This is a genomic window from Legionella nigrisilvae (assembly GCF_977063395.2).
In genome coordinates, this window is record NZ_CDRUGZ020000038.1 from 634,388 (window position 1) to 692,058 (window position 57,671).

A 57,671-nucleotide genomic window follows, 5' to 3' on the forward strand; every position below is an offset into this window, starting at 1 on the left:
CTCAGGTATCCCGTTGGGTGCAGAGTTATTTTTTATGTATACGACAATGCTTATTGCTGTTCCAACCGGTATTAAAGTATTTAACTGGGTTAGCACTATGTTTCGAGGTTCTATGACCTTTGAAACGCCCATGTTATTTGCGTTGGCATTTGTATTTTTATTTACCATAGGTGGATTTACAGGGCTTATGTTGGCATTGGTGCCTGCAGATTTTCAGTACCAAGATAGTTATTTTGTAGTAGCTCATTTCCATTATGTTCTGGTCCCAGGTGTAATTTTCGCCCTTTTTTCTGCAACCTATTATTGGTTGCCGAAGTGGACTGGGCATATGTATAACGAGGTACTGGGCAAATGGCATTTTTGGTTATCTGTTATTTCAGTAAATGTAGCATTTTTCCCGATGCACTTTTTAGGTCTGGCAGGAATGCCCAGAAGAATCCCAGATTATGCATTGCAATTTACTAATTTTAATATGATCTCTTCTATAGGTGCTTTTATTTTTGGTTTTACTCAGCTTTTATTTTTATTTAATGTGATTGCCACAGTAAGGAAAAAGGGTACTAAAAAAGATATCGCAGCTGGAAGATCTTGGGAAGGAGCATATGGTTTGGAGTGGACGTTACCTTCACCACCCCCATATCATACGTTTACGACACCACCTAAACTCGATTTATAGGTTTGTTGTATGAAAAATCAAAAAGGGCATCACAGGCTAATTATCATCTTATCGGGTCTTGTACTGGGGATGTTTGCTTTCGGATTTGCCTTAGTGCCTATTTATAATAGTTTATGTAAGTCACTAGGTATTAATGGAAAAACAAACCCCGAAGCGGTAGCTTACGATGTAAATAAAGCGAAAATCGATAAAAAAAGGGAAATTATTGTAGAGTTTGTTGCGACAAACAACAGTGGGGTACCATGGGCTTTTTATCCCAAAACTCGAAAAATAACGGTACATCCCGGGGAAATAGCCAAACTTGCTTTTTATGCTGAAAATAAAACGGATCATCCGATGACCGTACAGGCAATACCTAGTGTTACACCTGGGATTGCTGCAAAGTATCTGAAAAAAACTGAATGTTTTTGCTTTACTCGGCAAACACTAAATGGACACGAGGCAATGAATATGCCTTTATTATTTCATTTGGATGCTGATTTACCTGAAAAGGTGCACACAGTTACTTTGTCTTATACTTTATTTGATGTAACAGATAAAGGTTAACATAACCTGGCAGCTCTGATTATAAGCATCTAAGCAGTAATCATAAGCTAGTCATGCAAGTTGGTAATTTTTAGTAGGTTACATGCTTCAATGGCAAGGAGCGTGTCAAAAACAGATTAATGCCTGTTTCAATTCTACTAGCTTGGTCATAGAACTTGGTTTCTTGCTTTATGCTTCAGAAACAAAGTCCTGGGACTTAGGATAGCGAATTCTAAATAGGCCCTATTCATGACAGGAGATAAAAATATAATGGGAGCACATGGTACTTATTATATCCCTAAGCCAAGCCATTGGCCTTTGGTGGCATCATGTGGGTTAACTACTACGCTTGTGGGTGCTGCATCTTGGCTTCATAATGATTGGTATGGACCCTACATATTTACTATTGGTGTAGGAATCATGATTTTTATGTTATTTGGCTGGTTTGGCCAAGTGATTTATGAAAATTCGAAAGGAGTCTATGACGAACAAGTTGATAGATCATTTCGTTGGGGAATGTGCTGGTTTATTTTTTCTGAAGTTTGTTTCTTCGGTGCATTTTTTGGAGCCCTTTTCTATAGCAGGTGGTGGTCTGTCCCTATATTAGGAGGTGAATTTCACCCCATTACACACTTTACATTATGGCCTAATTTCAGTGCCAACTGGCCTATCTTATTTAACCCAAACAACCAGGTTTTTGCTGGTGCTCATGAAGCAATGGGAGCGTGGGGATTAGCAGCAGTGAACACGCTTATTTTATTGACCTCTGGGGTCACTATCACCTGGGCTCATTGGGCTTTAAAATTAGGAAAGCAAAGACAGCTCATTATCGGGATGATTTTAACCATTTCGTTAGGTATATTATTCTTAGCTTTACAAAGTTATGAGTATCATGAAGCATACACAGAAATGAATTTAACCCTATCTTCGGGGATTTACGGAACGACATTTTTTATGTTAACCGGATTCCACGGGATACACGTGACTTTGGGTACAATTATGCTAATTGTGATCACTGTTCGTTGTAAATTAGGTCATTTTACTCCAGAACGGCATTTTGCTTTTGAGGGAGTGGCTTGGTATTGGCACTTTGTAGACGTGGTCTGGTTGTTCTTATTTGTTTTTGTTTACTGGCTATAAATCGATCCTTATAGTTGTAGCCCGGGTGCACCAAAATGTAACCCGGGTTTCTTCATGGTTAAATCAATTCGAGTTCGCTGCTTCCAGCAAGGATGATTCAGTAGTGATTTCATAAACGTGTATTAATCAACAAACCAGGCTGAAATTGGATCTCTTTTATGGTTAGCTTATAGGTAAAAAACGAGTGAGCGAATTGAATTTCTTGGATAATTGCCTGGCCGCGAAAATGTTTGGCAAAAAAGGAAACTTCAATCTCCTTTTCAATATATTCCTCGCATCTTAATTCCAGTTTTTTTTCAGATAAACTTAGTAGTTGGCTTATGTATTCAATTTCGCCAATCTTCATTAGAACATGAACAGGTTGAACGGGCTGAATTAACATTGCGTTCTCCAAGCAATATAACCAGCTTATAAGGTAATTGTAGTATAAAATTGTAGCATCTATCAAAAGTTCAGGTAGAGTTTCAAAACGATGATAGCGGCAATTTCCTTTCTAAAAAGAAATCCAATGGCGTTGAGTTTCCCGGATTTGATGTTCGCCCATCCGGGATAAAGTCGCAATGAATTAAAAATTATTGAGGGGCACCGATTAATTGATCGATAATCTGTTGCAAACTGTGTTCATTGTCATAGTGAATAACTAATGAACCTTTACCCGCTTTTCCGGGCTTGAGTTTAATTGCAGTCTGTAAATGTTGAGAAAGATTTTTTAATTGCTCGTGGTAAATGTGTGAAAGATCACTATAAAGCTGTTGATCTTTGGTTTTACCTAATTTGATTCGTTCGACCAACTTCTCCGTTTCACGTACAGATAAGTTTTTGGCAATAATAAGCTGAGCCACCTGGTTTTGTTGTTCTTCTTCTAACATGAGTAAGGCGCGTGCATGTCCCATATCAATATCGCCATGTTCTAAAAGCTTTTTAACTCCTGCTGACAAAGCCAATAATCGCAAAAAGTTGCTTACAGCAGCTCTGGATTTACATAAAAGATCAGCCACTTGTTGATGCGTCAAGGAAAACTCGTGAGTAAGTCTATGCATGGCACGAGCTTGATCCATCGCATTTAGATCTTCACGCTGTAAATTTTCCACTAAGGCCATAGCCATCGCTGTTTCATCATCAACCTGCTTCAAAATAACTGGAACTTCAGTCAGGCCTGCTAATTGGCTGGCACGCCAACGACGTTCCCCGGCAATAATTTCATAACGCCCATCACTTAGTTCGCGAACCAGAAGAGGTTGGAGTAAGCCTTGTTTTTTAATTGATTGGGCTAGTTCCATGAGTGGAGCTTCTTCCATCTCGCCACGGGGTTGATATTTACCCGGCTGCAGGCAGTCTACTGCGAGCTTGAGACTTTCAGCTGGCGGTTTCTCATTTAAAAGAGTGCTACTTGATTGGCTTAATAACGCGGATAAGTTACGCCCTAAACTACTACGTTTTGCTGTCATAAATTACCCCATTCATCCTGCTACAGTCTGTTTATTAATCAACTCGGAAGCGAGTACCATGTAGGCTGCTGCACCTGGTGATGTTTTATCATAATGTAAAGCTGGCAATCCGTGGCTTGGTGCTTCAGCAAGTCTAACATTACGCGGTATTACGGTTCTGTAGACCTTACTTGGAAAGTGTTCTATTAGTTGTTTTGATACCTCAGAACACAATCGGTTACGAGCATCGTACATGGTTCGTAACAGACCCTCAAGATGTAAACGAGGATTTACTGAGGCTTTGACCTGTTCAATAGTCGACAGCAGAGCAGCTAACCCTTCTAGTGCGTAATATTCGCATTGCATAGGAATAAGCACAGAATCCGCAGCAACAAAAGCATTTATAGTTAGCGTATTCAAAGCGGGTGGGCAATCAATCAGAATAAAATCATAATTGTTTTGAATAGGCTGGAGTGCTTTAAATAAAAATGTTTCACGATGATTGCGCTCCATTAGACTTACTTCAGCCACCGTTAAATCATCATTGCCTGGAAGTAAATCATAACCACTGGTTGTGGCAAGGCATGCTTGTTCTGCAAGACAATCATGGAGTAATACATCATTAGTTGTATGAACCAATTGGCTTTTATCGACGCCGCTACCCATAGTGGCATTGCCTTGAGGATCCAAGTCAATTAGTAAAACCTGTTGTCGATTCGCTGCTAAAGAAGCAGCTAAATTAATCGCTGTAGTGGTTTTGCCTACTCCACCTTTTTGATTGGCAATGGCTATAACTTTTGCCATGATTTATTCCTTGATTAAACTCGAATAAGCAGTAAACATCCAGGATCTGATTAACGTGCACCTGATTGGCTAAACGATGATTTCGCTCAAGTCAGAACAATTAAACAGCTGTTGTTAACTACTTTTTCTTGGTTGATTTTCAATAATGACGCAACAACGCTCGCCTTCAATACCTGAAACCTTATAATGTTCTATCGAGCAGTGCTGCTTTATCTCATTTAATTCTGTATCAGGATCACGTCCTTTCATTGCCAACCAAATTCCATCATCGGCAATAAGGTGTTGCGTCCACTGAACCATTTGTACCAGACTACTAAAAGCGCGACTTACTACTGTATCAAAACCTTGAGTTGGGTGGTAGTTTTCGACTCTAAATTGTACAATTTCAACATTTTTTAAGTCGAGTTGTCGCTTAACTTCATTCAAGAATCGAGTTTTTTTACCATTTGAGTCTAATAAAACAAAGTTAAAATCAGGCCGAGCTAAAGCAAGAGGGATACCCGGTAAACCGGCTCCTGTTCCTACATCTATAATTTGTTTGCCTCTAAGCCAAGGCAAAATAGCCAGGCTATCTAATATATGCTTACTCACCATAGACTCAAGGTCACGGATTGCAGTGAGATTATAAGCTAAATTCCACTTGTTAAGTAAGAATAAGTAATCCACCAAAGGTGCACTAAGTGCATCCAGCTCAAATTGTTGCAAACCTTCTTTAAGTTGCGATTGTATTTGCTCTATTTGTTCCTTCATACCTCAATTCGCTGTTTTTTCAAATGCACCAAAAGTAGGGACAAGGCGGCAGGAGTTACACCTGAAATCCGGCCAGCTTGGGCTAAAGTAGCGGGTCTTATCTTGGTTAACTTCTGAATTACTTCATTAGATAATCCTGTGACCTTGCTATAATCCAGAGATTCGGGAAGGACCGTGTTTTCTTGTTTACGCATTTTTTCAATATCTTGTTGTTGCCTATCGATATAGCCTGCATATTTGTTTTGAATTTCTATTTGTTCGCTAACTTCGGGTAGCAGTTCGGGTAAATTCAAATCTTCGAGCATGAGTAAATGCTGATAATTAATCTCTGGACGTTTCAAGAACTCTGAGGCTCTATTATCATGTTGCATGGGATTGAGTAACACATCTTTTAAAATCTCATTATGCCCTACACGAACCCACGTTTGGTGCAGCAACGATTGCGTGGACGCTATTGCTTCACTTTTGGTAGTAAAATGTTGCCAACGTTCATCACCCACTACGCCTAATTCGCGGCCTTTAGCAGTTAAGCGTAAATCTGCATTATCTTCACGTAAAAGCAGCCGATATTCAGCACGCGAAGTGAACATTCTATAAGGTTCTTGAGTGCCGCACGTAATTAGATCATCGATTAATACACCTATATAAGCTTCATCACGCCGTGGGCACCAAAGTTCTTTATCTTGTACTTGCAGCGCTGCATTCATTCCTGCGATGATTCCTTGGGCAGCCGCCTCTTCATAGCCGGTGGTCCCATTAATTTGTCCTGCAAAAAATAAGTTGGGGATGGGTTTGGTTTGCAAAAATGAAGTTAATCCACGAGGATCAAAGTAATCGTATTCTATAGCATAGCCTGGCCGGGTAATATGAGCATTTTCAAAACCTTTGATCGTACGAACAAACTGCACTTGTACTTCAAAAGGAAGGCTTGTAGAAATACCATTAGGATAGATTTCTTCAGTGGTTAATCCCTCGGGTTCAACAAAGATTTGGTGAGATAATTTATCAGCAAAACGAACAATTTTATCCTCTATAGAGGGACAATAACGCGGTCCTACGCCTTCAATAACCCCAGCATACATAGGTGATTGGTGCAAATTATTACGAATAATTTCATGTGTTGCTTCAGTTGTATGGGTAATATGACACGGGACTTGTAGCGGATGATCGCTCACATGACCTAAATAGGAAAAAACAGGGGTCGGTGTATCGCCTGGTTGCACCGTCATTTGACAGTAATCTAAGGAGCGACGATCGATTCGTGGAGGGGTGCCTGTCTTTAGACGGCCAACGGGCAAATCAAGATCACGTAAGCTTTTGGCTAGGGCTACTGAAGGTGGATCTCCTGCACGACCTCCGGCATATTGATTCATACCTACATGAATTTTTCCGCCCAAAAATGTACCCACTGTCAGTACTATTGCACGTGCTCGCAAGACCAGGCCCATTTGAGTTACTACAGCAGTTACGCGTTCTCCTTCAATCAATAAATCGTCCACAGCCTGTTGAAAGAGGGTCAGATTGGGTTGTGTTTGTAATTGCTCTCTAATGGCTTGGCGATAGAGCACACGGTCCGTTTGCGCACGTGTAGCGCGGACTGCGGGACCTTTGGAGGCGTTAAGCGTGCGAAATTGAATGCCAGCTTTATCTGCAGCTTTTGCCATAGCTCCATCCAAGGCATCAATTTCTTTCACCAAATGGCCTTTTCCTATCCCACCTATAGCAGGATTACATGACATTTGACCGAGCAAATCCATGTTATGAGTAAGTAATAACGTTTGCGCTCCCATCCGGGCTGCCGCTAAAGCAGCTTCTGTGCCTGCATGTCCGCCACCTACTACAATAACATCATATAATTTTTCAAGATTCATGACTGATCAATATTTGTATAACAAAAAGAGGAATTATACACTTTTTTGTGCATTGTCCCAATATTAAAGAATTAGATGCGATTGGCCTTGGTTCATGCATCAGTTTATTCACGAATAGTTCATCATTATCAAGCTCATATAATCGCATAAGTTTACAAATTTATTCATTGTGGAGATTTAATGCATAAGTTTTGGTCCATTTTAGTCCTAAAAATTTGTTAATTGATCAAAAAATGATCTATTATCATAATAATTATACTTCTTGTGGTTTATCTTATGTGGCGCGATGTCCCGAGTCTCAAAGATTGGGAAAAATTATGTGAAACTAGCGGATTAACTCCAGCTGAGGTGAATACCAGTCTTGTAGCTATTACTCAATTATTACAAGAATATCATTCCATTCCAAAAACAAAAATAGAGTTCTTTGATAAAAGAATGGAATTACTTTCTCAGATAAATGAGATGAGCACTCAATTAATGAATCTACCCAAAGCAGTAGAACCATTGCGTATTATTCAAAAACTGGCGGAAAATAAAACAATCTATCTAGAGAAATTAAAAAATCATTATAAAGAGGCTAAACCGCGTCATCTATCCAAAAATGCGATGTTGGAAACAATTAAGGAACGCGAAAAAACACATGGAGAAAACCCTTTATTAAGTCTTTTTGGTTCAACTTTGATTGAGCGCTTAGATCCAGCTCATCGAACAATTGAATTTAATTATAGTGATATTGAAAAAGGTTTAAACCGTGCCGAATATCCGATGAATACTGCATTTTATGAATGGGCTAGAGAAACAGATCCACCTCCCTTTTTTTTGTGGTTAGAGGAGCATCCCTTAACAACCGCATTAGAAGGTATAAGTGACAATTGGCGAGAGTCTTATAAAACAAAGATAACTTCCGTAGATTACGAATTACGAGATAAAGTCCAAGTCCAGATAGAGGATGAAAAATTAAAAATTATTCCCAAAGATTCCTTAGCGGAATGGCCTACACTAAACACAATCCGATTAAAAAACATTTCTTATAAAAGAGGCATGGCATTTGGCGGTGCGGCTTTTGTTTGGGATAAATATAATGACAATTTATTCCATGTCCATCCCCATAAGGCTGGAATTTACCATCACTCGTCACTTTTTAATGGCCGTAAGGTTCGTTGTGCCGGAATGTGGTTGGTTAAAGATGGGATGGTGGCGATGATTAGTAACAGCAGTGGCCACTATAAACCGGATTCATTGCATTTTTATCAATTAATTCGTTTTCTTCATGATAAAGGTGTTGTTAATAATCTTACCCAAGTAGCCGATTTCTTGCGGCCTCTGCCTTATACAGAAGGAACACGGGTACCTAGTAATTTTATTCCTTTGGAGGAGTATTTTGCTTGGGCTGAGGAACAACCTTTCGTGCAAAAATACTTGAAAGGGGAACACTTAAAACCCCTCTCTCTCTATAAGGAAGTGGATGCAGGAATGAAGATGTCAAAGCAAAATTAATTTTTAGCAAAAATATCGATGACCGATTTTCTAATTTAGAACGGGAAAGACTTCTCGAACTTGTTTTGACGCAACCCCACTTTGTTCATATTTAAATCATAATAAGTTGTTATACTATGCATAGAGAGATAATTTTTATGAGGAAAGCCATGTTTTTCGATGAAAATGAAATTGAGCTCGAAGATTTTTCGATAACGCATTTAAGAAAAAGATTAAAATTCATGAAAGGGAAAAAAGCGCCTCAAAAATCAATTGTCCAATCTATATGGAAAACGCTTCCATTATTTAACAGTTTTATGGACTCTGTAGAGGAAGCTGGGAGTGCCATTACAAGTATGGTCCAAATTAAAGGCCATTTAACCCATGCTTCAGATGCAGCAGGTAATGCTTTCCTAATCATTAGAATAGTGAATGCTGCCTTTGATTTTATCCGGATTCCAGCTATTTATATTGCAGCCTATATAGCGAATCAAGAATCACCGATAACCTTGTCACGTAATGCCCGGTTTTTATATTCGGCAGTACTTTTAGGTCTTGCAATAACTGCAATTGCCTTTCCCCCATCAGCTCCTATTATTGCTTTAATTATTTCAATCGCTGCCCTGGGTTTAAGTGTGATCACGCTTGCCAAGCTTTATTATAAACGGTACGAGATACAAGATAAGTTAGCACAAATAGAAAAAGATATTGATAATAAAAAAAGTCATATAGCTCACTTAATTGATGACTTAGAGCAATTAGAAGCTGAAGAAAAAAAGGCAAAAATTGCCGGACAAAGAGAGAACATTAAACTCATAGAAGATAACTACAAAACGAAACGACATGAAATAAAGGAACAATTAGACGAGTTACAAAAATTATATGATGATCAGGAGTTGGGCAAAGGAAAATTAGCAAAGCTGGGTTCTCAAGCTACTTGGGATAAAACAGCCGGGGTGGCCTTCACTTCACTGGCATTAATTGGTGCCATAGTCAGTTTGGTATTCCCTCCTGCAGGATTTCCAATTTTTGCTGTCGCCATGTCTTTGGCGGCGATTTATATTGTTGGACGAATTACTTATCCTTTATTTAAGTTCCTTGCGGGAAAAATGGTTAATAGCCGTAACAAAATGCCAGAAGTCACTAAAAAAGACAGTGATGATAAAGAAGTAGAAGACGATTTGCTTGAAACTTCGTCTATGAAGGTGCAGCAGGATATGGATAAAATAAGAAAAGATGCAAAACGATTAGAACAAATTGTCGCTGATTTTCCAATTATTGGGACACCCAAAAAATCTGAAGTAAAGCCTAAATCATCTACTTTAGAAATTAGCACCGCTAAAAAGAAAAAGATTGATGAGGAGCTTCAAGAAGATGATGAACATCCATCAATGCAGTAAAAAGCATTGTTCTTTTTAACTCGATTAGATATCACCTAATCGCTGCCTTATGATCAACGCCTGGGGTTCGCAAAAAATTCCAGGTTTTTTTATTTTCATTTTTTGGACTTTGGCTTTGCCTACTAATAAAATCATAATCGATTCATTGGCGGTAGGGCATCTTCAGGTTCTTTTTTATTCCGATTATGTTTTTTTAGTTGCTCAACACTGCGCCACAATTCCTCGCCTCGCCACAAGGTTTTTTCTTTGTTTTTATATAAAACTTGGGAAAGAATTTGCACTTGTTTTCTGAAGGTTGCGTCGGTCGTGAGACGTGTTAAATCAGTTAAATTTAATATAGGTGCATCGGGCCAGTAAAGATTGGCCCACTTTAATAAGGCATCGCGTGCTTTTTGTGGATTGGCTTGCCTACACGCTTTATGGAGATTATTTAAAGCAGTTTTGTATTGACCACTCCCAGTATTTTTATGGCGTCTTTGCCATCCCCATAATGCTAAAGTAACGAGCCACGCCAAACCAAAAAGTGCTGCTACTATCCAAGCCCAATTAAATTTTGTTGAGGAAGTGATAGATTCGCTCACTGTCTTGGTGGATTGAGTGACAGGTTGGTTTTTAGGGATAAGAGGTTGAGTTATATTTGTTGTGTTTGAAGGAGTAACTTCGAAGGTTTTTGCCGGTAAAGTGGCAATTTCTTCTTTTCCAGTTTCGGTATTGAACCAAGGGAGTTTTAATTCTGGAATCGTTATCTTTCCTGCTTTATTAAATAAATAGGTGACTTTAATCTCTGTGCGACCAATCAATTCACCGTAGGTAACCCGGTTTTTATCGTTCCCCTTCTCCGGATAAACATTCACTCCATCGGTTTCTGGAAAATTGAGCGAAGGTAAAAGTTGAGCAGGGATTCCAACCCCTTCAAGAGTAACGGTACGAATTAAGGTGTTGCCTTGAGCTATGGTTTTCTCTGCGTTTTCATATTGTTCCATTAACTTAACTTGTTTGGCTGGCAACCATGTTTTACCTGAAAACTCTTTAGGGATGGGTTGTACGTCAATGGCAATGGTTTTGTCCTGAGCTTTTACGCGTTCGGGATTAAAATCATAAATTAATGCAGTAAATACGGGGGATTTAATTTTTAAAGTGCCACTCTTTTGTGGAAAAATAGCATAATTTTGCTCCTCAACCAGATAAGTCACATTATTTTTTTGAATCTGAGATCGTTTTTCCTCACCTAAAGGAATAAGCAGAGCATTTTCTACTTGGGGGCCTTGATAATTTGCATCTAATAGATGCTTTGAATTGTATAAAGTAACTTTATAAATAATTTGCTGATTCAAATAGGGTTTTTTATGGTCTACCTCAGTGGTTAAATAAAGATTCTGATTGTTGTGACCAGCAGAATCGTCTCTAGGTGTATTTTGCGATGCACTCCCCGTGGTGACTTCAATGGTCATAGGTTTTGTATAGTCCTTGCCAATTCTTATTGCCGGAATTGTTAGCTTACCTTCTTTTTGGGGCTTTAAAGTTATAGTCCATTCACTAGAGGATTGGGCCTGACCATTAATAATCGAATAATTCATCCGACGTTCGGTGCCCACAATCATAAAATTCTTTTGAAGTGGGGTCAGGTCCGGGATGCCTCCATTTTGTAAATCATCTTGAGTTAGAATTAATCTGAATGAATCATCAATGCTTATTTGGGAAGGATCAACTTGCACCTGTACTTCAGCATTGACTAATGCACTGAATAAACAAAAGAACCCAATAATTATTATTTTCTTCATTGATACCACCCGCGTTCTCTTCTTAAATGGTCACGTAAAAATTTTTCTCGCATCAATCCGCCAGGATCATCAGGAATCAAACGCAACCATTGTTCTTTAGCTTGTTGTTTTTCTCGTTCTGTTTCAGATTGTGCTTCACTATTTTGTTGCTCTTTGTTTTGCTGATCTTTGTTTTGCTGCTCTTTGTTTTGCTGCTCTTTGTTTTGTTGATCTTTGTTTTGCTGCTCTTTGTTTTGCTGCTCTTTGTTTTGCTGATCTTTGTTTTGCTGATCTTTGTTTTGTTGATCTTTGTTTTGCTGCTCTTTGTTTTGCTGCTCTTTATTTTGCTGCTCTTTGTTTTGCTGATCTTTGTTTTGCTGCTCTTTGTTTTGCTGCTCTTTGTTTTGCTGATCTTTGTTTTGTTGATCTTTGTTTTGCTGATCTTTGTTTTGCTGCTCTTTATTTTGCTGCTCTTTGTTTTGTTGATCTTGATTTTGTTGATCTTTGTTTTGTTGATCTTTGTTTTGTTTTTTTTCTTTATCTTTTTTCAAAAGGTCTTCAACCAACTTTTTATTATAAATGGCATCTTGATTTGCTGCATTGATTGCTAACGCCTTATCATAGGCTTTTATTGCTTCTTCATATTGTCCCATATGGGCCAAAGCGTTGCCTTGATTATAATATCCTTGTTCATTGTTTAAATCTTGATACAGCTCGGCTGCTTTTTGATAATCGCCTGCACGATATGCTGCAGCCGCGGTCCAATCACTGCGTGTAAATGTTTCCTTAGCTTGTTTAAATTGATTTTTTTTCATCAACTCTCGACCTTGTTGATCCGGTGTGGACCATAAGTCTTGCCAACTAAAGGCATGGGTAGCATATGACAAAAATGAAATGAATAAAAAAATAAAGAAACGGATCATACAGCTACCCTCTGTATCCAACCACGTCGAAACACAGGCAAGAGTAACAGCATCGCTGGTATTAAAAACCAACGCCCTTCATCACGCCAAAGAGGAACATCTTTTTCTTCACTAAGAGCAAACTCATTAGTATTACTGGATTTCAGCCATTGATCCAAATCGCTTGAATCGGATGCATATTTGACTAGTTGTCCACTACCTGCATCGGCAAATTGCTGAAAAAGTGGATTTAAATTCTTATCCGCTTTGACGGGCATAATAGATGAATAAATTCCTGATTCAGCTAATTTTCCGGCTAAGGCTATTGAGGCACCGGAAGGTGCATCTGCTGTTAACACCAAAATTTGTCCTTGGTTGTAACCCGCTTGTTTGATGAGCTTACTGGCTTCATTCAAGGCGCTATCAAGGTTTTGTCCAGTTACTGGCAAAATATCTGGAGTTAATGAAGAAAGTAAGGATGAAATAGTATGCCCATCATCAGTCAGCGGAGAGACAACAAAGGGTTCACTGGTAAAGACCACAAGCCCAAATTGACCTACATCTTTGTGGGCAAATAAATCATGCAATTTAAATTTAGCACGACTCAGACGATTAGGTGTTAAGTCATTAGCCATCATATTATCAGACATATCTAAAACCAGGACTCTTGGCTGTATTGGTTTATAGGTTGCTACCGGCAATCTATACCAAGCAGGACCGGCAATACTAAAAATCATAAACAAAATACTTAAAAACAAACAGAGCATGGAACCCATACGTTGTCCTTGTCCTTTTTTTTGCAGAAGATGACTCAACAAATGTTGATCGCATACTTCCGACCAAGCATGGAGTTTTGGTTTTTGCCGCCATAAAATCCAAATCAATCCCAGCAGAGGTAAAATCATTAACAGCCACCAAGGTCTTAAAAAATGAAACGTTGCAATCATGACTTTAAAGCCTCCCGATCGGTCATTGTAGCTCGTATGCTTAAGCTCAAATCTGCTTTTCTCAGTAGCCAAGAGAAACAAAGTAATAACGCGAGGCCGACAAACCAAGGATAATATTCTTTTTGGGGACGAACTGTGGCTTGTTCCTGATTGATAGTTTCCAACTGATTAATTGTTTTATAAATTGAATTTAATGTTTCCGTATCGGTAGCACGAAAATACCGGCCGTCAGTCATGTCGGCCATTTTTTTTAAGGTTTCTTCATCGAGATCTGCGGAGGCATTTTGCATCATAAAGTCACCAATAATGGCTCTTGAATCTGCTTCAGACCCTAAGCCTATTGTATAGATTTTGATGCCCTCTTCTTTAGCCAATTCAGCCGCTTTTAAAGGAGCAAGTACACCAGAATTGTTTGCTCCGTCCGTCAATAAAATAAGGATCCTTCCCTTTTTGGGAACATTATTGAACCGTTTTACAGCAAGACCCACGGCGTCACCAATAGATGTTGTTTTACCTGCAAGCCCTGCAGTAGCATCTTCAAGCCGTAAGAGAATGGTATGTCGATCATAAGTAAGAGGTGTTTGTAAATAAGCTCGGGTCCCAAAGAGGATTAAACCAATTTTATCACCCGTACGGTCTTGTACAAATTGTTCAGCAGCACTTTTTACAACACTTAAACGACTCACTGGACGTCCGCGTAAGAGCATATCGGGAATTTCCATACTTCCAGACAAATCTAAAGCCATCATAATGTTAAAACCCTCACGTGAGATAGGTTTGGGAGCACCAATCCAGCGAGGACCTGCTAAAGCAACCACCAATAATAACCATATTATCGCGGGGGTGAGCAATAAATATTGAGCCGAAACAGAACGTTTTTCTAGATCTGCAATGCGAACCATGTCAGCAAAGAAAGGTACCTTCAATGCCGTAGGCAATTGTACTTTGGCTCTTGGCATTAAAAACCAGAAGATCAAAGGTAAAGGTATGACGATTAAAACCCAAGGGTTAGCTAATTCGAACATGGCACTCCCCTTTGTTTAATCCAAAGCTGTGCTGCATTGAATAATGGTTTAAGATCCATAATTTCTTGTGTTTTAAAAGGAGCATCAAGGAGTAAATCCTTTACCAAATAGAAATCAACATCTTTGCTCGTTTCATTTAAAAATTTAAGCCATTCTTCTCCATGTAAACTAGCTACTTGTTCTCTTGGATAATAGACCAGGGCGACGCGGCGTAGTAATTGTGAAATATGGGCACTGGTCTCGGCTCCATTTTGTTCCTGATCATATTGATGCTGATAGTTATTTAATAAAAGCAAAGCTTGTTTTTTAGCGAGAGCATTAAGATGTTTTTTATATATAACGTAAGCGAGGATCATTGCTAAAAATAAACTCAACCCAATCAAAATATACCACCCAGGAGCCATAGGCCACCAACCTATTGGAGGAGGGAGATGAATATCTTTTAATTGCGCCAGAGGATCGTTATTAACCACGGGACCTCCTGGGAAATGTTTGCCGTACGAGGGGAGCCAAATCAATATCGGATGTAACCTGTACATACTGAATATGTAAGCGTCGCAATTGAGTTTGCAAGTGCTCTATACGTTGCTGACAATACTGTTCATATGCGGTACTCACCGAGCGCAAGCTCGTATCAAGGATGAGCTCTTGTCGCCCATTGGTTATGGCATATTGCTGGGGTTTGGGTGGAGAAAGCTCAACTTGGTCACAAATATGATAGGCCAGGATGTCATTATGGTAACGTAATCGATTCAGATGTTTTTCGCACTCACGGTCCATAGAATAGAAATCACTGATCAAAACCAGGATACTACCCGGTCTCACCACCCGATGTAAGCGAACCAATGCATCGCTAAGCTGTCTGGGTTGGGCTTCACGTTGTTCTTCCGTCTGATCGGTATATTGACTTAGGGATGCTAATAAGGGCAGTACGCCCATATCCCTACTGCGAGGGGTAAATTCACTGTGATCCGTAGCTGAGAAAAATACGCCTCCTACTCTATCGCCTTCTTTGATGACGGTCCAAGCAAGAAGTGCTGCCAGTCGGGCAGCAATAACGGATTTAAATGCGATGCGCGTACCAAAAATCATAGAAGGATTAAAATCCGCGAGAATCACCACCGGTCTTTCTCGTTCTTCCTGATAAATTTTAATGTGAGGTTTACCCGTGCGTGCAGTAACGCGCCATTCCATATGACGTATTTCATCGCCTGCCTGATAATTTCTTACTTCGGCGAAATCCATGCCGCGGCCACGTAATTTGGATAAATGATTTCCTGATTGTATCGCTTTACCTTCAGGTCGATAATGCATGGATTGGACATATCGTCTTAAGCCAATTAATTCATTTAATTCTGCAATAACGCCATTAGCCATAAAAACCTCGTCTATCTCATATGTCGCTTTAGATGGGGACTGAACTCATCCGATTCAAGGCTATTATTTGTTAAGCCAAAGGCCCAAACTACTTTTTAAGGAACAGCGACTAAACGTAATAAGGAGTCAATAAAATCGTCGCTATTAATTCCTTCTGCTTCAGCTTCAAAGCTTAATAGGATGCGATGCCTTAATACATCATGGGCAATCACGTGAATATCATCTGGAGTAACATAATCTCTCCCACAAAGCCAGGCATGAGCTTTCGAACAACGATCTAAAGCAATCGTAGCTCGGGGACTTGCACCAAAACGTAACCAACGACCCAGTTCTTCGCTGTATACGCCAGGATTACGAGTTGCAACTACTAATTGGACTAGATAATTTTCTAATGCTTCGCTGGTATGAACATTCAGTACCTGTCTACGCGCTTCAAATAATGTTTTTTGTGATAGCTTTTCAGTGGTAACGGGTTTAGTGGCCATAACAGCGCCTAAAGCTTCTTTGCGAGAGAGAGCTAAAATATCATGCTCTATTTTGGCATCAGGATAACTAATTTTTACATACATTAAAAACCGGTCCAGTTGTGCTTCCGGTAAAGGATAAGTTCCTTCCTGCTCAATTGGATTTTGTGTTGCCATGACTAGAAATAACTCCGGCAAAGGATAGGTTTTACCTCCTATAGTAACTTGGCGTTCTGCCATTGCTTCAAGGAGTGCGGATTGAACCTTAGCTGGGGCACGGTTGATTTCATCGGCCAAAAGCAAATGATGGAATATAGGGCCAGGTTGAAACACAAAAGAACCATTTTGTGGATGGTATACATCGGTACCAGTTAAATCTCCCGGCAATAAATCGGGTGTAAACTGGATGCGATGAAAATTTCCTTCCACACCATCAGAAAGTGCTTTAACTGCTCGGGTTTTTGCTAATCCTGGAGCTCCTTCAACTAATAAATGACCATCTGCAAGTAAGGCAATGAGCAAACGTGAAATTAATCCATTCTGGCCTAAAATTTGCGAATTTAAGTGATTACTTAACTGTAGTATTTGACGTTGTACAGCATTTCCACTCTTACTGTCTTCTACTTGCTCCATAGTTTCTACCTTAATCTAAATAACATCGAATAGAGTTAAATAAAAAAACTTATCCTAGCGTGAATTGTATTCGCTGCCAAGTGCTGCAGCGCATTTTGTTCAATCGTTAACCATACTTGGGGTGAAGTAAGCTAAAATTTGTAGCTTGGGAAAGGCGATGCCATCATTCAGGTCTGTTGCACTTCCCCTTGAGACTCTATTATTGTTGATAATCCGGATGGAGTTCCAAAGGCATCAGTGTTTGCAGCTTTTGATATAGAGAAAGGCTCTCTTCACAAAAAACCTGAAATTGTTGTTGGTTCTCCCATAGATCATAATCCGCTCCTTTAAGGAAAACCTGTTCTTTTTCGAGAGTTTTCAATACAACGCGTTCTTGATGTGAAAATCCTAAATGGCTATTTAATTCGACCAATTCCATTAGTTTTTTATGTTCTTTAATTGGGCGATGTTCGTGCAAACAATATGCCTTTAATGTCAGCACAAAAGCTTGATACATCAAAGAAGTAACAGGAGTTAATACCGTAAGTGGATCAGTTTGTCTAAAGGTCCAATCGGTGATTTGCTGCAAGAGATAATCGGCAGCGTAGGCATGTTGGGTTGCGATATTGAGCATTTCCAATGGGGATAAATAACGTTTGTCCATAAAGGAATTTTCCTATTCGATTTGAGTTGCTTTAGCTTATACAGCGGCATTCAACTGCTTTTTCTGGTTTTAAAGTATGTTAAAATTGGCCCTCATTATATCTATGAATTAAATTGATGCACGCTTTTATTAACAGTGCCTGGAAAATAGGCTCTCTGACATTATCCAATCGATTAATCCAAGGCCCTTTAGCGGGTTATAGCTGTGCACCATTTCGGACATTATTTAATCATTATCAGGCCCCAGCGTATTGTGTGGCTGAGATGAGTTCTGCAACGGATATTCTTTTTAAACATAAAGCTAATTCACGTTATATTTATCGGGCTCCACAAGAAGAGATTCTTGCATATCAAATTGCAGGCACTGAACCTTCTATATTGGCGCAAGCAGGACAATACCTCCAACTAAATGGTGCGAATATTATCGACATCAATTGTGGTTGTCCAAAACCTAAAATTCGTAAAAAAGGTGCGGGAAGTGCTTTACTCGAAGATCCGGAACACTTAGTGCGTATTGTCAAAAAAGTTCGTGCCGCGATTACTGTTCCCTTAACTATAAAAATCCGCATTCAAGGGGATGTAAAAGATGTTCTGCTGGCAAAAAAAATTGAAGAAGCGGGAGCAGATGCTCTAATCGTACACGGTAGGCGTTGGGTGGATGATTATGATGTAGCATCTGATTTACACCAAATCGCAATAATAAAACAAAGCATCGCTATTCCGGTCATTGCTAATGGAGATATTAATAATATCCATAGTTTGCATAGGGCAATAGAATTAAGTAATTGCGATGCTTATATGATCTCGCGTGCTGGCAGTGGTAAACCCTGGCTTTATCAAGAGTTATTAAAACAGCAAATTATTCCTATCAGTTTAGGGGAAAAGATCAGTTTGTTTATGACGCACTTACATGGATTGGCAGCACTGGAAGATGAGTATAAGGCTGTTTTACAAAGTAAGTCCCTAGTGCGTTATTATTTTGGCAAATTATTTGATGAATCAGCAATAAATCGTTTTTATAAATTGGATTCTTTGGATAGGATTTATAGCTTTTTGCAATCTTGGGTATAATTCGATTCTCAGAACGTTATTAAGTAGGTTAAATTAAATCACTGTAATCTTGATTATAAAGCTTAAGATGCTCCAATCGCTGAGCCGCTTTTTGCGCTCCTTCCTGATTTCCATTAGCAAAACGAAGCTTGGCAAGATAATTTAAATAAAGCTCAATATATTCTGGAGAAATAGGATATTGAAGGCCAGTTTCCAAGACCTCTTGAGCAAGGTCTAATTCATGTTTCTCTATTAAAAGTCGAGCAAAAGTAAGTCGCGCTAAACAAAAATGAGGATCATTTTTTATAGCCTTACTAAAATAGGCTTTTGCTTTTTGAACATCATCACGCTCTAAACTTTGTAACAATCCCATTTGAAAATAAGGACGTGCAAAGTAGGGGTTCATTGCAATTGCTTGTTTAATCGCAAATTCAGTTTTTTTTATCCAAGAATGACGTTCTTGAACTGAGGTTGCTTGTTGGATTAGTTGTAAACTTGCGTCAATTTTAAGGCTTTGAATTTCAACAAAAGGAAATAAGTTTAGCGCATGATTACTAGACGCAATCGCTTCGTTAAATTGTTTGGCTTGAATTGCTGCTTCAGTATTCTTGATATAATGTTCGAGAATTAAAAAACGAAAAAAATAAGAGCTGATCACTAATAGAAATACAATGACTCCACTACGCAGGATCCAAATATTTTTAAGTGAGAATGAATAAACTTTAACTCCACCTTCCTTCCTAAGAAAATAATGCAAATACCCTAAGCAGCATCCCATGAGGAGGTTCATAGGGAATACATAAAAATTAAAATCAATAAAGCTATGACATACTAAAGCCCCTAAAGCACTAAAGCAGGCGATGCCTTTGATATGGGTAACAGAGTTTTTACTCGGGTGGTTTAAATAGTGTTTTAAATAGATAAGCCCCGTCATGATAATTCCCAGCAGAATAACAATTCCTGGAATTCCAGTTTCAACAAGTAATTGTAAAAAATCATTGTGAGCATATTCGAGATTAGAACCATCACCGGGCAAGCTGAAGGCAGGATAATACTGTTTAAAATTAAAAATTCCTAAACCATACCATGGAGTATTTTGCCATAATTGCCAAGCACCGTTCCAGATAATAAGCCGGGATTTCTCATGAACGAGTAAGTCAAGACGATGTTGTATGGCGGGTTGAGCAAAGAGGCACAAGGTGGCTAATGCCAAAACTAAAATCCCTGATAATTGGTACATACTTCTAAGTTTTAGTTCATGACGGCATAAAACGATTTCTAGGGTTGCAAAGCAAATAAAACATAAGATCACACCACGGCTTAAAGCAGCCAATAAGGCTAGGGTGATGATATAAATACTGTTTAGGATAATGATTTTTTTTATGGTGTCTGATGATTTAAATCGGTTTATTTCTAGAGTAAAAAATTTACCTATTAATAAGAGATCGATCATCATTAAAAAAGCGGCAGCGGTATTCTTGCTTGCAAAAATACCAACAGGCATTGCATTTTTTGCGAATAATTGAATTAGTGCGTAACCTGCACAAATAAGACCTAATATCCAAAGCAGCTTGAGTAAATTCTTCCATAACCAATCCGCTAGAGAATCTCTATTAAATAAAATAAAACCAAATATCCACATGGAGCACTGAAAGATACCAAAAAGGGCAGTGCGTGGAACCAGGCCTACTAATGGAGGTAGAGTTGTCCAAACCAGCCAAATTCCCAGTAAAAAAGTTAATTGGGTATATTGAATTGACTTTAGAGACCAACAATAGCTAAGTGTAGAAGTAACAATAACACCATAACTGATTATTAAAATGGAATAGTCACTGGTGCCTTTAAACAGAAACGCTGCAGTGATCAACAAAAAAAACAGGACGCCTACAGACTTGTGAACATTGTTTTCTTGACTCAAAAAAGCCAGGGGCACCCTGTATTTCATCGAACATCACACATCATAAATAGTTAACACCCTGAAACCCATTTCCCTTTGATAAAAGGACCATCTAACGAGAAATCATGCTGGGTTACGGTGGTTGCAGGGTTACTGTTTCCGCCAGGAGGTAGTAGAAACATATGTAAATAATGCTGCCACATCCAACCTCCCATTAAGCTAATCTGTCCATTTCCTACTGCCAATTGATAGCTGGCACCTAATTTAGCTTCCAGCTCGGGAACAAGCCGAGTTTGTTTAGCCTGAGCGCTAAAGGGAAAGGCAATACCGCTTAAGTTTGCTCCAGATAAGCTGGCTTTACCTTGTCCAGTTAACAGGGTCATAGCACTTTGAGCAAATAATGCGAAACCATATTTCATATCCCGAGACATATCTACTCCTACCCGAGGACCGGCACCTTGGAATTTAGTGTAGGCGACGGATCTTTGTATTATATGTGGCGTAGGGTCAGAGGGTAGTTTTTCAAACTGATTGTCTGAACGTGTGATCCGGGTATTAACGTATTGTCCACCAGCATAAAAACGGATGGTTTTCTTTTTGCCGAAATGACTGGTTTGTGCAAATTCTAAATTAACGGCATCAAACTTAGTATCGAATTTTAAATCGGTGAAGGTAGTAACTGGATTAAATTCATCTCCAGAAAAAAATGAAAAATAATCAGAGTTGTCCGGATTGAAATGCAGCCAATTAACATTGAGATCATTTCCTGTATTAAAATGGTAGCTTCCTTCCAGTAAAAAACCCCAGTCCCAAGAAGAATCAACGGTATGCGAGTCGTTGCTGATTGGATTTAAAATTGGATTAAGTAGTGCGGAATTGGTGTTGGGTTGTAAATATAAAGCGCTAATACCCACATCCCAAGCATTGCATGGACAAGGAACCGTTACATTATCAGGACTGCATACAGGACCCATTGTCCCTGCTTGAGCTATTCCAAAACCCAGAGTACAAAGTATAAAACTGGCTATGTTCTTCATGAATTATTTATCATCCTTGTTGTTTTTACCCAATTATTCAATAAGTGAATTGATTAATCAATTAGGTATTAATAAATTATCCAAGCAAGCTTCTCCCCCCATCCACCTTGAGTATTTGTCCGGTGATATAGGGATTTTCGGCTAAGGCTAAAATTGCTTGGGCAATATATTCAGGATCCCCTTGTTTTTTTAACGGAATTTTCGCAATAATTTTTTCTTGTGTTTCTTGAGTTAAGATATTGGAATGCTCAGGCCAAATAGTAGCCCCTGGCGCAACGGCATTGACCCTAATTTCAGGCGCAAATTCACGTGCCAAGCTTTTTGTCTGCATTTCCAAAGCGGCTTTACTCTGGCAATATACAGAATAGCCTTTCAATGGTTTTTCTGCATGAGTGTCGCTTACATTGATAATGGCTCCAGATTCTTTTGCCAATAAAGGACGGGCTGCGAGACTAAGTAAAAAAGGAGCCTTAACATGAATGTTAAAAAGAGCGTGCCAATCTATTTCAGAAAAGGCAGTAAATTCAGTGCGGAGGAATACTGAAGCATTGTTAACTAATAAATCCAAACGTCCAGCCCAATCTTGAACAGTACTCATTATTTCTTCTGCTGCGCCGGGTTCATTTAATTCCCTTTGTAAAACAAACGCACTATAGGGACGTTGTTCATTTAAACCCGCTGCTAAGGCATGAGCCTCTGTTAATGATTGATGGCAATGGATTATAACTTTATACCCTGCTGAATGAAGTTTTTTGACTATCGCTGCACCGGTTCGGCGCGCTCCACCAGTGATTAAAGCAACTTTCACTTCTTGTTTGTTTGTCGGATTCAATGTATGTTCCTATTCTCGATTATCCTCGGTAAAACGAAGCTTCCTCACTTTATGCCTAGGTCTCCACGGAACCGCGGGACGGAGGATCAAAATTGCCTCGGTTTTGCCAGTTAAATTTTTTAAAGTAATTATGAGTATAATAAACACCATAAACGCGCTACTGGCCGAACGCCAGGCTATTCCCTTCGTAGAGTTCATGCAACTTGCATTGTACGCTCCTGGAGAGGGATATTATAGTTCCGGATTACAAAAATTAGGGAAGCAGGGGGACTTTATTACAGCTCCCGAATTGACTCCCTTATTTGGTAAAACGCTAGCGAATCAGTGCCAGCAGGTATTAATGCAACTTGAATCGCCGATGTTATTCGAATTTGGTGCCGGTTCTGGCGCTCTTTGTGTTGCTATATTAGAACATCTGGCAGAACAAAATGCTTTGCCAGAAGCTTATTATATTTTGGAGGTCAGTGCTAATTTACAACAGCGTCAGCGGGAACTGATTGCCCAAAAAATTCCTCATCTTGCTCATTTAGTTACTTGGCTTGATCATTGGCCAGAAGTTCCTTTTAATGGTGTGATTTTGGCAAACGAAGTTCTAGATGCGATGCCAGTTCATCGCTTTATGAAAACGGAACACGGCATTATGGAAAGTTATGTTGCTTTGAATGAACAGCACCAATTAATAGAGCTATTTAAACCCTGCCAGAATCAACGTTTGCTGGATTACATTCATAATCGATTATCCCTGCCAAAAACTCCTTATCTTTCGGAGGTAAATCTTTTTATCGATGATTGGATCTTAAATAATTATCAAATGTTAAAACAAGGCGTGGTATTTTTGATTGATTATGGATTTCCTCGTCATGAGTATTATCATCCTGATCGTAATCAAGGCACTTTAATGTGTCATTATCAACACCAAAGTCATCCGGATCCGTTGGTGAATCCAGGAGAGCAGGATATTACCGCACATGTAGATTTTACACATGTTGCAGAAGCGGGACAACAAGCGGGTTTTCATATCGCAGGTTTTACCAACCAAGCCTCTTTTTTGCTGGCCAACGGTTTGCTAAGCTTAATTAATACTTTGGATGATCAAATAGAACTAGTAAAAGCAAAACAAGCGATAAAGCAACTAACTCTCCCCAGTGAAATGGGAGAGTTATTTAAAGTAATTGCTTTAAGTAAAGATGTGGAAATTTCCTTAAACGGATTTCTATTAAATGATAAACGAGTGAGTTTATGAACATAAAAAGATATCTGACAACCGTGGAATTACAAAAAGAGTCCATGAAATTTTCTGCTGGTCATACGACCATTTTTTCTGCAACTGAAAGAGAGCCGTTACATGGCCATATGTATGGGGTTTATTTGGCACTCACGACTTGGGTTGAAGAAAATGGGATGACTTTTGACTATCGCTATTACAAAGAGCGCATCCATAAATTGTGTCGTCATTTGAACCAAACTTTTCTAATGCCGCAATTCTCTCCTTTTCTGGAATATGCTGAGGATGATGAATATTATTACTTTACCTTTAATCATAAGAAAATTCCCTTTCTGAAAGAGGATGTGACTTTATTACCAGTCACAAATATTACGGTAGAAGAGTTATCTCGTTGGTTTGTGCAAGAACTGATTAAAGATAAAGCAGAGTTAGATCGACATCGAATTGAGAATGTTGTGGTCAAGGTTTTTTCAGCTCCAGGACAATCAGCCAATCATCAATGGCAAAGAGCGCATGAATAAAAACGAGCAAGATAATATTATCGACAGCGCTCGTTCATCAATGCCTGCTGAGGTACCCCTGGATTTGAGGGAGCGTCATGATGTTGGGATGCCTACGACACAACCCTCTGTGCCAAAAATGACTACTATTTATCAAGTCTGTATTCCACATACGCATCGAGATTTTTTTGATTATGTTGTTGATGGACTTACTCCCTCCATTGGCGCGCGAGTTTGGATTCCTTTTCGCAAACAGATGCGTTTAGGTTTAGTAGTAGGGATTCATGAATCCTTGGACGATATTTCCTCATTAAAAAGCATCAGTACCGTTATTGATGACCAACCATTAATTGATAAAGCCACCTTAGCGTTATGTTCTTGGATTGCCAATTATTATCAGTCGCCCTTGTCTGAAGTAGTCCCACTGGCATTACCTAAAAAATATCGCTTAGGACAACCCAGCCAATTACCTATGGGGGATTTTTATCAATTGGCATTACCACTGGAAGAAGCCAAAATGCTTATTCCGGTGCGTGCTCGCAAACAATTGGAGCTGGTTGATTTCTTGAGTACCCAAAAAGAACCTGTTGCCAAAAATTGTTTGACTGAAAAAGGATTTAGTTCCACTCAACTTTGTAGCTTACTTGCTGCGAAGATCATTTCTTTATCTCAACAAATTGTACTGCCAGAAAAAGCAGATACTTTCTCAACTCCGCCCTTAATACTTAATTCGGAGCAAGCGGCTGCGGTAGATGCTATTACTGAAGCACTGTCTCAATACCAGTGTTTTTTATTACAAGGGGTCACAGGAAGCGGCAAAACAGAAGTTTATTTACAGGTTATTGCCCAGGTTCTTGCGGAACAAAAACAAGTCTTAATTTTGGTACCCGAGATCGGATTAACACCACAATTAGTGACGCGTTTTACCTCACGTTTTAAGCAAGCTGTTGCAGTGATTCATTCCAACTTGAATGAATCAGAACGACAAGTGGCTTGGCAATTAGCAAAAGAAGACAAAGTGAAAATAGTGATAGGAACCCGAGCCGCAATTTTTACACCGATGCCTAATCTAGGGTTAATTGTAATTGATGAAGAGCATGATGCATCTTTAAAGCAAATGGAAGGAGTGCGCTACTCTGCTCGAGATACGGCATTAATGCGCGCCCATTTAACAAATATACCTATTATTTTAGGATCAGCGACTCCTAGCTTAGAAAGTATGTACAATGTAATACAAAAAAAATACACTTTACTTCGCTTGACCCACAAAGCATGTTCCACAACTCCGTTACATTATCAATTGATTGATCTGCGTTCACAAACACTTCAACATGGTTTAGCAACTCCAACCTTGCACGTCATTAAGGAACATTTACTCAAAAAAAATCAGGTATTGGTATTTATTAATCGACGAGGTTTTTCCCCAGTACTGTTATGTCACCAATGTGGCTGGATGGTGGATTGTCGTGCTTGTGACACTCATCTCACACTGCATAAACAGTTAGGAAAGATGATTTGTCATCATTGTGGATTAAACCAAAAAACTCCGGATCGTTGCCGTAATTGCCAAAGTACGGAATTAATTCCGGTGGGCGCCGGTACGCAACGGATTCATGAGTTTTTAAGTGCATATTTTCCAAATACAGAGGTTGTGCGAATTGATCGGGATGCAGTGCGAAAAAAAAATTCCTTGGATGAGCATTTAGACAAAATTCATAATGGCAAGGCACAGTTGATTGTTGGCACCCAAATGTTAGCAAAAGGTCACCATTTTCCACGTCTTTCTTTAGTTGTGGTAGCCGATGCAGATGCGGGACTTTATAATCAAGATTTTCGGGCGCTGGAACATTTAGGGCAATTGTTAATACAAGTTTCGGGGCGGGCAGGTCGAGAAGAGCAAGCGGGTCAAGTGTTGATTCAAACCCACTTACCCAATCATCCACTCCTTAATGTGTTGATTCAACAAGGGTATGATTCATTTGCAGATGCCTTATTAGTTACCCGCGAACAAGCGCAACTGCCTCCTTATCACTATTTGGCTGTAATTAGGGCGCAAGGAAAAGTAGCAGCAAGCGTTTTAAAATTTTTGCATGCGGCGAAAGAGCAAATCTTGGCCTCTTCAATTACCGTTATGGGACCAGCACCTGCTCCTATGCCTCGCAAAGCAAATCAATACCGCATGCAATTACTACTGAAGTCTTCCTCCAGAAAAATCCTGAAAAATGCCTTAACGCAATTGCGTGAATGGTTATCAGGTAATAAATTAGGTAATGGTGTGCGTTGGAATGTGGATGTGGACCCTATAGATTTATCATAATGGAGATAGAATGACCGACTTGAACCTTGAAGTACATAAAAAAGTTTTTTCCATAGCTTGGGGAGATATGGATGCATTAGGCCATGTAAATAACGCCCGCTATTTTGATTATTTTCAAGAAGCACGTATTGAATGGTTAAGACAGCTCAATATCAGTATGTCTGAACAAACTGGCCCGGTAGTGATCCACGTAGCATGTACCTTTTTAAAGCCGGTAATTTATCCTGCGACAGTAACGTTGTGCTCCAAAATCCACAGTCTCGGAAATTCTAGTATGGTTATGGAGCATGAGCTGTATCAGGATGAAGTCAAGATGGCGCAAGGAAGCTGCAAGATTGTTTGGGTGGATTATACGAAAAATAAATCCGTAGCGTTACCCGATGAAATCCGCCGACTATTTGAAACTAAGTAAGCTAGGGAAAACCTCCCTGCCATTTAGCAATGATTTTGATATCTCTGCGAAGAGGTTAAAAATCATTATCATTCACCGACGGCAGGAACCTATTTTTGTAGTAGTTACTACTGCTATGCCATTTCTAGAAATGGATTAAACTGCAATCGGTGCTTTGATCGCAGGATGAGATTGATAATTTACGAACTCGAAATCATCATAAACATAGTCAAATAATGATTGCGGCGTGCGTTTGATATTTAAGGTGGGTAGGGGCAAAGGATCGCGGGTTAATTGAGTGCGTGCTTGTTCTAAATGATTTAGGTACAAATGGCAATCGCCGCCAGTCCAGATAAAATCACCTACATTGAGATTGCACTGCTGAGCAACCATGTGAGTAAGCAATGAATAAGAGGCAATATTAAACGGTACTCCCAAAAATACATCAGCAGAGCGTTGATACAACTGGCAGGAAAGAGTTTTATTCGCAACATAAAATTGGAATAGGGCATGACAAGGCATTAAAGCCATTTGATCCAGCTCTCCAACATTCCACGCACTAACCAACAAGCGACGTGAATCAGGATTGGTTTTTATTTGTTGGATGACATCACTGAGTTGATCAATAGTTCGCCCATCGGGTGTTGGCCAATTTCGCCATTGTTTTCCATAAATAGGTCCCAATTCACCATTGCTATCTGCCCATTCGTCCCAAATAGTAACTCCGTTTTCGTTTAAGTAAGAGATGTTCGTATCCCCTTTTAAAAACCAGAGTAACTCATGCACAATACTGCGCATATGTAATTTTTTAGTAGTGACTAAAGGAAATCCTTGGCGTAAATCAAATCTCATTTGATAACCAAAAACCGATAGAGTCCCTGTGCCGGTGCGATCTGTCTTTTGATTGCCGTGCTGTAGAATGTGTTCTAACAAGTTTAAATAAGTTTTCATCGTTTAATCCACCATAACCAAAATCCCAGTAATAACATGGGAATAGATAAAATTTGTCCCATAGTCACCCATCCGAAGGCAAGATAGCCGAGCTGCGGATCAGGTTGTCGGAAAAACTCAGCAATGATACGACAAATGGCGTATCCTATTAAAAAAATAGCAGAAACTCGCCCTACAGGACGAGGTTTACGCGCATAAATCCAAACAAGAAGGAACAAACCAATTCCCTCCAAACCAAATTCATACAATTCTGAAGGATGGCGAGGTTGATTATCAACATGGGTATATACTATCCCCCAAGGCATGTCAGTGACTCGACCCCATAATTCACCGTTAATAAAGTTACCAATTCGTCCAGCGCCTAAACCAATAGGAACTAACGGAGCAATAAAATCACCAATCTCCAGGAAGGATTTACCACTTTTGCGAGAAAAGAGCCAGAGTGCAACCGCCACCCCTATTAAGCCCCCATGAAAGGACATTCCTCCTTGCCAGATTTTAAATAAGGCCAATGGATTATGCACCAGTTCCGTGAAATTATAAAAAAGCATATAGCCAATGCGTCCGCCAATAATGACACCAAGGGCTGCGTAAAAAATCACATCACTGATTTGTTCAGACGTCCAATCCAGTTTGTAATGCTTCGCTCGCCAGTGAGCCAATAACCAGCCGCTCACAAAGCCAATTAAATACATTAATCCGTACCAATGCACTTGTAACGGGCCTATTGAAAATGCTACAGGATTTATATAAGGAAAAGTGAACATATCTATTTAAATTCCTTGGTTATAACACGCACGTTACCTTCCAACCAGATTACACGATTCAAGCAAATTCGTATTCATAAAGATTTTCCGGCCCTAATCAGGCCTCCCAATCCTTCGTCTTCTAGGGCTTTTTGTAAATGAAAACGTATTTGGGCCGGATGTTCAAATTCCAGTACTTCGGCTAGAATCTTACGAGCATTGGCAATGGCGAAATTACGAATAACCCATTTTACTCGCGGTAAGCTCGACGAGTTCATACTTAACGTATCAAAGCCCATGGCGATTAACAAAATAACTGACAAAGGATCACTGGCCATTTCTCCACAAATACTGACCTCAACTCCCGCTGCATGACCTCCTTCAACAACCTTCAGTAAAACACGCAGCATGGCGGGATGCATCGAATCATAAAGACCTGCAACTCGCGCATTATTTCTATCTACAGCGAGGAAATACTGCGTCAAGTCATTACTACCCACGGAAATAAAATCAACTCTCTTGGCGATTTCGCGAGCCAAATAGGCGGCTGCAGGGACTTCGATCATGACACCTAACTTGGGTTTTTCAATGACACACCCTTCTTCCAATAATTCAGTATATGCTTGATCAATAAGATAAGAAGCTTCTTCAACTTCGCTTAGATTAGTGACCATAGGTAACATAATTCGCAAGTTATTCAATTCTTCACTTGCTCGCATCATCGCGCGAATTTGCATCAAGAACACATCAGGATGATCTAGGGTAACGCGAATACCTCGCCATCCTAAATAGGGATTATCTTCTTCTACAGGAAAGTAGGGAAGTACTTTATCACCACCAATATCCAAAGTACGCATGGTCACTGGACGGGGAGCAAAAGCCTTTAGAGTTTGTCGATAAATAATAGTTTGTTCATCTTCTGAAGGGAAATGATCCCGGCTCATAAATGGAACTTCTGAACGGTACAGACCAACTCCTTCGGCACCGACACTCATGGATAAGCCTGCATCCATTGCCAAGCCTGTATTCACTTGCAACGATACTTTATAATTATCAACCGTTTCTGCAGGTTTATCTCGCAAGCTCACCAAGCTTTGCGTTAATGCTTGCTCTTCTTGTTCCAGTAATTTGAATTCTGCAAGTACTGATTTCGAGGGTGATATATAAACTTGCCCATAATATCCATCCACAACAATGGCTTTGCGAGAAATCAAATCCAATTTTAAACCACGAACACCCATAACCGTGGGAACGCCCAACGCACGTGCTAAAATAGCGACATGAGAGTTGTTGGAACCCTTGGCAGATATTACCCCCGCCAGATATCCTTCTGGAACTTCTGCTAAGGCAGCGGCGGTTACTTCCTCACCTACGAGAACTGTTCTTTTGGGATAAACAATTTCTTCTTGTTGCGACCATTGTAATGCGGCTAAAACACGTCGTCCTAAATCACGAAAATCACTCGCCCGCTCACGAAGATATGAATCCTCCATGCTTTCAAATTGGGCAATGTGCTTTTTAATCACCGTTGCCAAGGCAGCCTGAGCGCCAATTTTTTCTTTACGAATTACCTGTTCTACTTCAATGCCCAAACTGTCTTTATCGAGAATACGTAAGTACACATCAAACAATGCATGCTCATCTTCTGCAACAACGGATTTCATACGTCTGCTTAAACGATGCATGTCGTCTCTAGTGGATTCCAGTGCCTCATAAAACGCATTAATTTCTTCATCCAAAGTCTCGACAGGATTTTGGGGAACTGCATCGATATCTGCTTGCGGATAGACAACCACAGCGGTGCCTATCCCAATCCCTGGTACAGAACCAATTCCGGCAAGAGCTGCAGTGCTTAAGTCAACTTTTTTGGTAACGCCTAGAGGTTTAGGCTGGGTTAACTCAGCCAATTCGCCTGTGGCTTCGGCATGAGCGATAATCCCACCCAGTTGAGCAGCTAAGGTAATTAAAAAAGATTCTTCCGTATCATCGAAGTAACGTTGCTCTGTTTGTTGAACAATGAGTACGCCATAGAGCTTTCTATGTTGAATAATAGGCACACCTAAAAATGCCTTGAGATGTTCTTCACCCAATAAGGGATTATGATAAAAATCAGGATGAGCTGGGGCATCCTCTATATTGATGGGTTCTTCCCGTCGTCCGACCAGACCTACAAGTCCACTATCAAATGCAATACGAATTCGGAATGGAGCTTGCTTGTTTAAACCTTCGGTTGCAATAAGAACATATTCGGCGTGTTTGGTATCGATGAGGTAAACGGAAGCGGCCTCTGCATTAATGGCTTTATTAATTTGTTGCACCAGAATGCCAAGAGCTTCGGAGAGCTGTTTGGCTGCAGTGACTTCTTGAACTATCCGTTTAAGTACTTTGAGCATCTATGCCTATGATTACCTCTTTTATAAATGGTTACCGAAATGGCCGCATTTGGCACATCTTGAACGAAAATCGCTTCGAAACACTCACATAGCGATCTATGCTCCTATTTTGCGAAGCGATTTTCGTTCAACCTGTACCCAAATTCAACCGTTCAGTAAGATTTTTATATCCCACGTGACCTACGATCTTTTCTTTCTTTTAATACCGTAAGGTGTACGACGACTCTTTTTCAATAAAGGTTCTAACTCTTTCAAGGCCTGCATGTAAACTTGGCGTTTAAAAAAGATAACTTGTCCTTCTGGCTCATGAAAATCTACCCAACGCCAGCTGTCAAATTCTGGTGAATCACTGAGATCCAGTTTGACCTTTTGCTCACTGGCTACGAGCTTTAACAAATACCATTTCTGTTTTTGTCCTATCACTAGAGGCTCACTGCCATGACGTAGATATTGTTTGGGAAGTCTATACTTAAGCCAACGTTTGGTAGACCCAATGACCTCAACATCTTCCTTATCCAAACCTACTTCCTCATGCAATTCCCGAAACATTGCTTCTAATGAAGTTTCGCCGGCCGCCAAGCCACCTTGCGGAAATTGCCAAGCATCATGACCAGTCCTTCTACCCCAAAAAACCCTATTCTGTGCGTTGACAAGGATAATACCTACATTCAACCGATAACCGGCACGATCAATCACCATGATGTCACTGTTTAGATTAAACCGCTAATAGCTCGATTTTTCCATAAACTGCAAGAGCTTGGCAATTAAATATGTAATTATTATTGAAAAAAGGTAAGTACTCAATAAAAACTATGATCTCAATTTCTAAATAATAGGTTTTTCCAATCGGTTTAACGATGCCCAGCTAAAGGGAAATCAAGTAGCTACAATAAAAGTACTACATCATTTACGATTATTTAGTTATATAATTGGAACAAGTCTTCCAATTTACAAACCTATGAAAAAAAGAATCCTCATCATTAATACGGGCGGCACGATTAGCAGTATTAAAACAAAAAATGGTTATGAGCCTGCCCCGGGTTATGTGGAAGCTGCATTGCAACAAATTCCCTTATTGATGCATCCAGACATGCCTGAGTATTCGATAAAGGAATACCATCCTTTACTTGATTCATCCAATATGACCGTTCATGATTGGAATCGAATCGCTCGAGACATTGCCGATGATTACCCGAATTTTGATGGTTTTGTAGTATTTCATGGTACGGATACCATGGCCTATACTGCATCGGCGTTATCTTTTATGTTAGAAAATTTAGGAAAACCCGTACTTATTACTGGATCTCAAATTCCTTTATCCGAAGTACGGAATGATGCTATAGATAATGTGGTAACTTCATTGTGGCTTTGTGCCAATCAACCCATCCATGAAGTATGCATTTACTTTAATCAGCATTTAGTACGTGGAAATCGAACACAGAAAATAAGTTCGCAAGGATTTAAGGCCTTCGATTCACCAAATTACCCCCATTTAGCAGCTATAGGAATAGATATTAAGGTACATAAAAACCTTTTGCTCAAACGGCCGCAGCAGCCATTTAATTTACAAACGATTGAGCCGCAATTTATTGCGAACTTCAGATTATTCCCAGGATTTGCCACCGACGTTTTGGCTTATATTTTAAATCAGTCCATATGCGGTTTGATTTTGGAGACCTATGGTGCGGGTAATGCTCAAAATAACGATCCTCGTTTTTTAAAATTGCTCAAAGAAGCTTGTGCCCGGGGTGTAATCATCATTAACTGTACCCAATGCCAACAAGGGGGAGTAGAAATGAGTCACTATGCTACAGGACACTCTTTAAAAGAAGCAGGTCTCATTAGCGGCCATGATATGACTCCTGAGGCAGCACATTGCAAGTTACTTTATTTGCTTAGCAAACGATTGGAAATTGGAGAAATAAAAAGGTTAATGGAAAGAGATCTTTGTGGTGAATTGACATCATAATCAATTGTTTTTATGTCTCCTATAAGTTAAAAAAGCTGTCTAAGTAAAATTTCTACCATCACGAGTAACTTAAGATTTAAGAAAGTAAAACCCAGGTTTGTTCCCGGGTTTTACCCCTAACATTTAAACTAAACGAATTCTTTTGGCTTAACTACTGCTTCAGGTGATGCTTCAAATGTATCTGTTGTCAGCTCATTAATTTTTCTAATGGCCAAATTGAGTTGTTCCCCTAAGCGACCTTCGCTGGGAGAAAACCAATCTGAGGGTAATGTTAAATGTACTCCATAAAATGAGAAGAAAGGCAATGTATAATTGGCCTTATCTTTTTTTACCGTTTTTTTATTGTCTTCGGCTAAGTCTCGTAAAACTTGAAGGGTTCGTTTTTTTTGTTCTTCGAGGTTATGAGAGGGTTTTATTATTTCAAATAGAGACTGAAGTCTTACACCCAGCTTTTCTTCTTTTTCTGCCCGAAGCTTTAGATCAATACCTGATAAGGGACAAAAAATTTCTTCACCAAAATAATACACCGCATGCTGATAGACTATATGTGCTGGATTATTCTTAAAATCTTGATCAATTAACAAAAAATCATAGGCACCTGATTCTTTGAATAATTTTAGTTTTTCATAAAATGCGCTGGTATGAAAAACTAAGTTATTAAGACAGGAAATAGTATCACCTGTGTCTTTGGGTTCTCCATGAGATTCTCTTTTTAGTTGGACACGTGAACGGTACTCTGTAATCAATTGAGTAATGGCTTTAACACTTACTTCGTCGGACCCGGTGCTTTCGTATTTGACTATTTCATCGGATAATTCATCTATGAGATCTTTTTGTTCTTTAGAAAGTATTTTATTATGGCCATAAGTTTTAGACTTGCTATCTAAGCTTGCACTGAGAGGGCTCAATTGTTCCTTGATTAATTTTTTCAAAACCATTAGAAAAATAGTCATTGCTCTACTCCTTGAACTGTAATTTAGTTATCATTTACATATTTTTATATTAAGCAGATTTATCTCATTGCAAACCTATATTTTTTAACCTAGGAACTCATAACTACATGAACTTACAAATTATTATCTTAGCTGCAGGCCAGGGTAAACGAATGTATTCCAGTACTCCTAAAGTACTTCACCAAATTGCTGGGAAGCCTATGTTGACTCGGGTAGTGGAAACAGCACAGCAACTAAATCCTGATGTAATCCATGTTATATATGGTCATGGTGGTGAACAACTTAAGAACTCACTCCCTGACTTACCTGTGCATTGGGTATATCAGGCAGAACAATTAGGTACGGGTCATGCAGTTATGCAGGCATTACCTTTTATCCCACCACAAACACAAGTTCTTGTTTTATCTGCTGATGTACCACTTATTGAAGCAAGCACGCTGCGAGCATTAATTGAGTGCAACAATTCAGCAAATTCTTATAAATCCGTTTTGACACTTTTGGTTGCTCATCTCGAAGATCCTAGCGGTCTTGGACGTATTATTAGAGACAACCAAGGTGAAGTTTCCATCATTGTAGAAGAAAAAGATGCAAATGAGCAAGAAAAGAATATAAAAGAAATTTATTCAGGTATTTGTTGTGCAATATCTGATGATTTAGCAAAGTGGTTGCCTAGACTGAGTAATGATAATGCACAAGCTGAATACTATCTAACAGACATCATTGCTTTAGCTGTTGCCAGTCAAACATTAATTAAAACAATGAGTGTAAAAGATAACGCAGAAATTCAAGGGGTAAATAACCGTCTGCAACTCCAACAATTAGAGCGAATATGGCAAGTAAAACACGCTGAAAAATTGCTCCAACAAGGAGTAACACTCGCTGATGCACATCGCTTTGATCTGCGCGGTGAATTAACCTGTGGCAAAGATGTATATATTGACATCAATTGTGTGTTCCAAGGTAAGGTAGTTATTGGAGATGGTTGTTCTATCGGACCTAATTGCATCCTTACTGATGTGAGCTTAGGTGCTGGCTGTAAAATTTATGCCAACAGCGTTTTGGAAGGCTGTGAAATAGCAAATGATTGTGCAATTGGTCCTTTTGCTCGTTTAAGATCGGGTACGGAATTATCTGCAAACTGCAAAATAGGTAACTTTGTTGAAACCAAAAAAGCGGTATTTGCTGAGGGATCCAAAGCAAGCCATTTAAGTTACTTGGGAGATGTAAGTCTGGGGAAAAAAGTTAATGTAGGTGCCGGTACAATTACTTGCAATTACGATGGAGTTAATAAGCACAAAACCATTATTGAAGATGGAGTGTTTATTGGTTCAGATACCCAGTTGGTTGCTCCAGTGACAATAGGAGCTAATGCAACGATAGGCGCAGGGAGTACCATCCGAAAGCATGTACCTCCAGGTGAGTTGACGCTAACTGAATCAAAGCAGAAAACAGTTTATGGTTGGAAAAGACCTGTAAAAAAGGAATGATCCGCAATTTGCCTGGAACGCTCTTATAACCTAGGTTATATAGCTTAACCCCAGGCTAATGTTATGACGTCCGTAATCACAATATTTAATCCCTTAGTCATACTGCAAAGTTAACGCTTTATTCTTCTCCATATGAGTACAAAACCATAAAATAAAAGGGAGGAGAATGAGCGTCATTAATAATTTGTATTGCCAAACATTCACGACCAAATCAATAACCTGATCATAGGGATAAATACCCCCGAACAATAAGCTGTAGTCAATTAAGCATAATAAAGAATTGGAACAAAAATTAGCAATTAAGATGCGTAACGGACGATGTAAATTCCACTTGCAGTATTTTAAATAGTGTAACAGTAGGGCATTACTAATAAAGGCAACAAACAACGCTACCGAAGCCGTAGGTAGTCTTTTGAGCATGATATAATTGTAAAAAGGATTTAAATCAAAGAATGTCGGGGATGGTAAAGCCACGAGTCCTATAAGTAAAACATCAAATGTAAATTGAGTCGCAATAAGGATTAGGCATAATTTTAAATTAACTCGATAGCCCCAAAGCTCACCTAGGATGGTACTAATCATTAATGTAATGGGGAAAAACAAAGAGCTGGCTGATAGAACCATATATTTATGGATAATAGTTACGATTCTATATTCACAAGCCAGACAAATAAGCATGATGACGATCGCAACACAAATAAAGTAATGATATAGGGGTAATCCCTCTCTGCCAGGTTCTGGAGTGAAAAAAGAATTCTGGTATTTAAGCAAAATGGTTAAATAAAACACTCCAATAAGAAGCAATATGAGTGAAGCAATCATCATGGAATCAATAAAAATTTGTTTGAAACTGTGGAGATGTACTCCTGAAAATAAGAGAAAAAAATCAAGTCCAAAAAAACTAATACCACCTAATACGGCAAGGAGCATACATTGTTTTGGTGAAGGCAGTATTTTACTGGACTTAGGATAAAACAATAGATGGGGTAGGTAGAAGCTAAGTGCAAAGGAAATGGTGGTTGCAAAGAATTTCTTAGGGATGTCTGCAAAAATAATTTGATAAACGGGATTATCATGCATGTATTCGGCGGCAGGTAAATGTATAAGTACATACACGCCAATACAAAAAACATATAAAGTCATTAACGAAATATTCAGCAGATGCCTTTGTTCTTTTATCGTACAAGTTCTTAATGCCAATAAATATAAACCTGCTATTAATGGGGTGATTAAGCAGTTCACTGAGAACATTAATCCATCTATGAGAACAATTTTAAACGAAACATTAATGAGTAGAATAAGAGAGGTAATAACGCTTACTGTCAGGAACAAGAAACAGCGTGAACGCTGTGAAGGCAATGATTGATTCATATGTTTAGGATTTCCATAACTTTGCCTTGGTTTTTACTGACAATTGTGCTTTTTAATAAACTAATTCGCGCGTAAATATAACACCATTGTATTTAATATGGCAAGTAGTTGCCCACTTCTGCGGGAGTACTGCGGTAGCGCCTGAAAAAAATTAGGGGTCTTAAGCCAGATGGTGAGAACGATCGGGCACTAGGCGAATTGCGATTTCAAACAAGGTGATCGAAAGAATCCAAATACTATAAGCATTCTTTCGACCCACAACTCATTGATTATAAACAGTTGTTGAAGAAAGTTCCTCTTGAGATGGTGAAGAACAATCTACTTCTTGCGGAGGTCTATTGTTCATGGCTCTTGCTCGCTGCTTCGTAGAAAATAAACTATTAGCAGTTACTCCAGTTAAAGTTTTTGAGGGAATTAACTGTTTGGCGTCTATCACTGTTGGTGTTCTTGGTGTTTTTAATTCATTAGCTGAAGGTACAATTTGGGTCTTAGGCTCCTGGGGAAGCTCAATAATTTTGTTTGATTCATGTAAGCCTGCGCTGCGAGTCCCTTTAGCCAAAATTACCTCATAAGATACACTGTTTCGTTCAAGCCATAATCTTAGGGCAGTAACAAAATCCCAAAAATCCTCTTTCTTACTCAAAGATAACAGAAATTCAGACAATTTTATAGGTAAGCCGAATCGGTAGTTTAATACGACTGGAAGTGTATATTTAACCGTAGACGCAATTGCTGTAGGCGCCGTTGTTAAGGTTTTAACTGGTTTTGTGGCTTCAATAATTTCTATAATATAGAGTAAATCAGAGCGGATGTCGGGCCAAAATTCCTTAATCACTGGATCATTGACGGCATTTTTAGGGCTGTGAAAGATTCTAGGTAGAACAAGGTTTCTTGTTTTCTCCATAGCATAAAGTAAATCTATGCTAATATCGTTCCAAAATTCTTTGCGAATATTTGACCAAAATTCCTTACTCACTGGAGCATTGAGTTCATTTTTGGAGCTATTAAACATACTAGGTAGAAGATGCTTTGTGGTTTTCTTAAAAAAACCAGGTGGCGTTGGTTTAACTTGCTCTAAATCACTTTCCAAAACCTTAGTTAGAAATTTGAAAACAGTTGATAAAGGAATGAAGGGTTTAGCGCCTGGAGGTGGTTTAAAATCAATAGGTATTCGTTGCATTAATCCTGCAAATACGACGTCAACAGTGAATCGCTTGATACGATCATAAATCACTAAAGGATCAACGGGGATGGTATCTTTCGTTGAGCGAACTAATGGCAAAGTCATGTGCGATGCCACATTAATATGGGCTAAGAGTAATAAATGGCGCAATGTACGGAGATAAAGGTAGGGGATTGGGCCTACCGTAGAATCAAGTGCATAATCCATTAAGGCTGAAGTTGCTGTATAAGAAGCCCCTAAAGACAAGATGGATTCAGACTTCATCGCCTTATGGCGCTCACAACGTTCTGGGGTTGCCATCCGAGTGATGTATTCACCATAAAAAAAGATAGCCAAGATCCATGCCACTTGCTCCCCATAGGGAACGAATTTACTAATTCCTAAAAGTACAAGATCATTAAAAGCCAATACAATGGGTTCGCGTAGGGAACCTTTAAATTTGCGTTTGAAATTACAATCCTCTTCTTTTTCGCCACAGAGGGTCGGTGGGGGAGGGATAAGTTTTCCTTTGTGTTCGTTAAAAGCAGATGAACCTAATGCATCAAGAGCTAAGGTATGCACAACTACTTTGGATGCTTGTCGATAAGTAAATCCCCATACTGCGTAATTTACTAAAGTTAAGCTAGGAACAACCATATAAGATGCTAAGATCCCGGTTGGATCTTCGGGACGCAAATAATTTTGAATATTATTATTGGCATAATGTGCGCCCACAACAGGAAGGACATCATACAAAAGTATATTCCCTCCTCCTTTGACAATTTTCATCACCGGGGGAGTGACTACTGCAGGAATTGCCTCACGTAAGGCTAAGACTTGTTCCGCTACATAAAATGCAGTATTTGCAGCGTAACCTACTGTTTGCTTTATGGCGTTATTCCAAACCCATGTTGCCCCATCACCAAGTGACTTGGTTCCATCAACTACTGAAGTCCACCAGTTCATAGTATTGCTCTCCCTGCAACAACGAAATTTTATTGTAAGAGTAAAAATTTGGAAATGCCAGTCTTTTTCGCATGAAGTGCAGGAACATTACATCTTGCTAATGATTCAAATAAATCTTTATTTTAATAAGGAGAATGGTAACCTTTATTATTTATTTTTTTCAGTTCAACTAACCCGTTATCATAACTAATCAATTGATTTTTCGCGTTAAATTACTTAAGTTATGTCCTAATCCATTAACCCGAGGGCAGGAAATTCTAAACATCTGGGGTGTAATGACAAATCTCTCTATTAAGACCAATTCTTATCAGGATATTCACATAGATCTTGAATGATACAGTTTTTACAATGAGGACGTCGTGCGGTACATATATAACGTCCATGGAGAATAAGCCAATGGTGAGCGTCCTTCAAAAACTTGGGTTCGATGTTTTTTAGGAGCGCTTTTTCAACTGCTAAAGGAGTTTTCCCTTTGGCAAGCCCTGTGCGGTTCGCTACCCGAAATATGTGGGTGTCTACAGCCACAGTGGGCTCCCCAAAAGCGGTATTGAGAATCACATTAGCGGTTTTACGACCTACCCCAGGCAATGATTGCAATTCCTCACGTTGATTAGGAACGTTACCCTTATATTTTTTGACCAGCAGGTCACAGGTGTTCATAATATTTTGGGCTTTGCTATTATAAAGGCCTATAGATTTTATATACTCTTTAAGTCTATCCAGTCCTAAATCAAGGATACCTTGAGGGGTATTAGCCACCGGAAATAATTTAGCAGTGGCTTTATTTACACCCACATCCGTTGCTTGTGCTGAAAGAATGACCGCAATTAATAATTCAAAAGAAGAGCGGTAAGTCAACTCAGTAGTTGGATGTGGGTTTTGTTCTTGAAAACGGGCAAAAATTTCGTGGCGCTGTTGTTTATTCATGGCTTCTTTTCGCTTTTACGCGGGCCAATGCCTGTTGGATATAGTCCTGCTTGGCTTGCATGTCTTGGGTTTTATCCGCTTTTAATGCAAGTTGACGCTTTTCTCGATACGCTTGCTGTTTTTCATGTTCTTCACGTAACAAACGGGTTTGTTTGGCATTAAAACGTTTACGTGCTAAATCTTTATCATAGTTTACATGGGGTAAATTAACCATCTCGATACAATCTACGGGACAGGGAGCAACACATAATCCACAACCCGTACATTCATGGTCAATTACAGCGTGCATTAATTTGCCGCTGCCAATAATTGCATCGACCGGACAGGCTTTGATGCATTTGGTACAACCGATACATTCTGCTTCACGAATGACAGCAACAGATGGTGCGCGGGTATTTGCTAACGCTTCTTGCAAGTAAGGAGCAGGATCAACATTGAGTAATGCTCCGAGCGCTTTAACTGTGTCAACTCCTCCTGGAGGACATTTATTAATCGCAGCACTCCCTTGAGCTAGCGCTTCGGCATAGGGCAAGCAACCAGGATAATTGCACTCGCCACATTGAGTTTGTGGCAAAAGTGCTTCAATTTCTTTAACTGAGGCCATTGTTCACCTGTTTGGATTGCTCCAGCATGGCTTGTATTTTTTCTTTTTCAACACGAACCATTAAAGGTTGAAACGTATTGATGCTCTGATTTAATAAAGGATTATCAATTGATTCCCAGGTAAGGGGGGGACAATTTAAAAATTCTTCCGCGGCATTTGCCATCAGAGGGACTATTGGCTTTAGGTAGGTAATTAAGATTCGGAATAAATTAATTCCCATGGTACAAATAGCTTGTACTTCAGGTAAACGTTCTTCTTGCTTTGCTAATACCCAAGGTTTATGAGTATCGATGTATTGATTGACTTTATCGGCACAATCCATAATGTGACGTACAGCACGAGCATAATCGCGAGATATAAATGATTCAATGACTTCAGCACGCATTTCTAGCAGTTCGGCATACAATTGTGGATCGCTTAAGCTATTACTGAGTTGGTTCGCAAATCGCTTATTGATAAATCCGGCGCAACGGCTGGCAATATTGACAACCTTGCCCACAAGGTCTGCATTGATTCTGTTGGTGAAATCCTCAAAATTTAAATCGAGATCATCAACACGACCATTCAGTTTAGCTGCAAAATAATACCGTAGGTATTCCGGATGTAAATGTTGCAGATACGTACGTGCTTCCAGAAAAGTTCCGCGTGATTTTGACATTTTTTGGCCATCAACGGTTAAAAAGCCGTGAGTATAAACTGCAGTAGGCATCCGATGACCACTGGCAGCAAGCATAGCCGGCCAAAACAGAGCATGAAAGTAAACGATGTCTTTGCCCACGAAATGGTACAACTCAGTGGTCGTTTCTTTATCCCAAAATTCAGCAAAAGAGACGTCATGTTCCTCACAGTATTTCTTAAAACTGGCCATGTACCCTATAGGAGCATCAAGCCAGACGTAGAAATATTTATCGGTGGTCCCTGGGATTGGAAACCCGAAATAAGGTGCATCACGTGAAATATCCCATTGTTTTAATCCAGCCGCAAACCATTCATCTAATTTGTTGGCTACTTCAGCTTGCAGGTGCCCGCTTCGAGTCCATTCCTTTAATAGATCTTCATAACGAGGTAAGTCAAAAAAGTAATGTTCTGAATCTTTTTCTACAGGTTTAGCACCGGAAATAGCAGATACTGCATCAAGTAGATCTGTGGGTGAGTAGGTTGCACCACAAACTTCGCAGTTATCGCCATATTGATCCTTAGCACTACATTTAGGACAGGTCCCTTTGACATAACGATCGGGTAAAAACATTTGCTTTACGGGATCATAAGCTTGACGTATGGTTCGTTTAATAATTGAACCATTTGCCTTTAAGGACTCGTATATAGTCTCCGCTAAAATTTTATTTTCTGGGGAGTGAGTCGTGTGATAACAATCATAAGCAATCGCAAAGGCTTTGAAGTCACGCTCATGGCTTAGTTTGATCTCAGCCGTTAACGCTTCAGGAGTAATCCCCATTTGCTCTGCTTTTAACATAATTGGAGTGCCATGAGCATCATCACCACAGATACTGATGCATTCGATTCCAGACATCTTATGAGTGCGTACCCAAATATCCGTTTGAATGTGTTCCACTAAATGCCCAAGATGTAAATGTCCATTTGCATACGGTAAGGCGCTGGTAACCAGCATTTTACGTTGTTTCGCCATCAAGTAGATACCTGCTTATCTGAAAATGATTGATTATAACGCATATGAATTATAAATGCTGTAGGTAACTGAGTTTCAAATAGAGGACTTTACTTTAAGAAAGATTTCTAAACTAAGGGTTTAGTTTATGTATTTGCTTGATAAATTAATTGAAAATGGAAATAAAAAACGCGGCCTAGGCCGCGTTTTGAAAATTTTACTTAATTATAAGTATTAGATGATGCTTCTAAAACTGTTTTCTCTTCTGTGCTCACTACAGGAGTAGAAGGTTTTCCTTTAGTAGAATTGAGCGGAGAACTAAAATTCGGAACATCGGACATTATAGTGTCGGCATCTCTTCTATCAGTAGGAGATGACATTCTACTTAGTGGATTAGTTTTGATTTCAGTAGTTTTGATTTTTTTTGTATCAGAACCGATCTCAAGAACATCTTCTTCTGAATCTGACTCTGACTCTGAGTTCTCATTAATAACTTGGTATTCATCTTCGTTAGCACTTCTAGGAGCTTTGCTTTTAATGTTTTTGCAGCAATCAGCAACCCAAGAAAAGAAATTACCCGCAGCAGCGCCTACATAAGTAGCAGCAGAAACCGCAGCACCCGCTAATAGAGAAGCCAAACCGATTTGCGCAAGGGCGTTAGCACCAGCGATACCTGCAATAGAAAAACCGTAGATTGAGAATGAAGCAACTGCAGTTAAAGCAGCAGGCCATAAGAATAAAGTCAATGCAACAGCACCAGCAGCAGCTAAAGTAAGCCAAGCAGCAGTAGTAATTGCTTTTTTGTGTTCAGACAAGAAGTCAGAAATTGAACGGCCAACAAATTTAATCCCATCTGTTACTAAACCTAATAAACCACGATGTGCTATACCCTTATTATCTGTATATCCCAATACCGATTTAACCACGCCAGTAAAAGCATTAGCGGGTAAATAAGCAACGGTCTTCATAAACTGTTTAAATGTCATTATCTTACTCCAAGGTTATAAATCAGGGCGAATAATAGCAACGATTTTGCTATATGTGAATCAAAAATGCTCAATTTGTTGTAACAAAAGTGTAAAATAAATTGCTTTTTTTGGGTTAATAGTTTAATTAATGAGCACATTGGTAGTTAATAAAACCTTAAGGCTAATTTTTATTCGGCGGGGTATTTATCTCAAACGAAATTAATACCCTAATTGCAACTTATATATAGGATTAGAATAATATTTTTATGTAGGATCAGAATAATATCCAGTAGGATCAGTAATTCCAGCCCCAAGAAAACCGCGTTGTCTAAAGGTACAACTATCGCATTGTCCACAGGCTTGGCCCGCATCATTGGCTTTGTAGCAGGAAACAGTTAAGCTGTAATCTACTCCTAGACTTACTCCAAGCTGAATGGTTTGTACCTTGCTTAAATGTTGTAATGGGGCATGAATCGTAAAACGATCACCCATTACCCCAGCTTTGGTTGCTAAATTGGCTAAATTTTGAAATGCCGCGATAAATTCTGGACGGCAATCTGGATAGTGTGAATAGTCAACAGAACTTGCACCAATAAATATGTCTCTAGCATCTATTGATTCTGCAAAACCTAAGGCCATAGCTAGAAAAATGGTATTGCGTGCAGGAACATAGGTTACTGGAATATCAGTGCCGCCCTGGAAAGCAGGTACTTCCAAAGAACCATCAGTCAATGCTGAATTTCTGAATAATTCCGTATCTAAGGTAACGATCTGATGTTTTGCTACCTCGTAGTGTTGTGCAATACGCTTTGCTGCACGCAATTCAGCAGAATGTCTTTGCCCGTAAGAAAAACTAATCGCATAACAAGAAAAGCCTTTGGAAGCAGCCAAAGCTAGACAAGTCGTTGAATCTAACCCACCCGATAATAGAACTACTGCTTTTTTTTTCATAATAGTAAGTCCCCGTAAATTACTTATTTTATATATCCTTTCAACAAGTCTAAGCACCACACGCATCTATGTTATGCGGATAACTACAGCAGGGTAGAAGAGCCTAGTTTCCTGGATTGATTGAAAAGTTACCTTTTTTTAGGTAAAAAATACTGTTAGAATGCGGCGATTATGCCATAACATGGAACTTTATGACGACTATTCTTTATCCCGTTATCCTTGCAGGAGGTTCTGGAACTCGTTTATGGCCTTTATCTCGAAAAAATTATCCAAAACAATTTCTGGCTTTAAATGGTGAGTTATCCCTCCTGCAACAAACTGTAAAACGAGCGCAGAGCTTGGTAATGACGCCTTCTCTTATAGTAAGCAATGATGCTCATTATTTTCTTTGTCAGGATCAATTAAATCATTTTAATCAGTCAATGACTTATTTGCTGGAACCTTGTGCTCGTAATACCGCCCCAGCCATCGCATGTGCAGCTCATTATTTATCTCAGCAAGCAGGGCCCGATGCGGTGATGTTAGTACTTCCTTCAGATCATTGGATTGCTGATGATAAAGAATGGCAAGAAGCGATGTTAATAGGAGCACAATATGCTGCCGAACACCACGCTCTAGTTACTTTTGGGATTCAGCCCGATAGTCCTAAAACTGGATATGGTTACATAGAAGCAGGCGAGCCGCTTACTGAAAAGGTGCAACAGGTTTTAAGTTTCAGGGAAAAACCGGAACTTGATCGCGCCAAAGAATTTATTGCCGATGGAAACTATTTTTGGAATAGCGGCATGTTTGTTTGTCGTGCGGATGTGTATCTTCAAGAGTTAGCAGAATATCAACCTGATATTTATTATTTTAGTCAGCAGGCTGTATTAAAAGCCAAGAATCATCATGATTTTTTACGTCTTGATTTAGAATCGTTCTCTCGTTGCGAAGCGGAATCCATTGATTATGCGATTATGGAAAAAACGAATAAAGCAGTAGTAATCCCTGTGTCTATGCAATGGAGTGATTTAGGATGTTGGTCTGCAGTAGCCGATGCTAATACAGCCGATCAAGATGGGAACACCGTCACTGGAAAAGTTATTGCTCAACAAAGTACGAATTGCTTGATTCATAGTACCGACCTTTTAGTTACCGCAATTGGTGTCCAAGATCAAATTATTGTGGCTACCCAAGATGCTGTTTTAGTGGCTGATAAGCAATATTCCCAACAGGTTAAAGATCTAGTAAATTCTTTAAGTAAAGATCACCATCAATTAACTCAAGATCACCAACGAGTTTCGCGTCCCTGGGGATATTATGAAATTTTAGCTGAAGGTGCATCATTTAAAGTAAAACGATTGATGGTCAAGCCTGGAGCTCGGTTGTCTTTACAAATGCATCAGCATCGTGCAGAACATTGGGTTGTTGTGTCCGGCAAAGCAGAAGTAATAAACGACTCGCAAATGATTTATTTATCTGTGAATCAATCGACTTATATTGCCCAAAATACACTTCATCGTTTAAGTAATCCTGGTATTGAACCACTCTATGTTATTGAGGTCCAAAGTGGGGATTATTTGGGAGAAGATGATATTAAACGTTTTGATGACATTTACGCGCGCGAAATTACCTCATAAATTCTAATAATTCATCTAGTGATTGCCTGGGTAAAGCGAAGCGAACCCGGGTTCCCAATACCACCTTATCTCTGTACACGGCACTCAATATTGGCCCAAAAATTAATTTTTTACAAAAATCACCTTTTTTAGTGTAAATTTGGTATCAATATTGTAAATCAATGTATGCTCATCTTGTTTTTAAAATCAATATTATGTTATAAAAAAGAACATATAAATTTTTTCGCTGTGCTCTGAATGAATGGCCAGAATTCATGAGTATAGAGGTGATACTATGGCAACGAGTAGCGCAATTCTGCAGTCATTTCTTAGAGATGCATTAAAAGACAAAAAGAAACTTGCTGATTTGAGCTACGGGGACTTGCTTGACTACAACAGATCTGAATGTGGCCTCATTCAAATTGATTATTTCCCCGGAAAATTTTCTGACATCGAAGAGTTGTCAGACAGTACTCATGCAATCATTTTGCATGGTAATAGACTCTATTACGGGGATAAAAAAAGTAACAGTATTTACCCGCTGGCTCGCTTAAAGAAACCTGTTAAGCCGATAATCCCTTCAACACTCGCGCTTTTAAAAAAAAATTCTCCTGAATATACAGAATATATTAAATCATCTGAATACTTACAGTATCTCCAAAAGTTGGAGGAATATAATAATAAATTAATTATATATAACGAAGAAAGGGTTCAATACAATAAGCTAAAGAAGGCGTGCACTCCAAGCTATAAACGGGCTAGAGGAGAGGAGCTGGAATGTATTAAAAAATTCACAGGCCGTGCCTTTACAGAATACCGCAGCAATGCTTTTCTTTCTTCATTAAATTTCTATTTAGAGTTATTGAACAAAACAGACAGCGTGATGTTCAAATACATGAATGATCTTCAAAAAGAAGAGCGTGTATATGAGTTGCAAATGACTCTTTTGCTCTTGTTAGCCCAACAAAAACATGAAATAGAATATAAAAAATTCGAAAATATAAGAGAATACAATACCCAAATTAAAAAGTGCTCCGATTTTCTCAGATTATTAGATCCTGTATATCAGGCTAGGATAAAGGAGTTTGAAATACAGCAAGCAGGCTCTGATGCAAAACCTGTAAAATATATGGGTATTTCGGTAGGCCAATTATTAGCGGAAGATATTGTCGATTTGTCGATTGGTACTACGAAGTCGATTAAAAAACACATGGGCAAATTGAATGAGAAGAGATTGTATTGGGTATGGGGTTCAACTTTTTTAAAAACCGTAATTGGATTAGTACCCGAAGGTCGTTACTACGCCGAACAAGCGGCTGAAGCCATCAAAACTCCTGATTTTTATACCGGTAATCTGAGTTGGACTTTATACTATGCTCGTTTTTTTCTGGAATTGGGTATATTACTCAAACACACAATAAAAGGCCCATGGATGGATGAGGTGGAAGCGAACACTCCTTGGCAGGATCGTTTTCTAACCCAATGGTCACAAAGGAAGTTTGATTTATTGAATGATTCGGTATGGGGTACTGCAAATCTGCTTTGCTTCTTCTGGCTTACAGGAAAGGGTTCATTAGGGATGGCAGGAGATGCCGTTACTCTTGCGCTGCTGGTTTTCGACATAATTATGACAGTATGGGCTTTTGAAGAAGAACGAATTAAACATAACAAAGCCATGATCCAATACCAAGACGATATAGAGCGCTTAGAACAACAACTTCAAACATTTCGCGCCATGGAGAAGGAAAGACAACTTACTAATGAACAACAAAAAGAAAGCCGTCAAATAGAAATACAACTGCGTACCTTAAAAAATGAAAAATCAAAGTGTGAAAGAGATTGGCAACTTCAAAAAATATCTTTAATCAATAATATTGCCTATGCAGTAGGTTTAATGCTCGCTTTTTTGATCTTAACTATGCCCTTCATGCCTATAGCAGCTCCGGTTTTAGCTTCTATGGCCATTGCTGGCGCAGTATTGTGCTTTGTATTTACCGTCATCAATAATGCTACCAAGGGTGGTATTGAACTGTATAAAACCCATTTGACCATTCAAGAGCAAATGAAACAGGCCTCCGATTTAACGGAACAATTGAAAAAACAGTATGATGACCTTGATAAGAAGGGAAAACAATTTATTTTCCTGGAAATAAAGCAATGCCTGGCAGAGACTGAATATCAGAAAAGGGTCAGAGTTTATCAATCGGCAAGTCTAGTACGCAGCATTATAATTGAAGCGTTCATTCCTGCGGTTGTATTTGCAAGTTTAATGTTCGTACCTTTGGGTATAGGTGTACCCGTGCTTCTTATTGCAGTGGCGCTTGGCATTGCTTCCCATTATGCAGTAGAAACACTATTTAAACCTAAGGAGAAAGAGGCGTTAGAGTTTAATTCTACTGAATATGAGGAATTTTGTGAGGATATATTCAAAGTTGATTTTAAATTAGACAAGAGTCCTGCTTTCTTTAAAAAAGGTTCTGAAAACAATTCAATAGAACTATGTAATATGGCGTGTTTCTCCAATGATTAGCTGCAGCCTAATTCTGCTTTACATTGTCTAAAACTTATTTTTAATGATATTTGGTCTTTGAAATAAACACTATAAATAAAATTTTTTCATTTATATTCAACGGGGTTATATAAAATAAAAGACTGGTTTTCGTTATCTTCTAATGTATAATGTTTTGAAAGAAGCTTGGCCGGAGTGTCTTAATGAAAAAGCTCACAACCCTGTTGTTGCTTGTTTTTTCTTTCAACGTTGTTGCTTCTGTAGAGTTCGGTGATTCTTGCGATACGCATGCAGGGATGTCCGATTCTTATGTTTTAGCGCTTAGCTCACAGCCTGGTTTTTGTCAAACCTATGGATATGAAGCAGGTAAGCCCGAATGCATGCATCTATCTAAAGACTCTTATCAAGCAAAGCATCTTACCCTACATGGTTTATGGCCCAATCAGAATGCCTGCGGCCAAAGTTATGGATATTGTGGTGTAGAGCAAAAATCTAGACATTGTGCTTATCCTCCGCTAAATCTCTCACCTCAAGTTTCTGAACATTTAAAAAAAATGATGCCCAGTTACAATTATGGGAGTTGTTTGGAACGCCATGAATGGAATAAGCATGGAAGTTGCCAAATTTTATCTGCGGATGAGTATTTTTCGCTGGCGATGCGTTTGACGGAGTCGGTTGATAATTCGATTTTGGGACAATACCTAACGCAACATCAAGGACAAAAGGTATCCTTGGCGATGCTGCGAGAAATGGTAACCCAAACATTTGGTACAAATAATTCTGGAAAAGTTTATTTAGGTTGTAGGAATGGTATATTGGTTGATATTTATATTCAGTTGCCGGCATTAATTCCATTTGATGAACCGTTAGAATCATTAATCGATAGCGCTCCTGATTCACAAGTTAATGATACTTGTCCTGCTAAGGTAATGCTTTCAGATTTTAATAAAGGTTCCTGGTTTTAAAATAACCTGGGTAAAGCCCAGGTTTCGTATGAACTAAATTCCCGGGCCTCATCGCTTTATCCAGCCTTACTTATGAAGAATTTATGCATTATATCCTGACCTTGCACATTGTTAGAACTTCCTCTAATGTAGAGGAATTATTGATATGGGAATGAAGTCTATGCTAAAGCGGTCTTACTTATTGATTCCGATTGTATTTTTATTAACTGCTTGTGTGCATCATGCGCCAAAAAATGAGCCTCTCTCACCACCCCCTCAAGTACTTAAAATAAAACAAGTTAGACGAGTATCTGCTTTCAATCAAGTTAACGTCCAAGGACCAATTCATGTTAGGCTGCATACTGGTTATAAAGAGCCTGAGGTTATTTTATCGGGTGATCCTCGCGATTTGGCGGCAGTAAAAGTAGAGGTTTCACAAAACACCTTATATTTAGCGATAGCGGGGAAAGGAGATTTACATGGGTCAATCTATGCTGAGATACGAGGCCGATTTCTTAACCGCTTGATGGCTAATGGCACACCCATAATCACTGGGGATCAGATACGTACGAGTTTATTGGATGTTTACTTGGTGAATACCGGAACTGTAAGATTAGGTGGAGCTATCGGATTAAGAGTTTTGGATATACAAGGTAAAGGCCTTAATCAAATTGGCGGAATATCCAGTCCGGGTTTACGACTCCATTTAGAAGGAAGCCCGAAGGTACAACTTTCCGGGGTAGTTAACCTGGCTAATTTAGTCATGCAAGGAAATGCATGGTTGAGTTTATTTTGGGTTAAAACGGATACTTTGACGGTTCGTGCGAAGCAGAAATCTACAATCCAACTAGCTGGCGCCGTAAATAGGCTCGACGTTGAACTTTGGGGAAATGCACGATTTAAAGGTCGTTACTTACGGGCACAACGCAGTTTTGTCAAAACCCACGATCGTTCGGTTGCAGAAATTTCAGTGGCAAAACATCAGAGCAATTTAGCTACGGATGCCAGTGATATTTATTATTTTAATCTACCTACCACCCGCGCAGACTTTATGGCGTTCGATGGCTCGGTATTAGATATGCGCGAGTGGAATCAATTCGAATTGAAAGATTTCAATCGCTACAATAAGCAATTTCCTTAAAATTTATGGTGAAATTCCCCTTCACCCCAACCCTTTCCCGTAATGGGAAAGGGGGGGATTTATCGCTATCTCAACCGTATTGGAAAAGTGAGAGCAGCCCTTATCTCTGGCAGGGAGCGCATAACGAAGGTAGAGATCGACTCTAACTCTCTCCCATCAACAAAAGAGACGATTTTTCATTAAGATTGGGTGAGGTGCGTTGATTAATACACTGCACAATTTGATCCAAATCATTATCTAATGGCAAGACATGAGCTGAATTTGCTAACCAGTGGATTGTTGTGTTGGGGACATGAGAAAACATTTGTTCTACCTCTTTTGAGGCCACAACAATATCATGAACACCAAAAAAGAGATCAATTGGGCAATTGGGGGTAATCCATTGATATTCGCGAATCATTGTAAACAGTTCAATAAGTACAGGAATGGGTATCCTTCGATAGGATATTTCGGCATGTTTGTTGGTTTCCATATTACCCGCTACGCCCCTTAGCTCACAGAATCCAAGTTTTTTTAGTACAAGAAGAAGCTGTAGATTACGATAAATATTCATTTGTAATTTTAAAGCAGGAGCTAAAAGAAACATGTGATTGAATGTAAAAGTTGCACTCAACTCGCATGCCAATATTCCCCCAAGGGATAATCCCAGGGCATCCACATGTTGATATTCTTTAAATAACTGTTCACACTCTTTCGTTGCACATTCAATCCAATCTGAAACCTTGGTGTGGGCAAAGGCAGCGATACTTTCGGCATGACCCGGTAATGCTGGACAAACTATGGCATCGTAATGATTTAATTGAGGAATTAAGTAGCGATAAACTGCGGGTGTAGAAGTAAACCCATGTAAAAGTAGCAGTGCGCGATCAGTTTTTGTGCCTCGTCGTCTAATGGGCTTAAGGAGATTATAATCTTCTTTGTTTAAATCAAACAGTTGTTTACCGCGACGCATATAGCGAAAATCATTAAGATTCATAGTAAAATATCATTCCATAAAGGTTGCAATAATTTTGCAAAATTATTGTAAATTATGATTAAATCCAATTCATCAAAGAACGACTCTTGATAAGATAAGTGTATCTGAAATTATTCGATCTGCGCTATCTATTTAAAGGTAATGTTTCTTATGATGTGCTATCTTTAACATAGAGGTGGATTATTACAGAGGTTAAGATTTATGAGTACTGAAAAAACTGAAAAAGAAAAGCCCAAATTACAAGAAACTCAGACGACTAGCTCTCCGCCTCCACAACCTAATGTAATCACACCTGACATTAATGACGGGCCTAAACCAAAATCGGATAAGGACGAAGATAAGAAGCCTTCGCAAGACGAGGGTAAGCCCTTCCCAGAAGCTAAAAAGAAGTCTACTGAGAGTAAGGAAAAAAATCCTTATCTTGAATTGAACGAGCAACTCAGTGAGATGGTTTCTGAGATTAATGGAGATATAAACGGTGCCCTGAAAAAGGCAGGGGAAATGGCCTTAGATAAATTTTCAAAGACCGAGTTAGGCCAAGCTTTAGGTGGATTAAAAGACGCCCTTAACGCTAAGGCCGGAGATATAAAAGATCAATTATTGGATCAAGCGGATCAAAAATTGGATGATCTCAAAAACACCCAAGCAGGGCAAGCAGCTCTTCAGTTTAAAGAAATGGTAAGTTCTATTCAAGACGCGGTTAATTCGGGACTTGTGAATGCGATAAAAGGTGCCACAGCCCAGTTAACTGGGGGTGATGGGAAAGAACTGGATGAAATGGCAGAACCAGAAGAGGATGAGGATGAGCAAATGGATTTAAGTAGCCCGGAAAATAGTACTTCTTCGAATTTAATGTCGGAATTTAATGAAGCATTTGAAGGTATGGATTTTGATGCACTTGTTGAGCAATCACCTAGTCCTTCTCCTAGCGAGAAGGAAGATAAAACATTTGAACAGAATGGACCATCAGGCCCCTGACTTGCATCTATAAAATACCCGGGTTTTGCTTAACCCGGGTTGTATTCAAATTAAATTTAGCCCAAAAGCTTATGTGGTAAACTTTCAATGCGTCCGGCTTGAGTAACGACTACATAATTTAATTTACGTTGCAGTTCGCTAATTGTGTCTGCGCCAGCATAGGTCAGACCGGATCTTAAACCGCCAACTATATCAGCAATAATCGCATCTGGATTTTCTTTATAGGGTACTTCAGTTGCTACTCCCTCAGCCGTTTTCCATTCATGCATTTGTCCTAAGAAGTTCTCTTGCGCTTCTTTAGATGCCATGCCACGGTAACGTTTTACTTTGGTGCCATCTTGCTTTTGAATCACATCACCAGGAGTTGGTGATGTACCTGCTAACATACCACCAATCATCACAAAGTCAGCACCAAAGGCTAAGGCTTTGACGATGTCACCAGTGGTTCTAATTCCGCCATCCGCTACAATAGAGCGATCTGAGCGCGAACAATCTTGAATGCAGGTTAACATGGGTACACCAAAGCCAGTTTTAATACGAGTACTGCATACTGAACCACCGCCAATACCCGCCTTAATGATATCAGCCCCACATGAAGCAAGATAATCAGCTCCTGCATAGGTCGCAACATTTCCAGCCATAATACAGCGATCCGCAAGTAAATGACGTAAACTTTTTAGAGTTTTTCCTACGTATTTGGCATGGGCATGGGCAACATCCACACAAAAATAGTTAGCTCCCGCATCACGTAATGCTTCTGCTCTTTCCAATTCAGCTGCCGTACAACCAATCGAAACAAATACATTACTTTGACATTTTTTAAATTCTTGAATGTTTTCTTCGATCGACATAAAACGGTGTAATGCGCCCATTGCACCTTTAGAACCCATGAAATTAGCCATAGAACTTTCAGTAATTGTATCCATATTAGAACTAATTACAGGGAGCTCTAAAGATAATTTGCCCAACCGATCGGTATTGGTTGTTTCCACGACTCTTCTTGATTCGTGGTGGTTGTATGAAGGAACAAGCAGAACGTCATCAAAAGTGATGGCATGGTCAGTCATGGTAAATCCTTAAAGTGCGTACTATAAATGTTCTGCTGCATAAAATGCAAGCCTTGAGCGTTCCCCGCGAGTTAAACTCATATGCGCACTGTGCTCCCAGTGTTTAAACCGGTCTACCGCAAAAGTTAAACCCGAGGTTGTTTCGCTCAAATAAGGAGTATCTATTTGCTTAATATCCCCAAGACAAATAATTTTCGATCCTGGACCGGCACGTGTAACCAGAGTTTTTATTTGTTTCGGAGTCAGGTTCTGTGCTTCATCGATAATAATATAGCGATTTAAAAAAGTACGACCCCGCATGAAATTCAAAGAGCGAATTTTAATTTTGTTTTGTAATAGATCTTGAGTTGCGCCCCGTCCAAAACTACCGCCTACTTGGGAGCTGTGTAAAACTTCTAAGTTATCCATTAAAGCGCCCATCCACGGCGTCATTTTTTCTTCTTCAGTTCCCGGTAAGAAGCCAATATCTTCTCCAACAGGGATGGTCACACGCGTCATAAGAATTTCGTTATAACGGTTTTGATCTAAAACTTGAGTTAAACCTGCAGCAATAGTAAGAAGGGTTTTCCCAGTACCTGCAGGACCTTGTAAGCTTACAAAATCAATATCTGGATCCATGAGTAAATTTAAAGAAAAGTTTTGCTCACGATTTTTAGCATGGATTCCCCATACGGAATGTTTCGTGTAATCACGAACTAACTGAATCACTGCATGGTCACTTTCAAGTTTTTTCACGATGGCTTGGAATTGATCATCCTCGGTGCTAATGCAATCGTTGGGATTCCATTGATTAATTAACGGGCCTGCTACTTTATAAAAAGTCTTGCCGCTTTCTTGCCATGAACCCATGTCTTTTGCATGAGTATCCCAGAAACTATTATCAAGAATATGTAGACCTCGGTGTAAGAGATTGACATCATCAAGTACCTGGTCACTATAATAATCTTCTGCAAGAATGCCAAGAATTCCTGCTTTGATACGCAAGTTAATATCTTTCGATACAATAATCACCTGCCTTTTTCCCGCATACTTTTTTTGTAACCCTAAAGCGGTGGCAAGAATTGTGTTATCCACTTTATGTCCTGGAAGCGTGGAAGGAACAACTTGGTCGAATTCATCCGTTTGAAAAAATAACTTTCCACTGCACTTCTTTTTATCGGAGTTGAGATAGTTTGGTATAGCTAAACCAGATACGATTTGTTCATGCGAGGCATTGCTCATGAGCTCTACCAACATACGGTTGGTTTGACGGACGTTTCGTGCGACCTCCGATGTCCCCGTTTTATGGCTGTCTAACTCCTCCAAAACTACCATGGGTAAATAGATATCATGCTCTTCAAAATGATAGATGGCTGTAGGGTCATGCATTAAAATATTGGTATCAAGTACAAACAGCTTCGGGCGGGTATTGCTATTATCCATAAATTCACCTTGTGATTAAAACGCGTAGCCTGGTTGCGGTCTTCACCAACCTACAATTATTTGAATGCTTCTTTCATTCTGCTTAGGGGAGGAGATTCAGTCAAGGATAAAATTACTGTAACGATTCATCACGGGTACTAAAAATCCATATTAGGATCATTTTGAGCGATCGTTAGGCAACTCTGGTTTCTCCTAAAGCATTAATATGATCCGTCGGTATAAATTTTATTTTAATGAGTTAAGTACTTCCGCGACATGTCCTTTCACACTTACTTTACGCCATTCTTTGATTAATTTCCCTTGCGGATCAATGATAAATGTGCTGCGCTCAATACCCCGAACTTGTTTACCGTACATGGATTTCATTTTTATCACATCAAACAATTGGCATAATTGTTCATCATGATCGCTAATCAATTCGAAAGGAAAATTTTGTTTTGCTTTAAAGTTCTCATGAGATTTCAAGCTGTCCCGGGAAACTCCAAATATTTGGGCCTTTAATTTTTGAAACTGAGGATATGCATTCCGGAAATCTTGACCTTCTGTTGTGCATCCTGGAGTTGCATCTTTAGGGTAAAAATAAAGGACTACGTGTTGTCCTCGATAATCACTTAGATGAGCATTGAGGCCACTTGTTGCTGCGAATACAAAATCGGGTACCAATTCGTCTACATTCATTAATCTCTCCCTGTTTTTTTCATTATCCGGGAGCGGTCTCTTTCCCATTCCCGATCCTTAATGGTGTCGCGCTTATCATGCTCTTTTTTACCTTTGGCCAAAGCTATTTTTATCTTTATATTATTTTTTTTCCAATACAAAGAAAGGGGCACTATAGTATATCCTTGACGTTCGACACTTCCGATGAGGTGATTAAGTTCTTTTTTATTTAATAATAACTTACGTGTACGTATTGGGTCCGGGATAGAGTGAGTAGAGGCGGTTATGAGTGGCTGAATCTGGGCGCCCAGCAAAAAGGCTTCACTGTTTTTGATAATAATGTGGGCATCTGACAAATTTATTTTCCCTGCGCGCAAACTTTTGACTTCCCAGCCTTCAAGCACTAAGCCGGCCTCATATTGATCCTCAATAAAATAGTTAAAGCCTGCTTTGCGATTCAAAACAATGGTTGAATCGGATTGTTTTTTGTTGGTCATATTTATTCTTTATTGCGATCGTGTTTGTAATCCAATGGTAATTGAGGATAAACCCGATTTAATTGATCATCAACCGCGACTCGGTTATCAAATACAAAGCATTGTCCTTCCCAGAGCGATTCTTCCTTAGGCATTTGTTCAATATAGTTGAGAATACCATCATGCAAATGATACACATTTTCAAAACCTAAATCTTTTAAATAAGCGGTGGATTTTTCACAGCGTATGCCACCGGTGCAAAACATGGCAATTTTTTTATCTTTTTTATCGAGCAACTGCTCACGCACGTAGTGCGGGAAATCTCTAAAGTTTTCTGTGGTGGGATTAATGGCGTTTTTGAACGTGCCTAATTCAAACTCATAATCATTACGCGTATCGATTAAGACGACGTTAGGATCTTGAATTAATTCATTCCATTCCTGGGGGCTAAGATAAGTTCCCGCCTTTTTCAACGGATCAACGTTGTTTATACCCATGGTGACAATTTCTTTGCGAAGTTTAACCTTCGATTTTTCGAATGGATTTTCTTCATCGAATGTTTCTTTAAACTTTAAGTCGGCTAAGCGCTCATCTTGACGTATGAATTGATAAAAAAGATCCATTTGTTCACGCGTACCAGCAAAACTTCCATTGATTCCTTCAGAGGCTAATATAATAGTTCCTTTGATTTGGATTTCATGCATTTGAGCAAGCAAAGGTTGTCGCAACATTTCAAAATCTTCTAAGGAAACAAATTTATAAAATGAGGCAATGACGATTTTTTTCATTGTACTACCTGAAATATAAACAAAAATATTTGGCAAAAATTACCATTTACACAGAATTTAATCAATAGGCTTCAATTAAATGCACCCGATGTTACGTTTAAATATTAAGCAAAATTAATGAAATGCGTTGACAAAAACTAACCAGCGATCATACTGTTATATACCAAAGCTATCTGTGTTTTAATCCGTTGGCTTTTATAAGGAGATAATATGGCCTATTACATTCGGAAGTTGCGGTGGTTTCTTGTCCTTTGTTTATTCATACCTTTCATAAGTTATTCTGCTACCCCAGTAAAGTCGATGGTTGTTTTTGGCGACAGCTTGTCGGATACAGGAAATACCACGCATCTACTTAAAAGTTTGCGTCAGGAAGAAGACCCTGCTTTTTTAGTAGCTCCGTTTAAAGTTTTTGTGCTTAACAAAATGGTTGAGTTCGCCGACGAATATTATGTACCACAAATGGTTTTGGATTCCGGTATCGCTATTGTTACAGATTTTTTTGATAATCAATTAGCACCTTATATCGCTAATTTGGTCAGCAAAATTAAAATGGTGCCTGTATTACCTGGAAAACCCTATTGGAATGCACGTTTCTCTAATGGCCAGGTATGGAATGAATATTTAGCAAAAATGATATCCATTTCTCCAGAGGATGAAGAAGTGTATTTAAATCGTGCTTTTGGGGGGAGTTGGACTGCTACTTACGATTATCAATTAACAGTGTGGAATTTGATTCGTCATCCATTAGGAACAATAAAAAATCTAATCGTAGGTAAGTTGGTCCCACCTAGTCTTGGTCTGACTGTTCAAGCTTATTTGTTAGAACACCCTGCCTTAAGTGATGAAACGGTATTTTTTATTTTCTCAGGCAGTAATGATTACATCAACGTCTTATTCTTTGAAGACAATTACAACACAGAAGTAATGAGTACCTATGTTGATAATGTCCTATCAGGCGCTGGTTCTGCTGTG

General features: G+C 39.2%; 52 protein-coding genes (2 of these 52 running past the window's edge). 18 read left to right on the forward strand and 34 right to left on the reverse strand.

What is annotated here, in order from left to right:
- The 3 genes from ctaD to ACWTE2_RS25170 all read left to right on the forward strand — a co-directional run.
- Positions 1 to 676: the 3' portion of a cytochrome c oxidase subunit I gene (gene ctaD / locus ACWTE2_RS25160; RefSeq protein WP_454784901.1), read on the forward strand. The gene continues 944 nt to the left of window position 1, outside the view; the window shows 676 of its 1,620 coding nt (coding positions 945-1,620); its start codon lies beyond the left edge, outside the window; its stop codon occupies positions 674 to 676.
- A 9-nt stretch (positions 677 to 685) separates the two neighbouring features.
- Positions 686 to 1,222 (forward strand): cytochrome c oxidase assembly protein, encoded by a 537-nt coding sequence (locus ACWTE2_RS25165; RefSeq protein WP_182392213.1) that lies wholly within the window; start codon positions 686 to 688, stop codon positions 1,220 to 1,222.
- A 249-nt stretch (positions 1,223 to 1,471) separates the two neighbouring features.
- Positions 1,472 to 2,341: a cytochrome c oxidase subunit 3 gene (locus ACWTE2_RS25170; RefSeq protein ID WP_454785028.1), complete on the forward strand. Its 870-nt coding sequence runs from the start codon at positions 1,472 to 1,474 to the stop codon at positions 2,339 to 2,341.
- A gap of 109 nt (positions 2,342 to 2,450) precedes the next feature.
- Here the strand turns inward: ACWTE2_RS25170 and ACWTE2_RS25175 are convergent, their stop codons facing one another.
- The 5 genes from ACWTE2_RS25175 to mnmG form a co-directional block, all read right to left on the reverse strand.
- Complete coding sequence (locus ACWTE2_RS25175; RefSeq protein WP_454784902.1) at positions 2,451 to 2,723, reverse strand: hypothetical protein; 273 nt, start codon at positions 2,721 to 2,723, stop codon at positions 2,451 to 2,453.
- Positions 2,724 to 2,913: 190 nt separating this feature from the next.
- A complete protein-coding gene (locus ACWTE2_RS25180; RefSeq protein ID WP_454784903.1) occupies positions 2,914 to 3,789 on the reverse strand; it encodes a ParB/RepB/Spo0J family partition protein in 876 nt (291 codons plus the stop codon).
- Positions 3,790 to 3,801: 12 nt separating this feature from the next.
- Entirely contained in the window at positions 3,802 to 4,572 is a 771-nt protein-coding gene (locus ACWTE2_RS25185; protein WP_182392216.1) for a ParA family protein, read from the reverse strand.
- A 114-nt stretch (positions 4,573 to 4,686) separates the two neighbouring features.
- On the reverse strand, positions 4,687 to 5,322 hold the full coding sequence (gene rsmG / locus ACWTE2_RS25190; RefSeq protein WP_454784904.1) for a 16S rRNA (guanine(527)-N(7))-methyltransferase RsmG: 636 nt from the start codon (positions 5,320 to 5,322) through the stop codon (positions 4,687 to 4,689).
- Entirely contained in the window at positions 5,319 to 7,193 is a 1,875-nt protein-coding gene (gene mnmG, locus ACWTE2_RS25195; protein ID WP_454784905.1) for a tRNA uridine-5-carboxymethylaminomethyl(34) synthesis enzyme MnmG, read from the reverse strand. The genes rsmG and mnmG overlap by 4 nt, the downstream gene beginning before the upstream one ends.
- 276 nt (positions 7,194 to 7,469) lie before the next feature.
- Between mnmG and ACWTE2_RS25200 the strand changes: the two genes are divergently transcribed.
- Positions 7,470 to 8,690, forward strand: coding sequence for a hypothetical protein (locus ACWTE2_RS25200; RefSeq protein ID WP_454784906.1), 1,221 nt, complete (start codon positions 7,470 to 7,472; stop codon positions 8,688 to 8,690).
- Positions 8,691 to 8,839: 149 nt separating this feature from the next.
- Positions 8,840 to 10,069 (forward strand): hypothetical protein, encoded by a 1,230-nt coding sequence (locus ACWTE2_RS25205; RefSeq protein WP_454784907.1) that lies wholly within the window; start codon positions 8,840 to 8,842, stop codon positions 10,067 to 10,069.
- Between the two features lie 131 nt (positions 10,070 to 10,200).
- Here the strand turns inward: ACWTE2_RS25205 and ACWTE2_RS25210 are convergent, their stop codons facing one another.
- The 8 genes from ACWTE2_RS25210 to ACWTE2_RS25245 all read right to left on the reverse strand — a co-directional run bounded on the left by ACWTE2_RS25210 (position 10,201) and on the right by ACWTE2_RS25245 (position 17,820).
- Positions 10,201 to 11,850 carry a protein BatD gene (locus ACWTE2_RS25210; protein ID WP_454784908.1) on the reverse strand — a complete coding sequence of 550 codons (1,650 nt, stop codon included), beginning with the start codon at positions 11,848 to 11,850 and terminating at the stop codon, positions 10,201 to 10,203.
- Positions 11,847 to 12,752 carry a tetratricopeptide repeat protein gene (locus ACWTE2_RS25215; protein ID WP_454784909.1) on the reverse strand — a complete coding sequence of 302 codons (906 nt, stop codon included), beginning with the start codon at positions 12,750 to 12,752 and terminating at the stop codon, positions 11,847 to 11,849. Before ACWTE2_RS25215 ends, ACWTE2_RS25210 begins: the two co-directional genes overlap by 4 nt.
- Positions 12,749 to 13,678, reverse strand: a complete 930-nt coding sequence (locus ACWTE2_RS25220) for a vWA domain-containing protein (protein ID WP_454784910.1) — start codon at positions 13,676 to 13,678, stop codon at positions 12,749 to 12,751. The genes ACWTE2_RS25215 and ACWTE2_RS25220 overlap by 4 nt, the downstream gene beginning before the upstream one ends.
- Positions 13,675 to 14,703 (reverse strand): VWA domain-containing protein, encoded by a 1,029-nt coding sequence (locus tag ACWTE2_RS25225; protein ID WP_454784911.1) that lies wholly within the window; start codon positions 14,701 to 14,703, stop codon positions 13,675 to 13,677. The genes ACWTE2_RS25220 and ACWTE2_RS25225 overlap by 4 nt, the downstream gene beginning before the upstream one ends.
- Complete coding sequence (locus ACWTE2_RS25230) at positions 14,691 to 15,176, reverse strand: DUF4381 domain-containing protein (protein WP_454784912.1); 486 nt, start codon at positions 15,174 to 15,176, stop codon at positions 14,691 to 14,693. Before ACWTE2_RS25230 ends, ACWTE2_RS25225 begins: the two co-directional genes overlap by 13 nt.
- Positions 15,169 to 16,080 carry a DUF58 domain-containing protein gene (locus tag ACWTE2_RS25235; protein ID WP_182392226.1) on the reverse strand — a complete coding sequence of 304 codons (912 nt, stop codon included), beginning with the start codon at positions 16,078 to 16,080 and terminating at the stop codon, positions 15,169 to 15,171. The genes ACWTE2_RS25230 and ACWTE2_RS25235 overlap by 8 nt, the downstream gene beginning before the upstream one ends.
- A 95-nt stretch (positions 16,081 to 16,175) precedes the next feature.
- Positions 16,176 to 17,177, reverse strand: a complete 1,002-nt coding sequence (locus ACWTE2_RS25240; RefSeq protein ID WP_454784913.1) for an AAA family ATPase — start codon at positions 17,175 to 17,177, stop codon at positions 16,176 to 16,178.
- Positions 17,178 to 17,376: 199 nt separating this feature from the next.
- Positions 17,377 to 17,820, reverse strand: coding sequence for a hypothetical protein (locus ACWTE2_RS25245; RefSeq protein ID WP_454784914.1), 444 nt, complete (start codon positions 17,818 to 17,820; stop codon positions 17,377 to 17,379).
- Between the two features lie 116 nt (positions 17,821 to 17,936).
- On the opposite strand from ACWTE2_RS25245, the gene ACWTE2_RS25250 reads away from it, so the two are divergent.
- Positions 17,937 to 18,890, forward strand: a complete 954-nt coding sequence (locus ACWTE2_RS25250) for a tRNA dihydrouridine synthase (RefSeq protein WP_454784915.1) — start codon at positions 17,937 to 17,939, stop codon at positions 18,888 to 18,890.
- A 28-nt stretch (positions 18,891 to 18,918) separates the two neighbouring features.
- On the opposite strand, the gene ACWTE2_RS25255 is transcribed toward ACWTE2_RS25250, so the two are convergent.
- The 3 genes from ACWTE2_RS25255 to ACWTE2_RS25265 form a co-directional block, all read right to left on the reverse strand.
- Entirely contained in the window at positions 18,919 to 20,787 is a 1,869-nt protein-coding gene (locus tag ACWTE2_RS25255; RefSeq protein WP_483099545.1) for an O-antigen ligase family protein, read from the reverse strand.
- Between the two features lie 50 nt (positions 20,788 to 20,837).
- Positions 20,838 to 21,803: an Lpg1974 family pore-forming outer membrane protein gene (locus tag ACWTE2_RS25260; RefSeq protein WP_454784917.1), complete on the reverse strand. Its 966-nt coding sequence runs from the start codon at positions 21,801 to 21,803 to the stop codon at positions 20,838 to 20,840.
- Between the two features lie 76 nt (positions 21,804 to 21,879).
- On the reverse strand, positions 21,880 to 22,635 hold the full coding sequence (locus ACWTE2_RS25265) for a pteridine reductase (protein ID WP_454784918.1): 756 nt from the start codon (positions 22,633 to 22,635) through the stop codon (positions 21,880 to 21,882).
- Between the two features lie 130 nt (positions 22,636 to 22,765).
- On the opposite strand from ACWTE2_RS25265, the gene ACWTE2_RS25270 reads away from it, so the two are divergent.
- From ACWTE2_RS25270 to ACWTE2_RS25285, 4 genes are all read left to right on the forward strand, one after another.
- Complete coding sequence (locus ACWTE2_RS25270; protein ID WP_454784919.1) at positions 22,766 to 23,878, forward strand: class I SAM-dependent methyltransferase; 1,113 nt, start codon at positions 22,766 to 22,768, stop codon at positions 23,876 to 23,878.
- Positions 23,875 to 24,381, forward strand: coding sequence for a 6-pyruvoyl trahydropterin synthase family protein (locus ACWTE2_RS25275; RefSeq protein ID WP_454784920.1), 507 nt, complete (start codon positions 23,875 to 23,877; stop codon positions 24,379 to 24,381). Before ACWTE2_RS25270 ends, ACWTE2_RS25275 begins: the two co-directional genes overlap by 4 nt.
- 118 nt (positions 24,382 to 24,499) lie before the next feature.
- On the forward strand, positions 24,500 to 26,677 hold the full coding sequence (locus ACWTE2_RS25280) for a primosomal protein N' (RefSeq protein ID WP_454785029.1): 2,178 nt from the start codon (positions 24,500 to 24,502) through the stop codon (positions 26,675 to 26,677).
- A 10-nt stretch (positions 26,678 to 26,687) separates the two neighbouring features.
- The gene (locus tag ACWTE2_RS25285; protein WP_182392234.1) at positions 26,688 to 27,089 is read left to right on the forward strand and encodes an acyl-CoA thioesterase; all 402 of its coding nucleotides are present in this window, start codon (positions 26,688 to 26,690) and stop codon (positions 27,087 to 27,089) included.
- 135 nt (positions 27,090 to 27,224) lie between these two features.
- On the opposite strand, the gene thyA is transcribed toward ACWTE2_RS25285, so the two are convergent.
- The 4 genes from thyA to ACWTE2_RS25305 all read right to left on the reverse strand — a co-directional run bounded on the left by thyA (position 27,225) and on the right by ACWTE2_RS25305 (position 31,857).
- Entirely contained in the window at positions 27,225 to 28,019 is a 795-nt protein-coding gene (thyA, locus tag ACWTE2_RS25290; RefSeq protein WP_182392235.1) for a thymidylate synthase, read from the reverse strand.
- Complete coding sequence (lgt, locus tag ACWTE2_RS25295) at positions 28,016 to 28,786, reverse strand: prolipoprotein diacylglyceryl transferase (protein ID WP_454784921.1); 771 nt, start codon at positions 28,784 to 28,786, stop codon at positions 28,016 to 28,018. Before lgt ends, thyA begins: the two co-directional genes overlap by 4 nt.
- A 74-nt stretch (positions 28,787 to 28,860) precedes the next feature.
- Complete coding sequence (ptsP, locus tag ACWTE2_RS25300) at positions 28,861 to 31,158, reverse strand: phosphoenolpyruvate--protein phosphotransferase (protein ID WP_454784922.1); 2,298 nt, start codon at positions 31,156 to 31,158, stop codon at positions 28,861 to 28,863.
- Between the two features lie 180 nt (positions 31,159 to 31,338).
- On the reverse strand, positions 31,339 to 31,857 hold the full coding sequence (locus ACWTE2_RS25305) for an RNA pyrophosphohydrolase (protein WP_454784923.1): 519 nt from the start codon (positions 31,855 to 31,857) through the stop codon (positions 31,339 to 31,341).
- A 259-nt stretch (positions 31,858 to 32,116) separates the two neighbouring features.
- Here ACWTE2_RS25305 and ansA point away from each other — a divergent pair, with 259 nt between their 5' ends.
- Entirely contained in the window at positions 32,117 to 33,127 is a 1,011-nt protein-coding gene (gene ansA, locus ACWTE2_RS25310; protein ID WP_182392239.1) for an asparaginase, read from the forward strand.
- 128 nt (positions 33,128 to 33,255) lie between these two features.
- On the opposite strand, the gene ACWTE2_RS25315 is transcribed toward ansA, so the two are convergent.
- Positions 33,256 to 34,080 carry a lpg2874 family Dot/Icm T4SS effector gene (locus ACWTE2_RS25315; protein WP_454784924.1) on the reverse strand — a complete coding sequence of 275 codons (825 nt, stop codon included), beginning with the start codon at positions 34,078 to 34,080 and terminating at the stop codon, positions 33,256 to 33,258.
- A 107-nt stretch (positions 34,081 to 34,187) separates the two neighbouring features.
- On the opposite strand from ACWTE2_RS25315, the gene glmU reads away from it, so the two are divergent.
- Positions 34,188 to 35,567: a bifunctional UDP-N-acetylglucosamine diphosphorylase/glucosamine-1-phosphate N-acetyltransferase GlmU gene (gene glmU / locus ACWTE2_RS25320; RefSeq protein WP_182392241.1), complete on the forward strand. Its 1,380-nt coding sequence runs from the start codon at positions 34,188 to 34,190 to the stop codon at positions 35,565 to 35,567.
- 93 nt (positions 35,568 to 35,660) lie between these two features.
- Here the strand turns inward: glmU and ACWTE2_RS25325 are convergent, their stop codons facing one another.
- The 7 genes from ACWTE2_RS25325 to queC all read right to left on the reverse strand — a co-directional run bounded on the left by ACWTE2_RS25325 (position 35,661) and on the right by queC (position 44,143).
- Complete coding sequence (locus tag ACWTE2_RS25325; protein ID WP_454784925.1) at positions 35,661 to 36,938, reverse strand: VUT family protein; 1,278 nt, start codon at positions 36,936 to 36,938, stop codon at positions 35,661 to 35,663.
- Between the two features lie 262 nt (positions 36,939 to 37,200).
- Entirely contained in the window at positions 37,201 to 39,066 is a 1,866-nt protein-coding gene (locus ACWTE2_RS25330) for a hypothetical protein (protein ID WP_255464285.1), read from the reverse strand.
- Positions 39,067 to 39,357: 291 nt separating this feature from the next.
- Positions 39,358 to 39,993: an endonuclease III gene (nth, locus tag ACWTE2_RS25335; RefSeq protein WP_454784926.1), complete on the reverse strand. Its 636-nt coding sequence runs from the start codon at positions 39,991 to 39,993 to the stop codon at positions 39,358 to 39,360.
- Positions 39,986 to 40,597: an RnfABCDGE type electron transport complex subunit B gene (locus tag ACWTE2_RS25340; protein ID WP_454784927.1), complete on the reverse strand. Its 612-nt coding sequence runs from the start codon at positions 40,595 to 40,597 to the stop codon at positions 39,986 to 39,988. Before ACWTE2_RS25340 ends, nth begins: the two co-directional genes overlap by 8 nt.
- Positions 40,584 to 42,245, reverse strand: coding sequence for a methionine--tRNA ligase (gene metG, locus ACWTE2_RS25345; RefSeq protein WP_182392245.1), 1,662 nt, complete (start codon positions 42,243 to 42,245; stop codon positions 40,584 to 40,586). Before metG ends, ACWTE2_RS25340 begins: the two co-directional genes overlap by 14 nt.
- A gap of 200 nt (positions 42,246 to 42,445) precedes the next feature.
- Positions 42,446 to 43,210 carry a hypothetical protein gene (locus tag ACWTE2_RS25350; RefSeq protein WP_454784928.1) on the reverse strand — a complete coding sequence of 255 codons (765 nt, stop codon included), beginning with the start codon at positions 43,208 to 43,210 and terminating at the stop codon, positions 42,446 to 42,448.
- Positions 43,211 to 43,456: 246 nt separating this feature from the next.
- On the reverse strand, positions 43,457 to 44,143 hold the full coding sequence (queC, locus tag ACWTE2_RS25355) for a 7-cyano-7-deazaguanine synthase QueC (RefSeq protein ID WP_454784929.1): 687 nt from the start codon (positions 44,141 to 44,143) through the stop codon (positions 43,457 to 43,459).
- Positions 44,144 to 44,334: 191 nt separating this feature from the next.
- Here queC and ACWTE2_RS25360 point away from each other — a divergent pair, with 191 nt between their 5' ends.
- The 4 genes from ACWTE2_RS25360 (at position 44,335) to ACWTE2_RS25375 (ending at position 50,335) form a co-directional block, all read left to right on the forward strand.
- A complete protein-coding gene (locus ACWTE2_RS25360) occupies positions 44,335 to 45,762 on the forward strand; it encodes a mannose-1-phosphate guanylyltransferase/mannose-6-phosphate isomerase (RefSeq protein WP_454784930.1) in 1,428 nt (475 codons plus the stop codon).
- 274 nt (positions 45,763 to 46,036) lie between these two features.
- A complete protein-coding gene (locus tag ACWTE2_RS25365; protein ID WP_454784931.1) occupies positions 46,037 to 48,271 on the forward strand; it encodes a hypothetical protein in 2,235 nt (744 codons plus the stop codon).
- A gap of 182 nt (positions 48,272 to 48,453) precedes the next feature.
- Positions 48,454 to 49,215, forward strand: a complete 762-nt coding sequence (locus ACWTE2_RS25370; protein WP_454784932.1) for a ribonuclease T2 family protein — start codon at positions 48,454 to 48,456, stop codon at positions 49,213 to 49,215.
- Positions 49,216 to 49,375: 160 nt separating this feature from the next.
- The gene (locus ACWTE2_RS25375) at positions 49,376 to 50,335 is read left to right on the forward strand and encodes a GIN domain-containing protein (protein ID WP_454784933.1); all 960 of its coding nucleotides are present in this window, start codon (positions 49,376 to 49,378) and stop codon (positions 50,333 to 50,335) included.
- Between the two features lie 142 nt (positions 50,336 to 50,477).
- On the opposite strand, the gene ACWTE2_RS25380 is transcribed toward ACWTE2_RS25375, so the two are convergent.
- Positions 50,478 to 51,311, reverse strand: a complete 834-nt coding sequence (locus ACWTE2_RS25380; RefSeq protein ID WP_454784934.1) for an alpha/beta hydrolase — start codon at positions 51,309 to 51,311, stop codon at positions 50,478 to 50,480.
- Positions 51,312 to 51,512: 201 nt separating this feature from the next.
- Here ACWTE2_RS25380 and ACWTE2_RS25385 point away from each other — a divergent pair, with 201 nt between their 5' ends.
- Positions 51,513 to 52,289 (forward strand): hypothetical protein, encoded by a 777-nt coding sequence (locus tag ACWTE2_RS25385; RefSeq protein ID WP_454784935.1) that lies wholly within the window; start codon positions 51,513 to 51,515, stop codon positions 52,287 to 52,289.
- A gap of 56 nt (positions 52,290 to 52,345) precedes the next feature.
- Here the strand turns inward: ACWTE2_RS25385 and ACWTE2_RS25390 are convergent, their stop codons facing one another.
- From ACWTE2_RS25390 to trhO, 5 genes are all read right to left on the reverse strand, one after another.
- Entirely contained in the window at positions 52,346 to 53,356 is a 1,011-nt protein-coding gene (locus ACWTE2_RS25390; protein WP_454784936.1) for a guanosine monophosphate reductase, read from the reverse strand.
- A gap of 21 nt (positions 53,357 to 53,377) precedes the next feature.
- Positions 53,378 to 54,778 carry a PhoH family protein gene (locus ACWTE2_RS25395; protein ID WP_182392255.1) on the reverse strand — a complete coding sequence of 467 codons (1,401 nt, stop codon included), beginning with the start codon at positions 54,776 to 54,778 and terminating at the stop codon, positions 53,378 to 53,380.
- 225 nt (positions 54,779 to 55,003) lie between these two features.
- On the reverse strand, positions 55,004 to 55,456 hold the full coding sequence (locus ACWTE2_RS25400; RefSeq protein ID WP_454784937.1) for a peroxiredoxin: 453 nt from the start codon (positions 55,454 to 55,456) through the stop codon (positions 55,004 to 55,006).
- Positions 55,456 to 55,932 (reverse strand): SsrA-binding protein SmpB, encoded by a 477-nt coding sequence (smpB, locus tag ACWTE2_RS25405; protein WP_182392257.1) that lies wholly within the window; start codon positions 55,930 to 55,932, stop codon positions 55,456 to 55,458. Before smpB ends, ACWTE2_RS25400 begins: the two co-directional genes overlap by 1 nt.
- A 2-nt stretch (positions 55,933 to 55,934) precedes the next feature.
- Positions 55,935 to 56,699 carry an oxygen-dependent tRNA uridine(34) hydroxylase TrhO gene (trhO, locus tag ACWTE2_RS25410; RefSeq protein ID WP_182392258.1) on the reverse strand — a complete coding sequence of 255 codons (765 nt, stop codon included), beginning with the start codon at positions 56,697 to 56,699 and terminating at the stop codon, positions 55,935 to 55,937.
- A 210-nt stretch (positions 56,700 to 56,909) separates the two neighbouring features.
- Here trhO and plaC point away from each other — a divergent pair, with 210 nt between their 5' ends.
- A protein-coding gene (gene plaC / locus ACWTE2_RS25415; protein WP_454784938.1) for a lysophospholipase/glycerophospholipid:cholesterol acyltransferase PlaC crosses the window boundary here: on the forward strand, positions 56,910 to 57,671 show its 5' portion. 537 nt of this gene lie beyond the right edge of the window; only the first 762 of its 1,299 coding nucleotides appear in the window; its start codon is at positions 56,910 to 56,912; its stop codon lies beyond the right edge, outside the window.

Coding starts and splice junctions, on each gene's coding strand:
- ACWTE2_RS25165 (WP_182392213.1), top strand. CDS start 686: ATGAAAAATCAAAAAGGGCATCACAGGCTAATTATCATCTTATCGGGT.
- ACWTE2_RS25170 (WP_454785028.1), top strand. CDS start 1,472: ATGGGAGCACATGGTACTTATTATATCCCTAAGCCAAGCCATTGGCCT.
- ACWTE2_RS25175 (WP_454784902.1), bottom strand. CDS start 2,723: ATGTTAATTCAGCCCGTTCAACCTGTTCATGTTCTAATGAAGATTGGC.
- ACWTE2_RS25180 (WP_454784903.1), bottom strand. CDS start 3,789: ATGACAGCAAAACGTAGTAGTTTAGGGCGTAACTTATCCGCGTTATTA.
- ACWTE2_RS25185 (WP_182392216.1), bottom strand. CDS start 4,572: ATGGCAAAAGTTATAGCCATTGCCAATCAAAAAGGTGGAGTAGGCAAA.
- rsmG (WP_454784904.1), bottom strand. CDS start 5,322: ATGAAGGAACAAATAGAGCAAATACAATCGCAACTTAAAGAAGGTTTG.
- mnmG (WP_454784905.1), bottom strand. CDS start 7,193: ATGAATCTTGAAAAATTATATGATGTTATTGTAGTAGGTGGCGGACAT.
- ACWTE2_RS25200 (WP_454784906.1), top strand. CDS start 7,470: ATGTGGCGCGATGTCCCGAGTCTCAAAGATTGGGAAAAATTATGTGAA.
- ACWTE2_RS25205 (WP_454784907.1), top strand. CDS start 8,840: ATGTTTTTCGATGAAAATGAAATTGAGCTCGAAGATTTTTCGATAACG.
- ACWTE2_RS25210 (WP_454784908.1), bottom strand. CDS start 11,850: ATGAAGAAAATAATAATTATTGGGTTCTTTTGTTTATTCAGTGCATTA.
- ACWTE2_RS25215 (WP_454784909.1), bottom strand. CDS start 12,752: ATGATCCGTTTCTTTATTTTTTTATTCATTTCATTTTTGTCATATGCT.
- ACWTE2_RS25220 (WP_454784910.1), bottom strand. CDS start 13,678: ATGATTGCAACGTTTCATTTTTTAAGACCTTGGTGGCTGTTAATGATT.
- ACWTE2_RS25225 (WP_454784911.1), bottom strand. CDS start 14,703: ATGTTCGAATTAGCTAACCCTTGGGTTTTAATCGTCATACCTTTACCT.
- ACWTE2_RS25235 (WP_182392226.1), bottom strand. CDS start 16,080: ATGGCTAATGGCGTTATTGCAGAATTAAATGAATTAATTGGCTTAAGA.
- ACWTE2_RS25240 (WP_454784913.1), bottom strand. CDS start 17,177: ATGGAGCAAGTAGAAGACAGTAAGAGTGGAAATGCTGTACAACGTCAA.
- ACWTE2_RS25245 (WP_454784914.1), bottom strand. CDS start 17,820: ATGGACAAACGTTATTTATCCCCATTGGAAATGCTCAATATCGCAACC.
- ACWTE2_RS25250 (WP_454784915.1), top strand. CDS start 17,937: ATGCACGCTTTTATTAACAGTGCCTGGAAAATAGGCTCTCTGACATTA.
- ACWTE2_RS25260 (WP_454784917.1), bottom strand. CDS start 21,803: ATGAAGAACATAGCCAGTTTTATACTTTGTACTCTGGGTTTTGGAATA.
- ACWTE2_RS25270 (WP_454784919.1), top strand. CDS start 22,766: ATGAGTATAATAAACACCATAAACGCGCTACTGGCCGAACGCCAGGCT.
- ACWTE2_RS25275 (WP_454784920.1), top strand. CDS start 23,875: ATGAACATAAAAAGATATCTGACAACCGTGGAATTACAAAAAGAGTCC.
- ACWTE2_RS25280 (WP_454785029.1), top strand. CDS start 24,500: ATGACTACTATTTATCAAGTCTGTATTCCACATACGCATCGAGATTTT.
- ACWTE2_RS25285 (WP_182392234.1), top strand. CDS start 26,688: ATGACCGACTTGAACCTTGAAGTACATAAAAAAGTTTTTTCCATAGCT.
- thyA (WP_182392235.1), bottom strand. CDS start 28,019: ATGAAAACTTATTTAAACTTGTTAGAACACATTCTACAGCACGGCAAT.
- lgt (WP_454784921.1), bottom strand. CDS start 28,786: ATGTTCACTTTTCCTTATATAAATCCTGTAGCATTTTCAATAGGCCCG.
- ptsP (WP_454784922.1), bottom strand. CDS start 31,158: ATGCTCAAAGTACTTAAACGGATAGTTCAAGAAGTCACTGCAGCCAAA.
- ACWTE2_RS25305 (WP_454784923.1), bottom strand. CDS start 31,857: ATGGTGATTGATCGTGCCGGTTATCGGTTGAATGTAGGTATTATCCTT.
- ansA (WP_182392239.1), top strand. CDS start 32,117: ATGAAAAAAAGAATCCTCATCATTAATACGGGCGGCACGATTAGCAGT.
- ACWTE2_RS25315 (WP_454784924.1), bottom strand. CDS start 34,080: ATGACTATTTTTCTAATGGTTTTGAAAAAATTAATCAAGGAACAATTG.
- glmU (WP_182392241.1), top strand. CDS start 34,188: ATGAACTTACAAATTATTATCTTAGCTGCAGGCCAGGGTAAACGAATG.
- ACWTE2_RS25325 (WP_454784925.1), bottom strand. CDS start 36,938: ATGAATCAATCATTGCCTTCACAGCGTTCACGCTGTTTCTTGTTCCTG.
- ACWTE2_RS25330 (WP_255464285.1), bottom strand. CDS start 39,066: ATGAACTGGTGGACTTCAGTAGTTGATGGAACCAAGTCACTTGGTGAT.
- nth (WP_454784926.1), bottom strand. CDS start 39,993: ATGAATAAACAACAGCGCCACGAAATTTTTGCCCGTTTTCAAGAACAA.
- ACWTE2_RS25340 (WP_454784927.1), bottom strand. CDS start 40,597: ATGGCCTCAGTTAAAGAAATTGAAGCACTTTTGCCACAAACTCAATGT.
- metG (WP_182392245.1), bottom strand. CDS start 42,245: ATGGCGAAACAACGTAAAATGCTGGTTACCAGCGCCTTACCGTATGCA.
- ACWTE2_RS25350 (WP_454784928.1), bottom strand. CDS start 43,210: ATGACATTTAAACAGTTTATGAAGACCGTTGCTTATTTACCCGCTAAT.
- queC (WP_454784929.1), bottom strand. CDS start 44,143: ATGAAAAAAAAAGCAGTAGTTCTATTATCGGGTGGGTTAGATTCAACG.
- ACWTE2_RS25360 (WP_454784930.1), top strand. CDS start 44,335: ATGACGACTATTCTTTATCCCGTTATCCTTGCAGGAGGTTCTGGAACT.
- ACWTE2_RS25365 (WP_454784931.1), top strand. CDS start 46,037: ATGGCAACGAGTAGCGCAATTCTGCAGTCATTTCTTAGAGATGCATTA.
- ACWTE2_RS25370 (WP_454784932.1), top strand. CDS start 48,454: ATGAAAAAGCTCACAACCCTGTTGTTGCTTGTTTTTTCTTTCAACGTT.
- ACWTE2_RS25375 (WP_454784933.1), top strand. CDS start 49,376: ATGCTAAAGCGGTCTTACTTATTGATTCCGATTGTATTTTTATTAACT.
- ACWTE2_RS25380 (WP_454784934.1), bottom strand. CDS start 51,311: ATGAATCTTAATGATTTTCGCTATATGCGTCGCGGTAAACAACTGTTT.
- ACWTE2_RS25385 (WP_454784935.1), top strand. CDS start 51,513: ATGAGTACTGAAAAAACTGAAAAAGAAAAGCCCAAATTACAAGAAACT.
- ACWTE2_RS25390 (WP_454784936.1), bottom strand. CDS start 53,356: ATGACTGACCATGCCATCACTTTTGATGACGTTCTGCTTGTTCCTTCA.
- ACWTE2_RS25395 (WP_182392255.1), bottom strand. CDS start 54,778: ATGGATAATAGCAATACCCGCCCGAAGCTGTTTGTACTTGATACCAAT.
- ACWTE2_RS25400 (WP_454784937.1), bottom strand. CDS start 55,456: ATGAATGTAGACGAATTGGTACCCGATTTTGTATTCGCAGCAACAAGT.
- smpB (WP_182392257.1), bottom strand. CDS start 55,932: ATGACCAACAAAAAACAATCCGATTCAACCATTGTTTTGAATCGCAAA.
- trhO (WP_182392258.1), bottom strand. CDS start 56,699: ATGAAAAAAATCGTCATTGCCTCATTTTATAAATTTGTTTCCTTAGAA.